This window comes from Sulfitobacter sp. G5_S2_6_S6, from assembly GCF_054968505.1.
In genome coordinates this window covers 1-57,671 of record NZ_JBQKUI010000004.1, presented here as the reverse complement: position 1 = coordinate 57,671, position 57,671 = coordinate 1, and the positions used below count along the sequence as shown (strand labels likewise).

General features: G+C 60.0%; 44 protein-coding genes and 1 tRNA gene (1 of these 45 running past the window's edge). 28 read left to right on the top strand and 17 right to left on the bottom strand.

Going from position 1 to position 57,671, the window contains the following annotated elements:
- Positions 1-731, top strand: partial view of a beta-keto acid cleavage family enzyme gene (locus ACTRWK_RS08595; RefSeq protein WP_289082075.1) — the 3' portion only. The gene continues 49 nt to the left of window position 1, outside the view; only the last 731 of its 780 coding nucleotides appear in the window; the start codon falls outside the window, past its left edge; its stop codon occupies positions 729-731.
- A 780-nt stretch (positions 732-1,511) separates the two neighbouring features.
- On the opposite strand, the gene ACTRWK_RS08590 is transcribed toward ACTRWK_RS08595, so the two are convergent.
- The 5 genes from ACTRWK_RS08590 to map all read right to left on the bottom strand — a co-directional run bounded on the left by ACTRWK_RS08590 (position 1,512) and on the right by map (position 9,005).
- Positions 1,512-3,338, bottom strand: coding sequence for a TniQ family protein (locus tag ACTRWK_RS08590; RefSeq protein ID WP_107277678.1), 1,827 nt, complete (start codon positions 3,336-3,338; stop codon positions 1,512-1,514).
- Complete coding sequence (locus ACTRWK_RS08585) at positions 3,338-4,309, bottom strand: TniB family NTP-binding protein (RefSeq protein WP_081858777.1); 972 nt, start codon at positions 4,307-4,309, stop codon at positions 3,338-3,340. Before ACTRWK_RS08585 ends, ACTRWK_RS08590 begins: the two co-directional genes overlap by 1 nt.
- Complete coding sequence (locus ACTRWK_RS08580) at positions 4,306-6,525, bottom strand: transposase (RefSeq protein ID WP_462843882.1); 2,220 nt, start codon at positions 6,523-6,525, stop codon at positions 4,306-4,308. Before ACTRWK_RS08580 ends, ACTRWK_RS08585 begins: the two co-directional genes overlap by 4 nt.
- On the bottom strand, positions 6,522-7,196 hold the full coding sequence (locus tag ACTRWK_RS08575) for a hypothetical protein (RefSeq protein ID WP_037943658.1): 675 nt from the start codon (positions 7,194-7,196) through the stop codon (positions 6,522-6,524). Before ACTRWK_RS08575 ends, ACTRWK_RS08580 begins: the two co-directional genes overlap by 4 nt.
- 966 nt (positions 7,197-8,162) lie before the next feature.
- Positions 8,163-9,005 (bottom strand): type I methionyl aminopeptidase, encoded by an 843-nt coding sequence (gene map / locus ACTRWK_RS08570; protein WP_289082091.1) that lies wholly within the window; start codon positions 9,003-9,005, stop codon positions 8,163-8,165.
- A gap of 117 nt (positions 9,006-9,122) precedes the next feature.
- On the opposite strand from map, the gene ACTRWK_RS08565 reads away from it, so the two are divergent.
- The 5 genes from ACTRWK_RS08565 to ACTRWK_RS08545 all read left to right on the top strand — a co-directional run bounded on the left by ACTRWK_RS08565 (position 9,123) and on the right by ACTRWK_RS08545 (position 16,890).
- The gene (locus tag ACTRWK_RS08565) at positions 9,123-9,329 is read left to right on the top strand and encodes a ParD-like family protein (RefSeq protein ID WP_037943657.1); all 207 of its coding nucleotides are present in this window, start codon (positions 9,123-9,125) and stop codon (positions 9,327-9,329) included.
- A 453-nt stretch (positions 9,330-9,782) separates the two neighbouring features.
- Entirely contained in the window at positions 9,783-12,245 is a 2,463-nt protein-coding gene (hsdR, locus tag ACTRWK_RS08560; RefSeq protein WP_037943656.1) for an EcoAI/FtnUII family type I restriction enzme subunit R, read from the top strand.
- Between the two features lie 3 nt (positions 12,246-12,248).
- The gene (locus tag ACTRWK_RS08555) at positions 12,249-13,697 is read left to right on the top strand and encodes a type I restriction-modification system subunit M (RefSeq protein ID WP_037943655.1); all 1,449 of its coding nucleotides are present in this window, start codon (positions 12,249-12,251) and stop codon (positions 13,695-13,697) included.
- A complete protein-coding gene (locus ACTRWK_RS08550) occupies positions 13,694-15,424 on the top strand; it encodes a restriction endonuclease subunit S (RefSeq protein WP_289082079.1) in 1,731 nt (576 codons plus the stop codon). Before ACTRWK_RS08555 ends, ACTRWK_RS08550 begins: the two co-directional genes overlap by 4 nt.
- A complete protein-coding gene (locus tag ACTRWK_RS08545; RefSeq protein ID WP_200875466.1) occupies positions 15,421-16,890 on the top strand; it encodes a hypothetical protein in 1,470 nt (489 codons plus the stop codon). The genes ACTRWK_RS08550 and ACTRWK_RS08545 overlap by 4 nt, the downstream gene beginning before the upstream one ends.
- A 223-nt stretch (positions 16,891-17,113) precedes the next feature.
- Here the strand turns inward: ACTRWK_RS08545 and ACTRWK_RS08540 are convergent, their stop codons facing one another.
- The 3 genes from ACTRWK_RS08540 to ACTRWK_RS08530 form a co-directional block, all read right to left on the bottom strand.
- A complete protein-coding gene (locus ACTRWK_RS08540) occupies positions 17,114-18,277 on the bottom strand; it encodes a beta family protein (protein ID WP_081858776.1) in 1,164 nt (387 codons plus the stop codon).
- Positions 18,274-18,708, bottom strand: a complete 435-nt coding sequence (locus ACTRWK_RS08535) for an ImmA/IrrE family metallo-endopeptidase (protein WP_051843932.1) — start codon at positions 18,706-18,708, stop codon at positions 18,274-18,276. Before ACTRWK_RS08535 ends, ACTRWK_RS08540 begins: the two co-directional genes overlap by 4 nt.
- A gap of 118 nt (positions 18,709-18,826) precedes the next feature.
- Complete coding sequence (locus tag ACTRWK_RS08530) at positions 18,827-19,420, bottom strand: hypothetical protein (protein ID WP_462843881.1); 594 nt, start codon at positions 19,418-19,420, stop codon at positions 18,827-18,829.
- A 1,253-nt stretch (positions 19,421-20,673) separates the two neighbouring features.
- Here ACTRWK_RS08530 and ACTRWK_RS08525 point away from each other — a divergent pair.
- The 3 genes from ACTRWK_RS08525 to ACTRWK_RS08515 all read left to right on the top strand — a co-directional run bounded on the left by ACTRWK_RS08525 (position 20,674) and on the right by ACTRWK_RS08515 (position 22,116).
- Positions 20,674-21,087 carry a hypothetical protein gene (locus ACTRWK_RS08525; protein WP_037943652.1) on the top strand — a complete coding sequence of 138 codons (414 nt, stop codon included), beginning with the start codon at positions 20,674-20,676 and terminating at the stop codon, positions 21,085-21,087.
- Between the two features lie 296 nt (positions 21,088-21,383).
- Entirely contained in the window at positions 21,384-21,734 is a 351-nt protein-coding gene (locus ACTRWK_RS08520) for a hypothetical protein (RefSeq protein ID WP_107277674.1), read from the top strand.
- Positions 21,724-22,116 carry a hypothetical protein gene (locus ACTRWK_RS08515; protein ID WP_146152945.1) on the top strand — a complete coding sequence of 131 codons (393 nt, stop codon included), beginning with the start codon at positions 21,724-21,726 and terminating at the stop codon, positions 22,114-22,116. The genes ACTRWK_RS08520 and ACTRWK_RS08515 overlap by 11 nt, the downstream gene beginning before the upstream one ends.
- Positions 22,117-22,526: 410 nt before the next feature.
- On the opposite strand, the gene ACTRWK_RS08510 is transcribed toward ACTRWK_RS08515, so the two are convergent.
- Complete coding sequence (locus tag ACTRWK_RS08510; RefSeq protein ID WP_289082080.1) at positions 22,527-24,809, bottom strand: adenosylcobalamin-dependent ribonucleoside-diphosphate reductase; 2,283 nt, start codon at positions 24,807-24,809, stop codon at positions 22,527-22,529.
- 134 nt (positions 24,810-24,943) lie between these two features.
- On the opposite strand from ACTRWK_RS08510, the gene ACTRWK_RS08505 reads away from it, so the two are divergent.
- Positions 24,944-25,375, top strand: coding sequence for a DUF1489 family protein (locus tag ACTRWK_RS08505; protein WP_005852088.1), 432 nt, complete (start codon positions 24,944-24,946; stop codon positions 25,373-25,375).
- Between the two features lie 135 nt (positions 25,376-25,510).
- On the opposite strand, the gene hisG is transcribed toward ACTRWK_RS08505, so the two are convergent.
- The 3 genes from hisG to hisS are packed head-to-tail and all read right to left on the bottom strand — an operon-like array spanning position 25,511 to position 28,784.
- Complete coding sequence (gene hisG, locus ACTRWK_RS08500; protein WP_037963380.1) at positions 25,511-26,200, bottom strand: ATP phosphoribosyltransferase; 690 nt, start codon at positions 26,198-26,200, stop codon at positions 25,511-25,513.
- Complete coding sequence (locus tag ACTRWK_RS08495; RefSeq protein ID WP_289082081.1) at positions 26,197-27,276, bottom strand: ATP phosphoribosyltransferase regulatory subunit; 1,080 nt, start codon at positions 27,274-27,276, stop codon at positions 26,197-26,199. Before ACTRWK_RS08495 ends, hisG begins: the two co-directional genes overlap by 4 nt.
- Complete coding sequence (gene hisS / locus ACTRWK_RS08490; RefSeq protein ID WP_037943647.1) at positions 27,276-28,784, bottom strand: histidine--tRNA ligase; 1,509 nt, start codon at positions 28,782-28,784, stop codon at positions 27,276-27,278. The genes ACTRWK_RS08495 and hisS overlap by 1 nt, the downstream gene beginning before the upstream one ends.
- Before the next feature lie 158 nt (positions 28,785-28,942).
- On the opposite strand from hisS, the gene ACTRWK_RS08485 reads away from it, so the two are divergent.
- A complete protein-coding gene (locus ACTRWK_RS08485) occupies positions 28,943-29,137 on the top strand; it encodes a SlyX family protein (RefSeq protein WP_037943646.1) in 195 nt (64 codons plus the stop codon).
- Positions 29,138-29,182: 45 nt separating this feature from the next.
- Here the strand turns inward: ACTRWK_RS08485 and dnaE are convergent, their stop codons facing one another.
- A complete protein-coding gene (gene dnaE, locus ACTRWK_RS08480; RefSeq protein WP_289082082.1) occupies positions 29,183-32,716 on the bottom strand; it encodes a DNA polymerase III subunit alpha in 3,534 nt (1,177 codons plus the stop codon).
- A gap of 224 nt (positions 32,717-32,940) precedes the next feature.
- Here dnaE and xdhA point away from each other — a divergent pair, with 224 nt between their 5' ends.
- The 14 genes from xdhA to ACTRWK_RS08410 all read left to right on the top strand — a co-directional run bounded on the left by xdhA (position 32,941) and on the right by ACTRWK_RS08410 (position 48,591).
- Positions 32,941-34,359: a xanthine dehydrogenase small subunit gene (gene xdhA, locus ACTRWK_RS08475; protein ID WP_462843880.1), complete on the top strand. Its 1,419-nt coding sequence runs from the start codon at positions 32,941-32,943 to the stop codon at positions 34,357-34,359.
- Positions 34,356-36,761 (top strand): xanthine dehydrogenase molybdopterin binding subunit, encoded by a 2,406-nt coding sequence (gene xdhB, locus ACTRWK_RS08470; RefSeq protein ID WP_462843879.1) that lies wholly within the window; start codon positions 34,356-34,358, stop codon positions 36,759-36,761. Before xdhA ends, xdhB begins: the two co-directional genes overlap by 4 nt.
- Complete coding sequence (xdhC, locus tag ACTRWK_RS08465; RefSeq protein WP_037943642.1) at positions 36,751-37,722, top strand: xanthine dehydrogenase accessory protein XdhC; 972 nt, start codon at positions 36,751-36,753, stop codon at positions 37,720-37,722. Before xdhB ends, xdhC begins: the two co-directional genes overlap by 11 nt.
- Entirely contained in the window at positions 37,719-39,239 is a 1,521-nt protein-coding gene (locus tag ACTRWK_RS08460; RefSeq protein ID WP_009826324.1) for an ABC transporter ATP-binding protein, read from the top strand. The genes xdhC and ACTRWK_RS08460 overlap by 4 nt, the downstream gene beginning before the upstream one ends.
- A gap of 87 nt (positions 39,240-39,326) precedes the next feature.
- Positions 39,327-40,409 (top strand): ABC transporter permease, encoded by a 1,083-nt coding sequence (locus ACTRWK_RS08455; RefSeq protein WP_009826323.1) that lies wholly within the window; start codon positions 39,327-39,329, stop codon positions 40,407-40,409.
- Positions 40,409-41,329 (top strand): ABC transporter permease, encoded by a 921-nt coding sequence (locus tag ACTRWK_RS08450; RefSeq protein ID WP_005852064.1) that lies wholly within the window; start codon positions 40,409-40,411, stop codon positions 41,327-41,329. The genes ACTRWK_RS08455 and ACTRWK_RS08450 overlap by 1 nt, the downstream gene beginning before the upstream one ends.
- A gap of 52 nt (positions 41,330-41,381) precedes the next feature.
- A complete protein-coding gene (locus ACTRWK_RS08445; protein WP_005852062.1) occupies positions 41,382-42,455 on the top strand; it encodes a BMP family ABC transporter substrate-binding protein in 1,074 nt (357 codons plus the stop codon).
- Positions 42,456-42,587: 132 nt separating this feature from the next.
- Positions 42,588-42,953, top strand: a complete 366-nt coding sequence (locus ACTRWK_RS08440; protein ID WP_005852060.1) for a hypothetical protein — start codon at positions 42,588-42,590, stop codon at positions 42,951-42,953.
- Between the two features lie 68 nt (positions 42,954-43,021).
- Entirely contained in the window at positions 43,022-44,407 is a 1,386-nt protein-coding gene (locus tag ACTRWK_RS08435; protein WP_289082085.1) for a PepSY-associated TM helix domain-containing protein, read from the top strand.
- A gap of 87 nt (positions 44,408-44,494) precedes the next feature.
- Positions 44,495-45,109: a glutathione S-transferase family protein gene (locus ACTRWK_RS08430; protein WP_132996991.1), complete on the top strand. Its 615-nt coding sequence runs from the start codon at positions 44,495-44,497 to the stop codon at positions 45,107-45,109.
- A gap of 104 nt (positions 45,110-45,213) precedes the next feature.
- A complete protein-coding gene (locus ACTRWK_RS08425) occupies positions 45,214-46,299 on the top strand; it encodes an NAD(P)/FAD-dependent oxidoreductase (protein WP_288959764.1) in 1,086 nt (361 codons plus the stop codon).
- Positions 46,296-46,946, top strand: a complete 651-nt coding sequence (locus ACTRWK_RS08420) for a DUF938 domain-containing protein (RefSeq protein ID WP_289082086.1) — start codon at positions 46,296-46,298, stop codon at positions 46,944-46,946. Before ACTRWK_RS08425 ends, ACTRWK_RS08420 begins: the two co-directional genes overlap by 4 nt.
- A 4-nt stretch (positions 46,947-46,950) precedes the next feature.
- Complete coding sequence (locus ACTRWK_RS08415; RefSeq protein WP_037943635.1) at positions 46,951-47,733, top strand: glycoside hydrolase family 25 protein; 783 nt, start codon at positions 46,951-46,953, stop codon at positions 47,731-47,733.
- A gap of 90 nt (positions 47,734-47,823) precedes the next feature.
- A complete protein-coding gene (locus ACTRWK_RS08410; RefSeq protein ID WP_037943634.1) occupies positions 47,824-48,591 on the top strand; it encodes an HNH endonuclease in 768 nt (255 codons plus the stop codon).
- 9 nt (positions 48,592-48,600) lie between these two features.
- Here ACTRWK_RS08410 and ACTRWK_RS08405 read toward each other — a convergent pair whose 3' ends face one another.
- The 4 genes from ACTRWK_RS08405 to ACTRWK_RS08390 form a co-directional block, all read right to left on the bottom strand.
- A complete protein-coding gene (locus ACTRWK_RS08405; RefSeq protein ID WP_289082087.1) occupies positions 48,601-51,093 on the bottom strand; it encodes a GcvT family protein in 2,493 nt (830 codons plus the stop codon).
- A gap of 205 nt (positions 51,094-51,298) precedes the next feature.
- Positions 51,299-52,711, bottom strand: a complete 1,413-nt coding sequence (locus tag ACTRWK_RS08400) for an FAD-binding oxidoreductase (RefSeq protein ID WP_289082088.1) — start codon at positions 52,709-52,711, stop codon at positions 51,299-51,301.
- Positions 52,712-52,741: 30 nt separating this feature from the next.
- The gene (ggt, locus tag ACTRWK_RS08395) at positions 52,742-54,550 is read right to left on the bottom strand and encodes a gamma-glutamyltransferase (RefSeq protein ID WP_462843878.1); all 1,809 of its coding nucleotides are present in this window, start codon (positions 54,548-54,550) and stop codon (positions 52,742-52,744) included.
- An 81-nt stretch (positions 54,551-54,631) separates the two neighbouring features.
- Positions 54,632-55,618, bottom strand: coding sequence for a 2-hydroxyacid dehydrogenase (locus ACTRWK_RS08390; RefSeq protein WP_289082090.1), 987 nt, complete (start codon positions 55,616-55,618; stop codon positions 54,632-54,634).
- A gap of 126 nt (positions 55,619-55,744) precedes the next feature.
- Here ACTRWK_RS08390 and ACTRWK_RS08385 point away from each other — a divergent pair, with 126 nt between their 5' ends.
- From ACTRWK_RS08385 to ACTRWK_RS08375, 3 genes are all read left to right on the top strand, one after another.
- A complete protein-coding gene (locus tag ACTRWK_RS08385; protein WP_005852039.1) occupies positions 55,745-56,251 on the top strand; it encodes an SH3 domain-containing protein in 507 nt (168 codons plus the stop codon).
- A gap of 69 nt (positions 56,252-56,320) precedes the next feature.
- Positions 56,321-57,310, top strand: a complete 990-nt coding sequence (locus ACTRWK_RS08380; protein ID WP_037943630.1) for an NADPH:quinone reductase — start codon at positions 56,321-56,323, stop codon at positions 57,308-57,310.
- Between the two features lie 286 nt (positions 57,311-57,596).
- Positions 57,597-57,671: transfer RNA gene (locus ACTRWK_RS08375), tRNA-Gln, on the top strand.

Here is a 57,671-nt window from a genome sequence, read left to right as displayed (position 1 = left end):
CCAAGGCGGACCACCCTGCCCTCCCCGTCACCATAGAAGAGATGGTCGCCTGCGCCCTGGCCTGCCATGCTGCGGGTGCCGATGGCCTGCATGCCCACGTGCGCGACACAGAGCAACGGCATGTTCTGGACCTCGGGCTTTATGCCGAGCTTCTGAGCGAGCTCGGCCAGCGCGCCCCTGACCTCTATGTTCAGATCACCAGCGAGGCCGCGGGCCGCTTTACCCCCGCAGAACAACGCCATCTGGTCGAAACCCTGAAACCGCGCGCCGTGTCGGTCGCGCTGCGCGAGATCACGGCCGATCAAGAGAATGCCGTCACCCGTCGGTTCTTTGCCATGTGCGCCGAAGCGAAGATCGACGTTCAACACATTCTCTATGACACCGCGGATATTGCCCATCTTGCCCGGCTTGTCGCGCAAGGCGATGTCTCCTGCGACGGGCTGAAGACCCTGATCGTTCTGGGGCGTTATACCAACGGCCAGACCAGCACACCCACGGAAGTCGCAGCACTGGCACAAAGGCTAAAATCGGCCTTGCCGGACGCAGACTGGGCCGCCTGCGCCTTCGGACCTCAAGAAACCGCCTGCCTGATCGAGGCCATGCGCCACGGCGGCAAGACCCGGATAGGGTTCGAGAACAACCGCTTGAACACAGACGGACAAGTCGCGGCAAACAATGCCGAGAGGGTCACGGAACTGGTAACAAAGGCCAAGCGCGCTGGATTTGCGTAACCGTTATCGCGAGACGCAAGTGAAGCGGGTTCGGTGAGGGTCTTGAACGCTGACTCGAAGCAACACCACACACAGGCGCGCGGCCTTGATTGTGCATTCATCTGCAGATCTTGGGGATCCGAAAATTGGACGCAATGGTTTGAGGAATACGGGTGAGGTTTTGAAACTGTTCCGGCAACCAATTATTGGCCACGATGAAGACCTAAGTCATTGTTATCGTTTAGGGTGAAGAATGACCCGGCCGGTAGGCTGGCCATTTCACAAGCAATATAGGTCCACTCGGATGCGGCACGGTACAGCTGATTGAGACTCGCCAAATCCTCGAGGATTGTTGCAAACAAAAAAAGCCGCCCTTACAGGCGGCCCCATACATTTTAAGCTGGTGAAATTAAAGTCTCGCCACCCATCAAGTCAGCAATAACCACTTGACAAAGCTAACTAAAAATGCTAATATTAGGTAACTTCTTCGGAGCTGTTGTGGGTTCGACTCCAGTCGTCGCGCTTTTGCCCTTCGCCATTCTTACTACGGCACTCATCAATATGGTGGGAGAAAGGTTCAAAGGTGAAAATATGAATACAAAATCGACGATCACAACTAAGTTCTATACGTCTCTACGCAAACTTGCAGGCAACGCCCTGATCATGACAGCGGCTTGGGGCATTAGTTCGACGGCAGGGGTTGCCGGGTTACAGCTATAGAGAAAGCCGCGTCTTCGGACGCGGTTTTCTACTTTTGGGACTTCAGAGTGACACCGCAAGCGACGTGTAAGGCCCCTTATGTTAAGTGAAGAGATCCAGTTCGAGAATGCTGCCCCGGTAGAAGTCCACACCAATCTCGGCCCTGGATAATACGGGACGAATTCCTCGCCGCTTCAGTCGCCCAACAACCTCCCCTACCCGAAGGCCATAGCGCTCTGCGATCTGCGCCGGATGAATGTACCGGCCCTTGAAGTCAGCGAGGATCACAGGGTCGAACCTTGGAATTTTCCGGTCACCGCTGGGTCCGGCTATCCAGTGAACGGGCAAGCTTACCTCCTCCCCACAGCGGTCCGTCAAGAGCCACCCGACGTCCCTTGGAATCTTAAGTGCCCCGAAGGCAGCCATTGGCGAAAAGCCTTCCGTACAGACTGCTACTTGTCGGTTGACCTCAACCGGATCTACGCGAAGTGCGGCCACCCCGTTCTGACCAGTCCGGCGGAAAACACGTTCGAGAAAACCGCCGAGTATCATGTGCACCACGGTAACGGCCGGCACCTTGGCTTTCTCTGCGACCTTCGAGATCGGCGCGAACCCGTCGGCCTCAACATCCATTTCAACCGCTTTCGCATGGAGCTCGCCAACCAGCTTGGTGATCTCTTCGCTATCTACGGCTTTCTGGGTCCGCCCCCTTGTTCCTGGCCTCCCGTAGTAGATGGGAGTGAGCAGTCGGTCGGAAAAGAGCTGATCGACCAGGGGGCGAGCACAGCCCAGCGCATGAGGCAGTGAAATTACATGCACCATCCGCTTCACGCGACCAGCGACGTTACGCCCTTCTTGTGCTGGGATCGTATAGTGGGAAGGCGCGTCCTCAGGTATCATCCCTGCAGCAACCAACACGTCATTTAGGGTCCGAGAATCCAGATCTTGCTCGTGGGCCAATGAAGCGACCGTATGAAGCTGACGCTCGCAGAGTTTCTCCCCGAGCACGTTGGTTCCAGCTGACAGCGCGATATTTTCGATGATAAAAGCGCGTAAGATGCGCGCAATGTCGCCCGGCTCTTTATTTGAATTTGGATATGCGAGAGCCTTGTAAAGGCATCCGAAGATCCTTTGAGCGCCAGGGGTACCGTTGGCATTGTCGAATTGTCTGAGCTGCACGTCCAGCGCCTCCCGGATCCGAACTTCTCCACCGGAAGTGAATTCGAAGCCGAGGCGACCAGCGTGATCCCAGTCATTAAAGGTCAGCTCCGGCAACCTTTGCCCTGGTCCGTACGCGATTAGTGCCCCCAGAAGCTCGGACGCTCGGACCGACTGCTCCAGTGACTGCGCATCCAACCAATCGGGACCAGCTTTCCCGTTAAGGCGGTTGATGACGTATTTCTGAAGAGGGGATATCGAGCGTTTTGGGCTTTGAGCAATCAGCGCCTCAAGTTGCTCACCCCGCTCGGGTACACGGCAGTCAAGTTCGTGAAACGGATCGTCCCATCTTTTTTTGGTCCGACGCACCAGGGCGATTTTGTGGCGGGGGCACGTTCTTACAACTGACAATGTCCATTGCCAGCGACCGCGACGCCCGGCCCCACGGTCATCCTCTGCAAGACAGGCTGGGCAAAACATAGTGTGAGGGTTCGCTAAGAACTCCGCGGTGACCAGCTCACCACGGAGAACATAGGTCCGCCCCCCGAGCGGCACCGGAGCGTTGGCGTGCAAATCGCCAATGGGAACACCGGAGAGCTCAGCCAAACGGCTAAGTGCCTCTTCCTTATTAGAAACCATATCCTCAGGCTCAAATTCGAGATCGCGGAGAAACGGAATTAGTCGGCCACCAGTGTGTATCCCAGCCAGACGTGCCGCATAAGACAGCGGGCTTTCCTCCGGGTCGAATGGGACGTGGGGCGCGAGCATCATCACGCCCCTCCCCAATGCTGCGCCTCAACCAAATTGATTTTGGCCCAATGGCGAGCAAGGAAAACGTTCTGCCCCATGCCACAGCCTTCCTGCATCCCCCAGCTCTCGGCGAAATGCCTGATCGCCAATTCATTCGCATCGTCCAGAGCTGCCGCTTCGAGCGCCGCAAGAATGTTCTCTATGCAACGACCAAAACGGTTGCGGCTGGCGTGGACCAGCCGATCCACGAGATCTTCTTCAGAGGGTGGCTGCATGCCGGCTGCATTGCAGAAATTGGCGATGACCTTCGTGAGCGCTTTCCGATCGGAAGTCGGTGAGACATCAGCAAGCGGCAACCGCCAATAGCGACGCGTGACTTGCGCATCGCAGGATGCAATCTGCCACAGGCTTTCGATGCCGCTCAGCACTACACTGACCGCCCCCTTGCCCTGCATCAGGTTGCGAAGGATCTTTAGGGATACGTCGACCTTGTACTTGCTCCCGGCACCGAACAGATCATGCGCCTCGTCGATCCATAAGACAGCGGTACCGCGTAGTTGAAAATGGTGCCGAACTTTCCGCATAATGTCGTATTCGGTCTCAGACCGGCGCGGGACCGAGGGATACCCACTGGCCTTAAGAATTTCGATCCCGAGGCTCTTCGCAGTCGCCGGGCTTGGCACCCGAACTCCGACCCACGGTTGATGGGAAGGATCGCGTGGCTGCAACGCGGGATGGGTCTTGAGCCCATGAAGGACCATCGAAGTTTTCCCGCCACCGGCGGGCTCGACCACGGCGATACCGCGCGCATCGCCGGCCTTGTTATAAAGGCGGGGCTTTGGGATTGGTTCTCCCTGTTCATCTCGTTGCAGCAGCCGGTCCAGATAGCTCCTGAACTGTGCGTCCCGCGGCGTCGAGAGATACCTATCTCGCAGCCGATCCACGACTGCGAGTTTTTGGTTAATGTTGATGTTTGGTGCATTCATGGTCATTCGTCCTCCAGGATCCAATCGTCGCCATCGTCAGCCCCATGATCGGCATCGCCAGGCTGATGATCGGAAAATTGGAACGCTTGGAGATCGCCGGAAGAAGTTTCCCCTACGTCATGCTGATTATTGTTGTCTGGGGCCTCCGAAGTCGCTGATGCGGCCGTTGGAAGGCTTGTTCCCCAGCTATCTCGGTCCTCATCATAGGGGCTCATTGGCTCCATCTCAGAGGTCTTGAAACCGATGAACAGGCGGTCTTCTTCGTAGTCCATCCGCTTTTCGGTCCAGTCCTCCATGATGAGTCCGACACGGGTCATGGCGGCGCTGTTGGTTTCCTTGATGTATTCGATCGCCTGGCGGACGACCGCGAAGTTAACCTCGGCACCCTGAGCGTTCTGCGCTCGGATTTCCGCAGCGGCGTTGATCCATTCCTCTGCAGAGACCCCCTGATACCGATCAAAGACTGCAGGGACCTCACACCACCGTCCATTTAGCTCGACCCAGATGGCGCCGATATCCTCTGGATACCAACGGATGGCGACCTTACGACCTGCCGACTTGTTCATGAAACGACCCAGAATTTTCGAATGATAGCGAACCCCCAAGATGGTGATGCCCTTATTGGTCACGGTGCGCTCCCGCTCGTGGCCAAAAATCAAACGTCGACGCCTAAGGTCGGGCGGAGTTTGAACCCCGAATTTCTCTACCAGCCGATTCCAGCAAGCGAGCGGCGTCTCACCGTTCAGTCCGCTATGCGGCGTGCGGTGATACACATCGACGACGTAACGAACCAAGACCGTGCAAAACTCTTCCGGGTTGAGGGCGGCGCGTTTTGAGGAGCCATAGTCTCCCCGCTCGACGCTGTTACTAAAGGTGCGCCCGCTCAATCTTGGCATAAGCTGCGTTGCGAATGTACCGAATACCCGCTCGATGCGCCCCTTCAGATGCGGGTCGCCGGCCGGGCAGTACTCTAACGTGATCCCAAGATCCGAGGTACGGGCTTGGATCAGAGCCGAGGTGTTGTAAGCCGCGCAATCCGTAACGATGACTGAGGGCCAGCCGAATTGGTTCCAGGGAGTTAGGCTACCGCAGGCATCTTCCCAAACACCCTTGTCCCGCATCATCATCTCAATTACGCGCAACGCACTTTGCGAGTTCGGCGTACGCGATATGACCATCCCGACAATGCAGCGGGTTGCGCAACAGATAGCGACGGTGATCCACCAGCGTGCCTTCTTTTTGTCGAGACCGAGTTTCTTCTTTTCCTCTTCGGTCAGATAGTGAAACAACCCGCTTTCCGCCGTGAGGGTTATGGCTTCGGCCTCCCATTCATCGAACTCGACCCTTTGCATTGGCCGCTCAACTTGGAGCCCCTTGCCTACAGGCGCGAACTGCCGGTTCGCAGCTTGGCGGCCGTGCCGTGTCAGTGTCATGTCGAAGGGGTTGAGCTTGCGTATCGCTTGGCGCACAGTCTCGCGCGATGGACAGACAATTTCGGGCTTGCCCTCAGCCCGACGTCGCTCGTTTTCTTCGATAAAGGCGGTTTTGACTTCACCGAAGATAATGTTCTGGGAAGGCCGCTGGTCGTCGAGGTATTTACTGACAACCTTACCCATAAGCATCAACTCGTCCGCGGTCATCCGACGGTCGCGGTTTCCGCGTTCTTCGGTCTTGTCGTAAAGACCTGCAAGACCGAAACGCCGTTCTTTCCTCTCCCATTCAAGCACGGTTTTTGCGCCCAGCTTTTTAGGCACAACGAGAAATTCGCGGTCCTCCTCGGGCTGATCTTTCTCCATGAGTTCACCCGCACGCACTTTAATAGTTCCAAGCACAGGTTTGACAGTCGTCGCTACCCGAGTGACGTTGTTGTTCTCGTCGTCGAGGAGTTCTCTGAAAGCTTGCACCACCGCCAAACGCATACTTGCCTTTCTCTGCGCGTTGGCGCCGCGCAGCGAAAGGAGCTCGCCGTTTGGCAAAGTACGCTGCCGCAGATGCTCAGGCTGATGCTCGTTCGGAGTGCACGCGAAATTGCCGACTGAAAGATAGCGACTGATTTCGGCGTTGGTCATAACCTGAGGCACGCCTGCCCCTTTAGCTGCAACGAAAATGTGCCGCTCCTCTCGGGTCTGAAAGTATCGGTGAGGCTGCCCCCCGATGACGATGCCGTCGTATTCGGAAAAAGAAAATTTGGGCTGTACGGGGCTGGGTTTGGTGGCGATCATTTGAAAATCCTCCGGCAGACGTACGCCTCATGGGCGATACGGACCTTGATGACGAGTTTGAGTTCGTGGGAGCGGATCAGACGAACAATGGCCCGGAAGCCACGCGCACCAAGATTGATGGCATCGACCAAATCCTGAATTTGAACCGAGGCGACCATTTCGTTCACGATCCTGCGTGCAGCCGCATCAGCCTCAGGGTCAGGACGGCGCATTTCGTGCAACATCTCGGCGTTGAAGAGCTCGACCGGATCGAGATCCCGCTCGGTCATAATGATCACTTCATTTGCAAAATCCGGCGTCACTTGTGCTGCGATCTGTGCCAACTCCTGTTGAACCTTGGGCTGGCGCCGCCGGTACTCGGACTTCACCATGATGGCCCGACGGGAGCCGTCGGCCATCAGGACGCGGAAATCGAAATAGTGCGTCGCGGTTTCGCCATTCGGCTTCACCCACTTGAACGGCACTTGGTTTTCGAGGCCCACGACATCAGGTCGCGCGATGGTAACGAGAGCGGTGCACAGTTCGGTATGGCTCTCAATATCCATTGTCCGATCCTCGTCCGGTCCAAAGGTGAACTGACCGGTGAAATGCTTTCGGCGACCTTTGGCTATCTTCCGGGTTGTTTGAATTCGCTCCGGCATCACGAGTCCGCCATCTAACAAATAATTCATGCTTTTTCCTTTTGGCATGAGGGTATCGCTCGCCGGAATACGCTCCGACGCTGCCCGAAGGCCGCGATACAGATTTCTGATTTTGTTTCTTGCTCACCTGATTTCAGGTGGCACTGGGTGCAGGCCTCAGCTTTGGGCTTGCGATATTTTGTGGCCTATTCTGTTCCCTTGACCATTGTCGTTCCTCATCTCTTGGTGGTGACCTCTCAATCGTCGCCGAGCTCCGGCTCTGTTGACTGAAAGGTTGGCTGACCGCCTGTTTCACGAAGAAAAATTTGCATCCCGGTCGGTATGATCTGCCGTTCAGCCTTCGCTTGAGGACGAGAAACTACCCATTGCGCCCCCCCAGCAACAGCTGATTTTGCTCAAAATAAATTTGCCGAAATCATTTCCGTCCAAAATAAAATGATCCCAAGGGGCTCTGCAATCCAACGCAAGTCACTGAATTAAATCAACAATTATAAAGGTATCACGAGTATCGTTAGAGAGGAGACCACACGAAAAAAGTTGATCGCCAATCAAACCGATTGAAATGGCGTCAATCAATCGTCATCCGCGAGATAAATCTGCAACACCTCATCCTAAATGTTGGACGCGGTGAGAAGACTAAGGGACAGATACGGCTGCAAAGCGATTCGTCCGGAGGCAAGCCAGCCCGCGGCAAACACTAACATTTAGATACCGAATGACGCTCTCGCGCCGGAAACTCTTCGTCGATGCGCAAGGCCAGCGAGCCCTTGAAAGCCATCACCAACTCTCGGTCCAACCACGGCATTCCGGTCTCTCGAGATCAAATGACAGAGACAATTTGATTGTTGGTGGTCCAAGGCGACGCAACGCGGCGCGACCGATCTTATTTTGCAAAGAGCGGTTCTGAGCCCAGCCCTTCACATTAAATGGTACAAGCGCTGCGAAGGTCCGGTTCGAGCCCAATTTCACCGATGCCGCATTAGCGGCGAAGGTCCGCTATGCAGGATTGGTTCGAAGCTCGATCCCTGGCGTGTGAAGGCCCGCGCGCGAGAGTGTGAAAATCTCGAAACCATCCGATGTTACACCAATCGAATGCTCGAATTGTGCCGACAGGGATTTGTCCCGCGTCACGGCGGTCCAGTCGTCTGCAAGCATTTTTACCTCCGCGCGCCCAAGGTTGATCATCGGTTCAATTGTAAAGATCATGCCCTGCCTCAGTTCCGGGCCGGTTCCAGCTCTGCCGAAGTTCAGGATGTTGGGGGAGTCATGAAAGACCTGACCGATGCCGTGGCCGCAAAAGTCGCGGACCACCGAGCAGCGTTCGGAATGTGCGTAGGTCTGGATTGCGTGACCGATATCACCCAGTCGCGCACCCGGCCGCACCGCCCTGATCCCCTGCATCATCGCCTCATGCGCGATCTGGATGAGGCGTTCAGCCGCGCGCTTCGGCTTTCCCACCACATACATCCGACTTGAATCGCCATACCACCCGTCATGGATCAGTGTGACATCGACGTTCACGATATCGCCGTCGCGCAACTTCTTCTCGTTCGGAAATCCGTGGCAGACCGATGTGCAGCAGGCGTATTGATACCCCTCGTAGCCCAAGGTTGCAGGTGTTGCGTCATTGGCGGCCGCAAACTCGAGAACGAAGGCGTTGATCTGTGCCAACGCAGTGCCAGCCCGGACAAGATCGGACACGCCGTCGAGGCATCTGGCCGTCAAATCGCCTGCTCGGCGCATCCCCTCAAAGGCGTCCAGCCCATAGAGCTTGATGGCTTCGGTTCTGCGAGCGTCCTGCGCCTTTGATGCGACCGGCACGTTGATATAGCTGTCCATCATGAGCTTCCCTGCGTATTCCATAGTGTAGCAACAGAAGTCAGATTGACCGGCAGCCAGCTACTGTTATATATGAAACATATGTGTTTCGTATATAAGTAAGCAGGAGGTGTGTCGATGGGGATCGTGAAAATCGGGGACGGTCTGCACGAGGAACTGCGCAAGTCCAGTTCGGTCATGTGCCGTTCGATCAATGCGCAGGCCGAATTCTGGATGAAGGTCGGTATGCTTGCCGAAGCAAACCCGACCTTGCCCTTTACGGAGATTATGGCTCAGCAACTCAAGAACGCCGATGTAAAGGTGCCGGAGATCGAAGCAGCCTGAAACTTGATGCTCCCGCTGTTATGTTGCGAGTTGGGCGAAGCGGTCGTCTGCCAGGCGGAATCCAACGGCAGCATTGTCCGCACTGCGGATATAGACAAGCTCACGAAAATTTCTTTGGGAGCTTCACGTTGTCTGTGACCATTGCAACATGACCGCACCACGCGATTTGCTCCATTTACTGCAAAGGGCTGGGTTCTGGGCGACCTTGTTGTATCGACGGCCCGATAGCTCGTCGCTGAGCATCGAAAAATACCCCGCAACAACAGTATCGTTCTCATTATCTGACCAATCTGCTGGTGCCATATGGCGAAGTTAATCGGCGTGGCTTGGCGTGTCAGGTTAGAAGCGCAGGAGTGCGTTTCATTCTTTGCGATAGCGCACGCTTGTCATGTTCGCGTTTTCCGAAGTAGCGTCAGCAGATAGTTTTTTCGTTTTTGATTTTGGCAGGATAATATGAACAAGCGGGGCCTAAGCGAGCGCGATATTTGCACTAAGTTCATTACACCATCCCTTGTTAAAGCAGGCTGGGATGTAAATAGCCAAATCCGCGAAGAGGTGAGTTTTACCAAAGGACGGATCATCGTCCGCGGGAAGATGGTCAGCCGCGGCGAAGGCAAGCGTGCTGATTACATCCTGTCAGCAAAGCCCAACATCCCCATCGCCATTATCGAAGCAAAAGACAACAAGCAGCCCGTCGGCGGGGGCATGCAGCAGGCACTCGGCTATGCGGAAACGCTGGATGTCCCGTTCGTTTTTTCATCGAACGGCGATGGCTTCGTCTTTCACGATCGGACTGGATCATCATCTAATGTCGAACAGTCGTTGAGCTTAGATAAATTTCCCAGCCCCCAAGATCTTTGGCAACGCTACAAAACATGGAAAGGGCTGTCCGATGCTGAGGAAAAGATCGCTCTTGAGGACTACCACGATGACGGGTCGGGCAAGGAACCGCGCTACTATCAGGTGAATGCCATTAACAAAACCATGGAAGCGATAGCCAAGGGGCAGGATCGCGTCCTCTTGGTAATGGCGACTGGCACCGGCAAAACTTATACGGCTTTTCAGATTATCTGGCGCTTTCGGCAGGCGTTTCCTGGAAAACGCGTTCTGTTCTTGGCAGATCGAAATGTTCTTATCGACCAAACCATGGTCAACGATTTCCGTCCGTTCAGTGGCAAGATGGCGAAACTGTCCACCCAGTCAAAGACCATCGAGCGGCCAGACGGAACCAAGGAGAGCGTCACGCTTGCGATGGATAAGAAGCGTCGCATCGACTCTTCCTATGAAATTTACCTTGGGCTTTACCAAGCCATCACCGGGCCGAACGAAAGTCAGAAGATCTTCCGCGAGTTCTCCAAGGACTTCTTCGATCTGATCATCATCGACGAATGTCACCGGGGTAGCGCATCGGCGGACTCAGCATGGCGAGAGATCCTCGATCATTTCTCTTCGGCCGTGCAGATCGGCCTAACGGCGACGCCCAAGGAAACGGAATACGCGTCGAACATCGACTACTTCGGGCCTCCGGTCTTCAGCTACACCCTAAAGCAAGGCATCCGCGACGGTTTCCTTGCGCCCTACAAAGTCATCAAAGTTCACGTCGACCGTGACGTTCAGGGATATCGCCCGGAAAAAGGCCAGCTGGATCGGGATGGCGAAGAGGTCGAGGACCGCATTTACAATGCGAAGGATTTCGACCGCACACTGGTTTTGGACGACCGCACCAAGCTCGTCGCGCGAAAGATAACCGAGTTCCTCCGCGAAAGCGGCGACCCGATGGCCAAGACCATCGTGTTCTGTGTGGATCAAGAGCATGCAGCGCGAATGCGGCAAGCGCTGGTCAACAAAAACGCTGACCTGGTCGCAAAGAATGCGCGATACGTGATGCGGATCACCGGGAATGACAAAGACGGGATTGATCAACTCGGGAACTTTATCGATCCAGAAGCTACATATCCCGTGATCGTTACAACATCCAAACTCCTCTCTACCGGTGTAGACGCCCAGACCTGCCGCCTGATCGTGCTCGACCGCGAAGTCGGGTCTATGACGGAATTCAAGCAGATCGTTGGGCGCGGCACACGGGTGCATGAAGATACGCGCAAGCTGTTCTTCACACTGATGGATTTCCGCGGTGCCTCAAGCCATTTTGCTGATCCGGACTTCGATGGTGAACCCGTCCAAATTTATCAGCCCGGTCCGGATGACCCTGTTACCCCACCGGACGAAACGCCAGCCGAGACGCCGGATGGCGATGTCGTATCGGGCAATGAGAGCCCTGCGGAGAATGAGACCGTCCTGATCGATCCGAACAACCAGAACCTCACCAGCGATACCATGACCGGACCGCGCCCCAAGGTCTATATCGATGGCGTGGGCGCTGACATCGTTGCTGAGCGCGTCGAATACCTTGATGAGAACGGCAAGCTCGTGACCGAATCCCTCCGCGACTACACGCGCAAGGCCATGCGCCAGCGCTTCACCAGCCTCGATGACTTCCTGCGGCGTTGGAAACAGACGGAGCGGAAACATGCGCTTGTCGAAGAGCTGGCCGAAGAGGGTTTGCCCCTCGACGTGATCGCCGACGAACTGGGGTTTGACCTCGACCCGTTTGACCTGATCTGCCATATCGCATTTGACGCCAAGCCGCTGACCCGAAAAGAGCGTGCAGACAATGTGCTCAAGCGAGATGTGTTTACCAAATACGGCCCGCAGGCTCGCGCTGTTCTTGAAGCTTTGCTTGAGAAATACTCCGACGACGGCGTGATCAGCATCGACGATCCGAAGATCCTGAAAATCAATCCATTCGCTGGCATGGGCACCGAGGTTGAACTGATCCGCGCCTTCGGCAAGAAGAACGACTACATTCGCGCCGTGCATGAGATGCAAACGGCGCTTTACGAAGAAAGTGCTTAACCCATGTCCGTCCGTAATCTCGTCAAATCCATCCAAGACATCATGCGCAAGGACACCGGCGTCGACGGTGATGCGCAGCGTATGTCCCAGCTGGTCTGGATGTTCTTCCTCAAGATCATGGACGATCAGGACGAAGCGCTGGAAATCACCCAAGACGACTACACATCGCCCATCCCCGAGGACCTGCAGTGGCGGACCTGGGCGGCGGATCCCGAGGGCATCACCGGCGACACGCTGCTTGCCTTTCTGAATGACGAGCTGTTCCCCAGGCTCAAACAACTCTCCCCACAAAAGGGGCCGCGTGCCAAAGTCGTGCGCGATGTTTTTGAGGACGCCTACAACTACATGAAATCCGGTCAGCTCCTGCGGCAGGTGATCAACAAGATCAACGAGGTCGATTTCAACAACCTCACCGAGCGCCAGCACTTCGGCGACATCTACGAACAACTGCTGAACGACCTTCAAAATGCAGGCAACGCTGGCGAATATTACACGCCCCGCGCAGTTACCGCCTTCATGGTCCAGCAGGTCGACCCAACGCCGGGCGAGGTGCTCTTTGACCCCGCCTGCGGCACCGGCGGCTTCCTGACCTGCGCTATGCGCCATATGCGCGACAACCACATCAAGCGCCCCGAGGACGAGACGCTGATGCAGGCCTCCCTGCGCGCGGTCGAGAAAAAGCCATTGCCCCACATGCTCTGCGTCACCAACATGCTGCTGCACGGGGTGGAGGAGCCTTCATGGGTGCGCCACGACAACACGCTGGCGCGTCCACTGGTCAGCTGGGGGCAGGCGGACAAGGTCGACATCGTCCTGTCCAACCCACCGTTCGGTGGCAAGGAAGAGGACGGGATCGAGAACAACTTCCCCACCTTCCGCACCCGCGAAACAGCCGACCTCTTTCTCGCCCTGATCATCCGCCTGCTCAAGGACAAGGGCCGCGCCGCCGTGGTCCTGCCCGATGGCTCGCTCTTTGGCGAGGGCATCAAGACCCGTCTCAAGGAACACCTCCTCGAGGAATGCAACCTGCACACCATCGTGCGGATGCCGAACTCGGTCTTCAAACCCTACGCCTCCATCGGCACCAACCTGCTGTTCTTCGAAAAGGGCAGGCCCACGCAGGACATCTGGTATTGGGAACACCGCGTGCCGGAAACGCAGAAGGCCTATTCCATGACCAAGCCGGTCCGGCTGGAGCATCTGGACGATTGCGCCGCATGGTGGGGCGGTGAGGCCCGCGAAGGGCGGCAGGAAAGCGAGCGCGCGTGGAAAGTGTCGATTGACGAGATCCGCGAGCGCGGCTTCAACCTCGACATCAAGAACCCACATGTGGAGGCAGAGGACTGGGGCGACCCAGAGACCCTGCTGAATGACCTGACCAAGGCCGAGGTCTCGGTCGACAGCCTGCGGGCCGAGCTGAAGGCCATCCTGACCGAGGCGCTGGCCCGATGAACGCGGAACGGTTGCTGCAGGTTTACGAACAGATCAGCGAAGCGCCGGACGCCATCGCACGGCTGCGGCGGTTTGTGCTGGATTTGGCGGTGCGTGGAAAGCTGGTGGAACAGGTGCCGGAGGACGAGCCTGCATCGCAGCTACTGGAACGAATTAAAACGGAAAAAGACCGGATTGTCCGCGAGGGGAAGTTTAAGAACACTGAAGGATCATTCGCCCGCGATCAGGAGGCTTTCGCTTTTCCGCTTCCGGCAAGCTGGCACTGGTGCTACTTGGATGACGTCGCGGCCATTGCACGCGGCGGCTCACCTCGGCCAATCAAAGCCTATTTGACGGATGAGGAAAACGGAATTCCGTGGATCAAGATCGGGGATTCCACCCGTGGAAGCATTCACATTGACAGCACTGCGGAACGCATTAAGCCAAAAGGACTTTCCAAGTCTCGACTTGTAGTTCCTGGAGATTTGCTACTCTCCAACTCGATGAGCTTTGGCTTCCCTTACATTACCAACGTCGAAGGTTGCATTCACGATGGATGGTTGGTCATTCGGACTCCTGACCAACTTATGAGCAAACTGTTTCTTCATACACTGTTCCTATCGGAGCATGCCAAGCAATCATTTGCTGAGGCTGCATCAGGGGCGGTAGTCCAGAACTTGAACGCAGACAAAGTTAGAAGGCTAACCGTACCTCTTCCCCCCCTCGCCGAACAGCACCGGATCGTCGCCAAGGTCGATGAGCTCATGGCGCTTTGCGATCGGTTGGAGGAGGCCCGCAAGACGCGGGAGGAGCTGCGCGACAAGCTCACCGCCGCCAGCCTCGCCCGCCTGACCGCCCCTGATACCATGGTGGAGGATTTCCCCACCCACGCCGCCTTCGCCCTCGAGGCGCTCCCCGCCCTCACCACGCGCCCCGACCGGATCAAGCCCCTCCGCCAAACCATCCTTAACCTCGCCGTCCGCGGCAAACTGGTCGAACAGGATGCGGCGGATGAACCGGCATCCACTTTGATTAAGGTCGCACAGGGCCTACAGGCAGAAAGAGGCGCCAAAGTGAAAGTTGACCCTATTCAGCCAAGTGAGGTTCCCTTTCATGTGCCTTTCGGATGGCTTTGGACGCGCATCGGCACAATTGCCCTCCAGACTGGCTCTGGTAGCACCCCGCGCGGAGGAAAATCGGCATATGCCGGTGAAGGAACGCCGTTTCTAAGGTCTCAGAACATATACGACGATGGTCTCCGCCTTGATGACGTCGTGTTCATCAATGACGAGACCAACAAGAAGATGAAGCGAACGCAAGTCAAAGCTAAAGACCTGCTCCTAAACATCACTGGCGGTTCTATAGGCCGCTGCACTCGAGTTCCCGATGAGTTCCCGGGGGCAAACGTCAGCCAGCACGTTGCAATCATTCGCACTGCCGTAGCTGGTATCGAAGACTATTTGCACCTTCTGATCAGATCGCCATTCTTCCAAGAATACGTGAATGGAGAGCAGACCGGCGCAGGGCGCGGCGGATTGCCGAAGAACCGCATGGACCGCATCCCGGTGCCGCTCCCTCCTCTCGCCGAACAAAGCCGCATCTTGGCCAAGGTCGACACCCTAATGGCACTCTGCGACCGACTGGAGGCCGCCCTGACCACCACCGACACCACCCGCACCCGCCTCCTCGAATCCCTCCTCCATGAGTCGCTGGAGCCGGCGGCAAACGCCTTGGAGGCCGCTGAATGACACTTGCCCCTGTCGAAGCTGAACGCCTCCTCCTTGCCCGCTATGATGAACCCGCAAAACCGGCCACGGACAAAGTCTTAGGTTTCAAGACTAATGGCGGACGGGTATTCGCTATCGACACAAGGGCAAAAGAAACGCGACTATGGTTCCAGCCGCCCGCGGCTCCCGCGATGGAAGGCATAGAAGCTTTGCCAGACCCGAATAATGGCAATCATCACCTAAATGGGCCGCTCTCTCCGCTAAAACGTTCGGATACTCAGCGCGTCTTAATCGACAGCCTCGCCGCACTGCAGCGGTTCCTTGATTGGTATGACGGTGCCTCCGACGGCTCTTCACCGGAGCTGTTGGAAGGCATCGACTTCGCCAGCGCCTTTGCCCGGTTCCAATCCCTGATCACAAGCTATGACCAGCCCTTCACCCGGTTCGACGAAGGCCTCATCGCTGCCTGGGAAAGCTACAAGCCCCGCGTCCGTGCCGAAGCCCTGACCCGCCTCGACACCGACAGCTGGACAGAAGATCAGATTGGGTCCGGTAGCATCGTCGCCAAGGTGATCGACGCCATCGAAATTCAGGCCACCCACGGCGATGTGACGAACAACATGGTGTTCTGGCAGAACCGTTACGGCCACGCCAATCGAGAACACCGCGCCTTGATCGAAGCCGCTGCGACCGGAACCGGCCTGCAAACCCTCGAACGCCTGCTGTTTCAACTCTACTGCACGGACCGCGACGAAGGGGCCATCTTCGAAGACCTCAGCGAGGCTGTCGGCGCGAAATACCCCCTAATGGCCTACCTGTTCTTTTTGAAAGACATGGATCGCTTCATGCCGATCCAGCCAACAGGATTTGACAGGGTATTCGGCGAAATCGGTTTGGAGTTCCGTACCCTGCGCCATTGCACTTGGGACAACTATTCGCAGTTCAATGCAATCTTAGATGATCTACGCACCCCGATTGCCAAGCTGGCTGGTCTGGACGACGTCCGCCTGATCGATGCCCATTCCCTACTTTGGATGTTTACCACGTTGCTGCGCATGGAAGCAAAGGGCGAACTTTCCAAAGGTGCCAAGGCGAGTGAACGACACCTCGGCGCACGCGAGAAATCCATCGCCGACATCAAGTACTCGGTCGGCCGAACAGTCTTCAATTCGAACGGCCAGGTGGTTCCTACGACGGTTAAGAACAAGGACCTGCAGATGTCCGACGCCGAGTTGGACAAACTGATCCGAGACCTTCTAAAGATCCAGGAAGACCGCTGCGCCATCACGGGGCTACCCTTTCAATTTCGAGGCGCGCAAACAGACGACAACATGTTGCCCTCCCTCGACCGGATAGACAGCAATGGCCACTACGCCCGGGATAACCTGCAGATCGTATGCCGCTTCATCAACTTCTGGAAGCAGGCATCTGACGACACCGAGTTCCGGCGTTTGGTCGAATTGGTCCGAGAGGTGGGGAGGGCCTGATACCCATTGAGAAGAGAATAACAACTTAGTCATCAGGCACACAGTGTAACCCTTAGAGGCACAATCTCAGCCCCCTCAAGCAGCGGCATTTCCAATTTGCAATACGGAGGGCCGTCATTCACTTCGGGTCGTACTAAAGACTCTACTGCGCGGGTAGCGGCGTGTCGAACGGAGCCACGCAAGAGCACCAAGCCGCAAAGATTTATCACCGTCAGTCCAAAGCCTAATTACTTCTAACACCGGTGGAGGCGTTCTGGCGAGAGATTGCATCAAGGCGACGGCAAATATGCATTTCCATCCTTACAGAGATCCAGAAGTTCGGAGAGCTACCTTCCGGTGCCTTCGTCGCGGCTTCGACAATCTTCTCATATCCCCAGGAGCCGTGGAGAGGACTATGGCTTGCATCAGCCATGACGCGTTTTGCTGCAGCCTTGTACATGGAGCTCCTGGGCGAAAGTAGCTTCTTCGTGTTCGGATCTACATTGGGCGCCACTCGATGGTAGTAAATCGAATTTTTGTCAGTCGGAAAGTCGATTCTTGCTCTCAGGTATGACCCGACAGGGATAAAGGCGTCGTTCCGTATCGGATTGATCGAGCCATAATCGCCGTACTCGATCGGCTGGTTTTGAGCCCGGTTAATCGCTTCATAAAGCGCGAGCTCCTCGAGACGGAATTCATCGCGCTCTTCGTCACCGACGTCCGTGACGCTCTTTGGAAAGGATGTTCCGAGACTGACTATGCTTGCGTGGGGAATGATAGTGCGAATTTGGCTAATTAGTGGAGCCACATAGGCGGCATGGAGTGATGCCGTAGAAGCTTGGACAAATTCGAAATCGAGAACGATTTCAAACCGCCTATCCTCCTGAATAAAGGCATTCGCTCTATCAGCAAGCATAGACAGATCATCGATAAAGCCTTCATCGTGAAGCACCGATGCTCGATAGGATATCAAATCATATCTCTGCGCGAATGCATCGAACTGGGTGAAGATATCGGACACATACTGATCGTAGTCATCGTCCTCACCCGGATTTACGATGAGGGTCGGTCGCACCTTGGTATTTTCCGCATGAAGCTCATTCACTTTTGCGACCCACTGTGCATAACCGCCAGCGCTACGTCCCAGCGCCTGCGTTTCGCTTGACCGCAGCGTCGGCTCTCGTGTGATGTCCACCACGCAAACCCGACAGTCGTCGAAGTCTTCGGCGATGGTCGAGTAAATCTTCGCTATGTTGTACTCAATAGGCGCCAATTTGTCTTTATTCGGACGCTTCCGCCCTCTGGTAATCTCGCAATGAACCGACAGTTCAGCTTTCCGAGCCGGGTTCAAGTGCTTCCAGGCCCGTATCTCAGCGTCGCCCATTTTAAGAAGCAAATGATATGTCATGCTACGCTATAGCCCAAGTCACCGAGACGATATCTCAGAGATTCTTTTGAAACCCCTAACTCCAAGGCCATCTTTGTCAGATTACCCTGTGATAGACGGAATGCTCGACGCACTAAAACCTCTGGCATGAGCAGCTTGGCAGCAAAAATGTTGGCTTGATACTCGATCGAATTCCTATCGCCGTTCCGGTGCAGAATTCGCTCGCCGTTGGCCATCGAGTCGATCTTCCCACGATGTAGCAAGTAATGAGCGTATTCATGTGCCATAGAGAAACGCTGTCGGTTGGGATGATGCTTAGAGTTCACAGCAATTTCGAACCTGTCGTCGGCTATTCGCTTTATGTAGGCGTCATTGAATCCAAGATCCTCGAAGCTTAGGTCGAGTTCATTGTTGGACTCAATAATTGCTTCGATAGGGATGGATGCGTCCATCGGAAGCCCCATTTGCTGATAGTACTTCACAACCTGCTCGGGCGAGTTGAGAAGCCCCGGCGGGGGCAGGTCCCGCTGGCTGGATTCTGCTCCGGGGCGTTGCGGTCTGCGAGGCGATTTAGACACCATGTTCGTAAGCTCCAAGCAGAATGGTGTCTTCATCCGGTTCGGTCACAGTTTCACCCGTGTCCATTTCTTCTACAAGGTACTCGAGGCGCTCGATGCGCTCTGAAAACCCAGCAATAAACTCACCGTGATTTCCTGACTTTTCTACGAGCCTGTCGACCGTGCCTTTCATTTCCTTACTTTCCTCTGCAATTTGTTGGACGAGCAGAGTTTTCCCAGAGTTTTTAGTGAAGAAGTTTTCGGTGAGCGTCGGCAACTCAGCTTCGACATGCTGTTTGGCCGAGTAGCGAAGGCTCAAGGCGGCGATAATACCAATAAGCGTTAGGATGACGATCAGGTTCGTGTAGAAGCTCGACAGTGCGGCTATCATACCGTCTGAAGTCATCGTATTGTCGAAGAAGCAAATACTTTGGTTTGCGTAGGTCCAACAGTCACTTTCTGGGAACGTCGAGAAAAGAACTCGAAAACGGGTCCAACCGTACACCATAGAAAGTGTTAACAGCGACGTCAGGACAGCTGTCGCCATCACGATCCCGATTGTCAGCCTGCTGGGTGCCGCCGTGGCGTTTGGACGTTCTTGGCTCACTATATTTCTTTACAAATATTCTCTGTCGATTTCTTGCATAGGATGTGATGAATTGCAACTTTCAGCTGTTGCGAGATTTATCGGATAATTCAGTTCCTCAGGGTACCACTGCTACGTCGGGTAAGGCTATCAGCATCAGCGACTGAATAGCCGCTGTGCTCTTCACTTGACGCACGTTCGCTCGCACTCATGGCCCAGCCCTTGGATGCCGTGCCGGATGCGATGAGATCAATCGACATGGGCTTCGACCTACCGTTCGATCTAATGTAGGCAGGTTCCGAACGTACAGGTACCGTTTTTTTTGGGGGGAGTCCTCTTCAGAGAAAGAGTTCGTCACGTTTCTTAAGAGAATGATGAAACACCTCATTCCAACGAAATTGAAATGAATTACTTCGCCCGAACATGTAAATAGCAGCAGATGCCTGTTGGCTGCTTGATACAAAATTATGCGGGTGTCGCCGGCAACCCTTAAACAATCTGCAATTCCGGCAGTGCCCACGCCAGAGTTTCAGGATCGGCACCCCGGCCGCCTGGCTTTTTTTCCAGAACTCAAAGCTTGTGCTTACAATGCCATCGCTTGTCCGCTGCGGTTAGCACGAGCGCCACCACGCTCGTGACCACCTCCCGTCGGTGGCCGGGACTTCAAAGGCCGCCAAAGTCAGCCTTCTTTTACAGACGACATGGGAAAACTTCTCGGATGCACGTTTAGGCTTCCTCTCAAAGGCGTGCCATCATCTCTGGGGAATGATCAGTTCCCAGCAGCGCGCTGCGTCTTCAGTGATGTAGTATTTTGCAAAGCGTCCAGATCATCTGGATTTTGCGCCTTCTCCTTTCTCCTCGCTCATCGTGCGGTCGTTGAGGGCATCTCCATGCCAGCCCGTCATACCGAGGAAATGGAATGGTCACGTTTAGCCGGAAACTATTTCCTGACCGAAACCTAAAAAATGTAACATACCTGCCTCGGGTGACCGCAGAACCCGCTCCGCCCCTTAAGCGAACTTCGTAAATAAGGACGGTAACGACGACTTCCAGTCCCAGCACGGCGTCGGCTAAAGTTGTGATGGTAAGATTTGAAATCCTCGGCAGCGGGGTCTCAGAAAAATTAAATTTTCTCTTCGTGCTCACAGTAATTGGCCAATGTTCATATCGAGAAGCAGAAACGGAGAGGCAACGACGCGGTCGCATTTCCTCGGAACACGGTCAGGCTTGATGCTGCCACGAAAGGCAGAAGCGCAACAAACAGGAGGACCATCATGCTGCGCACGCTCCCAACGAAGATCCTGCCCGCAGAACCGCAAATCGCCATCGTCCGCGCGTTCTTCACTAAGCACGGAACCGCGCTGTGTACCGCCGCGGGGCTGATCGACGGTGATGCCGGAACCGCCCGCGTTCTGCGCCTCATGTCGATGTTGCGCGAGGCACCACGCCTCGACCACCCAATGCGACGCAGGTTGGTCGATCTCCACCGTCTCCTTTCTTTAGACCCTGTCTTAAAGGCTTTCGAACCCGACTTGTCGTCTTGGACCCTCCTCAATCCCGCCAGCGCCGAAGTGGAGGAACTCTGCCTGCTCACCGACCGGCTCTATGATCTCTTAATTAGCATCAGCGACTCGGACACGAAGCGGAAGGTGCCAGCACTCGACCTTCCGGCGCAGATGGCCGCCTGAAGTGCTTCGCCGGCCGCGCAACGCGCGCTGTCGGCGGCATTCCTCTGGGGCGCAGAACAGGATTCCCAACTTCAAAGGACCATCTTCTGCATGCCGGATTAATCGAAAAAGTGACCCCGGCTGTAGATTTCTTCTTCGTCTCCTAAAAGAACGACCAATGTTCTCGTCACCAGCACCAGCCTTCGAAATGAACCGAAAGGACCCTGCCGAACACAACGCATCTCCCAACCGCAGAAAACATGACGCCGATGAATCAGGCAACACCAGCACCTTTCATGCATGCAAGGGAGACAATCATGCTCAACACGGACACCGCGAATATTAGCCAGGCCCGCTACGATGCGGTCGCTGCGACTGAGAGACACCTGCGTCGCAATGGCGCCGGGCTTTGCAACCTGCTCGACGCGCTCGACGATCCAGCCGGCTTTGAAGCCTTGTGCCGCCTGCATAGCGCATTCAGCCATTCTTTCCCGGATGCGGATGCGGTCGAAGATGCCGTGAACGATATCACCCGCTTTCTCGCGGATCAGTCGTGTTCATCGCTCGACAAGATCGGCATTGAGCGAAGCTTCGCGGCAGCTGATATGGCTCGATGGCACGGCGCCCGGATCAGCGAGATTCATGGTAAGTTTAGCCATGCTCGATGACCCGCGCTGCGTATTACAGATCTGCCAAGAGAACCGCCTTAAAAACCATCCTGGTACGTTCGGTCCGGAACAGGATATCTGCGATATCACGCTGTGGCTCAATCAGCGCTTTCCCCTCTCGAAGGCGCGTGTGCTGGTTGGCCGGCACTATACTCAACGCGACCGCGAGATCGCTGGCCTTGCGGTTACAAGTTCGGCCACGCATTCCGTGTCCCTGGCTCCACTTGCTTTCGAGGCATTTGTAGCCTTGGGGTACCGGGTCCAGGAGACGGGCGGTGATAGCTATGAGTGCCCCTCTTGTTATGGGTATCACTCAAGGCATGAAGCGCTGAAAGCCTGTGTGCGCATCGAAAGCGCGCTACGGGACTGGCGTTCACAATAAAGAAAACGTAAATTTCTGACATAGGGCGGCGCAAGCCGCCCTTTTTCTGTTGAAGCACATCAGAAAGTGCCAAGAGACCGACTTGACGAGATGTGGCGCGACGACCCCTCCGGAAACTCCCCTTCCTGACAGCTCGCGCACCGTGGGATTTGGTGCGTCTGCGTTTAGGCTGAATACTGGAGCGACCGCCAATTGGAGAAAATTTCTTTAATCCATTATTGAACGCCCCTTCACCGCCCCAGATCCTTCAGGACAAAGGCGAACCAGTCCTTGCACCATTCGCTTCGCCAAAACGAGATAATCGGGCGTTTCCGCCCGATTGACCTTTTATGCTTGCAAAATGGCTACTCTAACCCGGCCAATGGCCATGAATTGGTAGTCAGAACAGAAACCTCACCCCACAACTCCAATCAGCCACACTTACTATGGCCGCAGCTGCCGCAGGTCATGCAGCCTTCGACCATGCGCAGGTCGTATTGGCCGCAGCTGCTGCAGGCTTTGCCGCGGGGGGCCTCCAGGCCGACGACCTTGGCTTGCGGGTCGGATTTCAGCCCCTGCCCTTCGCCCGCGATAAAACCGGTGGCGATCAGGTGTTGTTCGATCACGCCCCCGATGGCGGCCAGCATCGACGGGATGTATTTGCCGCGCATCCAGGCGCCGCCGCGCGGGTCAAAGACGGCCTTCAGCTCCTCGACGACAAAGGACACATCGCCCCCGCGACGGAACACGGCAGAGATCATGCGGGTAAGCGCGACCGTCCAGGCAAAATGCTCCATGTTCTTGGAGTTGATAAAGACCTCGAACGGACGCCGATGCCCGCCGATCACCACATCGTTGATGGTGATATACAGCGCATGCTCGCTGTCGGGCCATTTGATCTTGTAGGTGGAGCCCTCAAGCTCTTCCGGACGGTCCAGCGGATCGGACATATAAACGACCTCGCCGCCTTCCTCTGCGGTGGCTTGGGCCGCAACCTCGCCCGGGGCTGTATCGGCGCTTTCCGATACCGACAGAACCGATCCGGTCACGTCATTGGGACGATAGGTCGTGCAGCCTTTGCAGCCTTGATCCCAAGCGGCCATATAAACATCCTTGAACGCGTCAAAGCTGATGTCTTCGGGACAGTTGATGGTTTTCGAGATGCTGCTGTCGACCCATTTCTGTGCCGCGGCCTGCATCTTGACGTGATCCAGAGGGGCCAGCGTCTGTGCATTAACGAAATAGTCCGGCAAGGGCGCGTCGCCCTTCAGATCGCGCCACATCTGTACGGCGTAATCGACGACTTCTTCCTCCGTCCGGCTGCCATCCTTTTGCAGAACCTTGCGGGTGTAGGCATAGGCAAAGACCGGCTCGATCCCCGAGCTGACGTTGCCTGCATAAAGGCTGATGGTGCCTGTGGGCGCAATCGAGGTCAAAAGCGCGTTGCGGATGCCGTTTTCGGCAATGGCGTCGCGCACATCCTCATCCATCTGCTGCATGGTGCCGGAAGCCAGATAGGCGTCCGCCTCGAACAGCGGGAAGGTCCCCTTTTCCTTCGCCAGATCGACGGAGGCCAGATAGGCCGCCCGTGCAATCGCCTTGAGCCATGCCTCGGTCTGCTCTGCCGCCGCGTCCGAGCCATAGCGCAGCCCGACCATCAACAAGGCATCCGCCAGACCGGTGACACCCAGACCGATGCGGCGCTTGGCTTTCGCCTCTGCCTGCTGTTCGTCAAGCGGGAATTTCGACACGTCAACGACGTTGTCCATCATGCGCACAGCGGTCGCGACCAGCTTGTTCAGCGCCTCGACATCCAGCTGAGGGTTGTCGCCAAACGGATCGGATACCATCCGCGCCATATTGATCGACCCCAGCAAACAGGCACCATAGGGCGGCAGCGGCTGTTCCCCACAGGGGTTTGTGGCGGCGATGGTTTCGCAATAGCTCAGGTTGTTGGCCTCGTTGATGCGATCGATAAAGATCACACCGGGCTCGGCGAACTCGTACGTGGCTTTCATGATCCGGTTCCACAGATCACGGGCCTGAACGGTGCGGTAGACCTTGCCGTTGAACTGCAGATCCCAGCTGGCATCGGCCTTGACCGCATCCATGAAAGGGTCTGTGATCAACACGGACATGTTGAACATCCGCAGCCGCGCGGGGTCGGATTTCGCGGCGATGAAGTCTTCGACATCGGGGTGGTCACAGCGCATTGTGGCCATCATCGCGCCACGGCGCGACCCGGCGGACATGATCGTCCGACACATCGCATCCCAGACATCCATAAAGCTCAGCGGGCCGGAGGCGTCAGCAGAGACCCCCAGCACATCCGCGCCACGGGGCCGGATGGTGGAAAAGTCATAGCCGATCCCGCCCCCCTGCTGCATGGTCACAGCGGCTTCCTTGAGCATGTCGAAGATGCCGGCCATGCTGTCAGGCACGGTGCCCATGACGAAACAGTTGAACAATGTCACACGGCGCGCAGTACCTGCCCCGGCAGTGATGCGGCCCGCGGGGAGGAATTTGAAATCCTCCAGCGCTTCGTAAAATGCCTCTTCCCATTTTTCCGGTGCTTTTTCGACCTGTGCCAGATCACGGGCGATTCGCCGCCAGCTGTCTTCTACCGTCACATCGCGCGGCGTGCCGTCGGCATCTTTAAAACGGTATTTCATGTCCCAAATCTGTTCGGCAATGGGGGCGGCAAATCGTGACATATTCGATTCCTTGAGGGCTGTTTGGGAAGGTGTTCACCATACCCCAAATCAAAGCGCAAGCACAACAGGTTGAAGCTGCGGCACTTACGTCTACATTATGTCGTGTCCGACGCAGGCGGACGCAGGAGGATTCTGTGAAAAATCATATACATCTCATCAAGTTGTCCGTCGGCACGGAAACCGTCGATGACCTGGCCGCATGGCAGGAAAAAAAACGCGTGCAAACCGAGGACGGTTTTCCCCGCCACGTGACCCGCATGTGGCCCAAACGCGAACCCGAGATTCTGAACGGCGGGTCGATCTTCTGGGTGATCAAAGGAGTGATCCAGTGTCGTCAGAAAATCCTGCGTCTGGACGAGACATCGGGCGCGGACGGTGTGCGCCGCTGCGCGATCGTGCTGGACCCCAAGATCATCCGGGTGCAAGGCAGCCTCAAACGCCCGTTTCAGGGGTGGCGCTACCTTGCGCCGCAGGATGCCCCTGCCGATCTGCCCGAAGGCCGCGACCACGAAGAGCCCCTGCCCATCGAGTTGAACCGCGCGCTGGCCGAGATCGGCGTGCTCTAGCAGCAGCCCCTGCGCACGCATCCCCCGCGGGATTTGAGTTTATTTGGCAAAATGAAGCAGGGCCGCGCGTGCCTCTTCATTTTGCCCTTAAACTCCCGCCGGAGGCGCATCCGCAGGATGCTGCGCGCATGCGCGTCAGGACAGCCGCGCCAGCAGGGCCGTCATCGTCGCGCGATCCGCATCATCCATCTCTGCCATCCGGCTGCGCCAAAGCGTCGCCTGGGACCGCAGGATCAGCCCGTCGGACAGGATCTTGAGGTGGTTGGCGCGCAATGTCTCCCCGCTCGAGGTGATGTCGGCGATGGCCTCTGCGGTTTCATTCTTGATCGTGCCTTCGGTCGCCCCCTGGCTGTCGACCAGCGCATAATCCGCGACACCGGTGCTGCGTAGGAATTCCCGCACCAGCCGGTGGTATTTCGTCGCGATGCGCAGGCGGAACCCGTGCTTGTCGCGGAAGGCCGAGGCGGCGGCATCCAGATCATCGAGCGTATCCACATCGATCCAGGCCTGAGGCACCGCGATGATCAGATCGGCATGCCCGAAGGCGAGCTCTTCTACCGGGGCGACAAGCTGATCCCACAGCGCCAGTTTCTCTTGCACCAGATCGGTGCCGGTGACGCCCAGATGGATACGGCCAGCGGCGAGTTCGCGGGGGATTTCGCCCGCAGAGAGCAAGATCAACGACACGCCCTCAATGCCTTCGACGGCCCCCGCGTATTCACGTTCGGAGCCCGTGCGCTGCAAGGTGATCCCTCGCGCGGCAAACCATTCAAAGGTTTTCTCCATCAGACGCCCTTTGGAGGGCACACCGAGTTTGATCGTCATTGGCCTGCCTCCAGTTCCAGCATCAGCCCGGGGCGCATGACGCCCCCCACCGCGGGAATTTCGCCGCCCTGCCCCAGCCGCCGTGTCAGCGCGTCATAGCGTCCGCCTGTGGCGATGGTGGGCAGGTCGGGCCGTGTCGCCGCGCGGAAGCCAAAGACGAACCCGTCATAATATTCCATCGACACGCGGCCAAAGCTGGCTTCGAACATCAGGTTACCGGTATCGACACCGCGGGCGGCAAGCGCCTTTTCCCGCGCCGCGACACGGTCCACCGCATCAGAGATCGCGGGCATATCGACGGCAAGGTCATGCAACTGGCTGATCGCATTGGGCATGGTTTCACGCACATCCAGCAGTGCCAGCAGCAAGGACACCTGCGTCCGCGACAGGGCCGGCTCGGTGGCGTCGGCGCGCAGGGCGGTGATGCGTGTTTCAATCTCTTCCAGACTGCGCAGGCCGACCAGTGGTGCGGTAATAGCACCGTCACTGGCCAAGAGCGCCGCGCGGGTCGCGGGCATCGGCGTTTTGCCAGCATAGCGGTCGAGCAACGCACGGAACCGGCGGGGCCGCCAGATGTGCCGCATCAGTGCCGCCTTGCGCGACGCCGATGTATCCAGCCCCGCAACCGCAGCCATCAAGATACCGATATCCCCCGTCACGGCAGTGACCGGAAGCCCCTCCAACGCGCCCTGGATCAGGGCAAAGACTTCGGCATCGGCTGCCGCGGGATCGCCACGATCAAAGACTTCGTAGCCCGCCTGAATATATTCATTGGCGCGGTTGGGGTCACGTTCCTGACGGCGAAACACTTCGCCCGCGTAGGTGTAGCGTGCCGGGTCCGCCCCATGGGCCATATGCATCTGCACCACGGGCAAGGTATAATCGGGGCGCAGCATTTGTTCGCCCCGCATCGCATCCGAGGTGACATAAGCGCGCGCGCGGATGTCTTCGCCATAAAGGTCGAGCAGGGTCTCGGCGGGTTGCAGGATCGGCGGTTCCACCACCGCCGCGCCCTGCGCCTCGAACAAGGCGCGCAGGCTTGCGGCTTTGGCGAGGATATCGGATCGTGTAGCCATCAGCGGTTCAGCTCCAGTATCTCGCGCACTTTAAAGACAAGATCCCCACGCGCCACTTCGTATTGGCTGGGGCGGTCTTTCCATTCCTCCAGCGTGGCGCTTTCAGCGATTTTCGCGCCCAAGATCAGGTCCTTGATCTGGATCATACCCTTGTCGAATTCATCCCCGCCCGCGATCACCGCCACCGGGCTGGCGCGGCGGTCTGCATATTTCAGCTGGTTGCCAAAGTTCTTGGGGTTGCCGAGATAAACCTCGGCCCGGATGCCTGCCTGACGCAGTTCAGCGACCATCGCCTGATAGTCGGACATGCGCGCCTTATCCATCACGGTCACCACTACGGGCCCTTCGGCCTGCGCCGACATCCGGCCCTTGGCCTGCAGTGCGGCAAGCAGCCGGTCGACGCCGATAGAAACACCCGTTGCAGGGACTTCCTGACCGGTGAAGCGCTTGACCAGATCGTCGTAGCGCCCGCCCCCTGCGACAGAGCCAAAGTTGCGGGGCCGGCCTTTTTCGTCCTGGATCTCGAAGGTCAGTTCCGCCTCGAACACCGGACCGGTGTAATAGCCAAGGCCGCGCACGACCGAGGGGTCGATCTCTACGCGGTCAGCGCCGTAGCCGCCGGCCGCCATCAGATCGGCGATGGTTTCCAGCTCGTCCACGCCCTGCGCGCCTGTCTCAGAACCCGCGACCAGTTCACGCAACCGCGCGACGGTTTCCGCACCGCTGTCGCGTTTGGCTTGCATAAAGCCCATGACCACATCGGCCTGTTCATCGCTGAGCCCTGCGCCATCGGTAAAGTCGCCGCTGTCATCCTTGCGGCCCGCGCCCAGCAATGCGCGCACCCCGTCCAGACCCAGCCGGTCGAGCTTGTCAATCGCACGCAGCACGATGCCGCGCTCGTGGGCGAAATTGTCGGGGTTGGCAGGATCGAGCACGCCTGCGACCTCCATCACACCGTTAAGCACCTTGCGGTTGTTCACCCGCACGATGTAGTCCCCGCGGTCGATCCCGACTTCTTCCAGACAATCGGCCAGCATCGCGCAGATTTCTGCATCCGCCGCGACCGACGGTGCGCCGACCGTATCGGCATCGCATTGATAGAACTGGCGGAAACGCCCTGGCCCCGGCTTTTCGTTGCGCCAGACCGGCCCCATCGCATAGCGCCGATAGGGCGTGGGCAGATCGTTGCGGTGTTGTGCATAGACGCGTGCCAGCGGTGCGGTCAGGTCATAGCGCAGGGCCAGCCAGTCGCCGGGCTTGTCCGCCTCTGCATCCTCTTGCCACGCGAAGACGCCCTCATTGGGGCGGTCCACATCGGGAAGGAACTTGCCCAAAGCCTGCACTGTCTCGACCCCGGAGCTTTCCAGCGCGTCAAAGCCATAGCGATGATAGACCTGCGCAATCTTATGCAGCATCTCGGCACGCTGTGTTACTTCTGCACCGAAATAGTCACGAAACCCCTTTGGCGTTTCGGCCTTGGGGCGGGGGGTCTTTTTTGGCTTGGCCATTGGATCACATCCTGTGGGCTGAATATCGCGCTTCGCGTCTAGCCCAACCCCCCGCCAAGGGCAAGCGACGCGGCCCCGCCGCGGCACGCATCCCCCCTTATCGAACGCGCGACAACCTGTTAGGAGGACGGCAAACGCGCAAGCTGCAAGGTGCCCTCATGGATAAGCTCGAAGAACAAATGGCCCATCTGATCCGTACGGTGGATGACCTGTCCGATGTCGTCGCCCGTCAGGAGACAGAGATCGCGACCCTGACACGGCGGGTTCATATGCTGATGCAGCGCGAGGGCGAACGCGAGGCAGCGGGCTCCGACGGGGTTGTTATCGGCAACGAACGCCCGCCGCACTATTGATCGGAAACCCCATCCAGGAAGCTGCCGCCGCCCCGATGGGCCGCGTCAGATTTCCTCTACCTCCATCACGCCGGTCAGGGACCGGATGGCACCCTTGATCTTGGGGGTGACAGGGTATTCGGCGCAGAGGTCAACCTCCACCTCGCCGGGCAGGGTCGGGTCCATCAGGCACAGTTGTACCGGCCCCTTACCCGCGCTGCGCGCCGCGGATCGGGCACCGGCCAGCACATCGGCGACCGCCTGAATAGCCCCCGCATCATCCACAAAGATCCGCAGCCCCATAGTGCCCGCATCCTCGACCACCGTGTCGATCGGCACCACCGACCGGCCCAGCAGTTTCAACTGGTCGCTTTCCATCGTCGCCTCGACCATGACCACGACCTTCGACCCTGTTTCAAGATGGTCGCGCGCCAGTTCCAGCGTGTCCGAGAACAGCGTCACCTCGTAAGCGCCCGTGGGGTCCGACAGTTGCGCGAAGGCAAAGCGGTTGCCGCGCGCTGATTTACGTTCCTGCCGTCCGGCGACGATCCCTGCCAGACGGGCGTTCATCGCCCCTTTGACCGAGACTTTCTCGGTCAGCTCGTCCAGCGTCAGGAACGGCACACCGCCCGTAGCGGATTTGCGTTTCATCGGCCCCATGTAATCGTCCAGCGGGTGGCCCGACAGATAGAAGCCCACGGCCTTGAACTCTTCGGTCAGGCGCTCGGCGGCCTCCCAATCGTCGCAAGGCACGATGCGCGGCTCTGGCAAGTCATCCCCCGCCTCGCCAAACAGCGACACCTGATTAGAGGCTTTCTGCTCGTGGATCGCGGCGGAATAGCTGACCAACCCGTCCAGCGACTGCCAGACGCGTCGGCGGTTGTTGTCCAGCTGGTCGAACGCACCGGAGCGGGCCAGCATCTCAAGCGGACGTTTCCCCACCCGTTTCAGATCAACCCGCCGCGCCAGATCAAAGAGCGTGGCAAAGGGCTTGTCCACACCGTCAACCTTGCGGCCTTCGGTGATCAGCTTCATCGCTTCCACCCCGACGTTTTTCAGCGCGCCCAAAGCATAGACCAACGCGCCCTCGACCACCTTGAACGTCGCATCACTGCGGTTCACACAAGGCGGCACCCAGGGCAGTTCCAGCCGTTTGCGGACCTCTTCGAAATAGACCGCCAGCTTATCGGTCAGATGGATATCACAGTTCATCACGCCGGCCATGAATTCGACCGGATGGTTCGCCTTGAGCCATGCGGTCTGATAGCTGACCACCGCATAGGCGGCGGCGTGGGATTTGTTGAAACCATAGTTGGCGAATTTTTCGAGAAGGTCGAAAACCTCGGACGCCTTTTTCTTGTCGACCCCGTTGGCCATCGCGCCTTTTTCGAACTTGGGGCGTTCCTTGGCCATTTCCTCGGCGATCTTTTTACCCATCGCACGGCGCAGCAGGTCAGCGCCGCCAAGACTATAGCCCGCCATGACCTGCGCGATCTGCATAACCTGTTCCTGGTAGACGATGATGCCCTGCGTTTCCTCGAGGATGTGGTCAATCGAGGGATGCACGGATTCCCGCTCGCGCTGGCCGTTCTTGACCTCGCAATAGACCGGAATATTCTCCATCGGGCCGGGCCGGTATAGCGCGACCAAGGCCACGATGTCTTCGATACAGGTCGGCTTCATCCGCTTGAGCGCATCCATCATGCCGCTGGATTCCACCTGGAACACCGCCACCGTCTTGGCGCTGGCATAAAGCTTGTAAGATGCCTCGTCGTCCAACGGGATGGTGGCGATATCGTCGATCAGCCCCTCGGGCGGCTCGAACAGCTCTGTCCCGTCGGCGGCCACATGCAGGTGACGGCCCGAGGATTTGATCTGGTCGACCGCGTTCTGGATGACGGTCAGGGTCTTGAGGCCCAGAAAGTCGAACTTGACCAGACCGGCCTGTTCGACCCATTTCATGTTGAACTGCGTCGCGGGCATATCGGACCGAGGGTCTTGATAAAGCGGCACCAGCGCGTCCAGCGGCCGGTCCCCGATCACAACCCCCGCCGCGTGGGTCGATGCGTTGCGCAACAGCCCCTCGACCTGCTGGCCATAGTTCAACAGCCGCGCGACAACTTCCTCGTTCTTGGCCTCCTCGCGCAGGCGTGGTTCATCCGCCAGTGCCTTTTCGATGCTGACAGGTTTCACGCCCTCGACGGGGATCATCTTGGACAGGCGATCCACCTGCCCGTAAGGCATCTGCAACACCCGTCCGATGTCACGCACCGCCGCCTTGGACAAAAGCGCCCCGAAGGTGATGATCTGCCCCACCTTGTCGCGCCCGTATTTGCGCTGCACATACTGGATCACCTCTTCCCGGCGATCCATACAAAAGTCGATGTCAAAGTCGGGCATCGATACCCGTTCGGGGTTCAGGAACCGTTCAAACAGCAGTTGATAGCGCAGCGGGTCCAGATCGGTAATCGTCAGCGCATAGGCCACCAGACTACCCGCTCCCGAGCCCCGCCCCGGCCCGACGGGAATATTATTGTCTTTCGCCCATTTGATAAAATCGGCAACGATCAGAAAATAGCCGGGGAACCCCATGCCCTCGATGATGCCCAGCTCGAAATCCAGCCGCTTTTCATATTCTTCGACGGTGGTGGCATGGGGGATCACCTTGAGCCGGTTTTTGAGCCCCTCATGCGCCTGCCGCTTGAGCTCTTCGATCTCGTCATCCGCAAATTTCGGCAGGATCGGATCGCGCCGATACGCCATAAACGCGCACCGCTTGGCAATCTCGACGGTATTCTCGATTGCCTCCGGCAAATCCGCAAACAGCGTCACCATCTCGGCCTGCGACTTGAAATAGTGCTGCGCAGTCAATCGGCGACGGTCCTGCTGCTGATCGACATAGGCCCCGTCCGCGATACAGATCAGCGCGTCATGGGCCTCGTACATATCGGCCTTGGGAAAATAGACGTCATTCGTCGCGACCAGGGGGATGCTCATGTCATAGGCCATCTCGACAAAGCCCCGCTCGGTCAGCTGTTCGGCTACGGGCTGGCCATCCTCGCCGGGGTGGCGCTGCAACTCGACGTAAAGCCGGTCGGCAAAAGCCCCGTGCAGCCGTGCCATCAATGCCTCTGCCGCGGGACGTTGACCGCCCTGTAACAGCTGCCCCACGGGGCCGCCCGCCCCGCCCGTCAGACAGATCAACCCACCGTTCAGCGCCTCCAGCTCCTCCAAGGTGACCTGCGGCAGCGCCCCACCCTTGTCGATATATAGGCAGGAGTTCAGCTTCATCAGGTTTTCATACCCGGCCTCGGATTGGGCCAGCAAAACCACAGGGGCCGGATCGCGCGGCTTTTCCCCCGGTTGCACCTTCACATAGGCCAGATCCACCTGACAGCCGATGATCGGCTGCACACCGGCCCCCGCCATGGCGACCGAGAATTCCAACGCGGCGAACATGTTGTTGGTATCCGTCAGGGCCAGCGCCGGCATATCGGCCCCCTTGCACAGATCAGGCAGCTTTTTCAGCCGCAACGCCCCTTCCAACAACGAATACTCGGAGTGCGTGCGCAGGTGAATGAATCGGGGTGCTTGTGCCATGGGGTCAACTTACCCAAGCCCACCCGCAGTCACCAGTCCCACCGGCACCCCGCGCCTGTTTTTCCAGCAACACGACACGCCCTAGAGCGCAGGACGCCACGAAATCTCTTGCCAAGCCCCCTTGCCCCCGCCTAGCCTCGTTCAACATTTGCCCGCGCCGCGTTCTACGTCGCATCGAACGCCGCGCAGATCACGGGCTGAGGTACCGCGGCGGAACGAACCCTATGGACATCACTTTTCTCCTCAACGGGGAAGTCGTGTCACTGACCGGCGTCTCCCCCACCATGACGCTACTGGACTGGCTACGCGAAACCCGACACCTGACCGGCACCAAGGAAGGCTGCAATGAAGGCGATTGTGGCGCCTGTTCCGTCATGATCAGCGACGACCAGGGCCACCGCGCCCTGAACGGCTGCATCCTGTTCCTGCCCCAGATCAACGGCAAATCCGTCACCACCGTCGAAGGGCTATCGGCGTCTGACGGCAGCCTGCACCCCGTGCAGCAGACCATGATCGACCACCACGGCAGCCAATGCGGCTTTTGCACGCCGGGCTTTGCCGTCACCATGGCCACCGACCATCTGAACGGGGCCACGGATCACGACACGCAGCTCGCCGGCAACCTGTGCCGCTGCACCGGCTACGCGCCCATCATCCGCGCCGCCAAAGCCGCCGAGGCCGCCCCCGTGCCCGCCCACCTGCGCAACCTCAAACTTCCAGATGGCCCAAAATCCTCGGGGGGGCCGGCGCAGCCGGACGGGGGCGGACAGCCCCCTGCGACCTCGCGCCCCACGACCACGGATGAACTGGCCCACTGGTACGCCGATCACCCCGATGCGACCCTGATTGCGGGGGCAACGGATGTCGGCCTCTGGGTCACCAAACAATTCCGCGATCTGGGGCCGGTCGTGTTTCTCAACCAGATCCCCGACCTGCGCGGCATCACCGATGGCGGGGATCACTGGCGCATCGGCGCAGCCACCACCCTTGCCACGCTCACCGCGCATTTTGCCCCGCTCTATCCCAGCTTGGGCGCGATGCTGCGGCGATATGGCTCGGCGCAGGTGCGCAATGCGGCCACCATCGGGGGTAACATCGCCAATGGCTCGCCCATCGGGGACGGCCCTCCGGCGCTGATCGCGATGGGGGCAACATTGCACCTGCGTCACGGCGACACCCGCAGGAGCCTGCCGCTTGAAGACTTCTTTATCGACTACGGCAGACAGGACCGCGCCCCCGGAGAATTTGTCGAGGCGATCACCGTCCCGAAACTCCCCACCGGCAGGGGTGACAGCCTGCGCTGCTACAAGATCAGCAAACGTTTCGATCAGGACATCTCGGCGCTGTGCGGCTGTATCAACATCACCCGCGCCGGCGATGTGATCACAGACGCACGCATCGCCTTTGGCGGCATGGCAGGCACGCCGAAACGGGCAAGCCAGACCGAAGCCCTGTTGATCAACCAACCTTTTGACGAGGCGACGATCCGACGCGCGATGGATGCCTTGGCGCTGGATTATCAGCCAATGACCGACATGCGCGCCTCGGCGCAGTATCGCCTGCTGACCGCCCAGAACCTGCTGCTGCGCTATCTGCATGACGTGAACGGCCTGCCCACGAACCTGCACGAGGTGACAGCATGAGCGTTGCCAAACCCCTCCCCCATGATGCAGCCAAGCTCCATGTCACGGGGGCTGCGCGTTACGTCGATGACATCCCGACACCGGCCACAACGCTGCATATCGCCTTTGGACTGAGCACGGTGGCCGCGGGCACGCTCAACGGCATGGACCTGCGCGATGTCGCTGCTGCCCCCGGTGTGGTGGCGGTGCTGACGGCGGCAGATCTGCCCTTTGACAATGACGTATCGCCCTCCAACCATGACGAACCCCTGCTGGCCACCGACGCGGTACATTATGCGGGCCAGCCCGTCTTCATGGTCATCGCGACAACCCACCTTGCCGCTCGCCACGCCGCGCGGCTTGGGGCGGTGGACATCACCCCGACCGCGCCGATCCTGACCATCGAAGAGGCGCTGGCCGCCGATGCTCGGTTCGAGGATGGCCCCCGCATCTACCAGAAGGGGGACGCTGCCGCCGCGCTGACCACCGCCCCCCAAACTCTGAGCGGGACGATCAATATCGGCGGGCAAGAGCATTTCTACCTCGAAGGTCAGGCCGCCCTCGCCCTGCCGCAAGATAATGGCGACATGGTCGTCCATTCCTCGACCCAGCACCCGACCGAGATCCAGCATAAGGTGGCAGAGGCGCTTGGCACGCCGATGCACGCCGTGCGGGTAGAGACGCGACGCATGGGCGGTGGTTTTGGTGGCAAGGAAAGTCAGGGCAATGCGCTCGCCGTGGCCTGTGCCGTCGCCGCCGCGCGCACGGGACGCCCCTGCAAAATGCGATATGACCGCGATGACGATATGATCGTCACAGGCAAACGCCATGATTTCCGCATCGACTATACCGTAGGCTTTGACGCCACTGGCCGCATCTCGGCGCTGGATTTCACCCATTACACCCGCTGTGGCTGGGCGATGGACCTGTCCCTGCCCGTGGCCGACCGTGCGATGCTGCATGCGGATAATGCCTATCACCTCGATAACATCCGCATCACCTCGCACCGCTTGCGCACCAACACGCAAAGCGCCACGGCGTTTCGCGGGTTTGGCGGGCCACAGGGGATCGTGGGCATCGAACGGGTTATGGACCATATCGCGCAGTCACTCGGGTTTGATCCGCTGGCGGTGCGGCGCGCCAATTTCTACGCCGATGTGATGCAGCCTGACGCAACCGGACAGGCCCATGACCACCGCGCCCTGCCCCATGATACCGAGGCTGATCTTGCCTCTCGCGGGGCACCGCCCGCACCACAAGAGAGCACGCCACCCCAGCCCACGGGTCTGCAAACCACCCCCTACCACCAACCGGTGCAGGACTGTATCATCAACGCGCTGACCGACCGGCTGGCCCAGACATCAGACTACACCGCACGCCGCGCCGCCATTGCCGACTGGAACGCGACGCAGCCGGTTCTGAAACGCGGCATCGCGCTGACGCCGGTCAAGTTCGGCATCTCTTTCACCCTCACCCACCTTAATCAGGCGGGGGCGTTGGTACATGTCTATCAGGACGGGTCGATCCACCTGAACCACGGCGGCACGGAAATGGGTCAGGGCCTGTTCCAGAAAGTCGCGCAAGTCGCCGCGAGTCGCTTTGGCGTCGACCTCTCGGTCGTCAAGATCACCGCGACGGATACGGGCAAGGTGCCCAATACCTCGGCTACGGCGGCGTCTTCGGGGACGGACCTGAACGGCATGGCGGTCCAAGCGGCCTGCGACACGATCCGCGACCGCATCGCCGACCATCTGGCCGAGCGTTATCAGACTACCGCAGACCAGATACGCTTTGCCCAAGGCCAGGTTCATATCGGGGAGGAGGAGATCAGCTTTGCCCAAGCCGCCGCCTCCGCCTATGAAAACCGCGTGTCGCTGTCGTCCACCGGCTACTACAAGACGCCCGAAATCGAATGGGACCGCATCAAGGGCAAGGGCCGCCCGTTCTTCTACTTTGCCTATGGCGCAGCCGTCACCGAAGTGGTGATCGACACGCTAACGGGCGAAAACCGCATTTTGCGCGCGGACATCTTGCACGATGCGGGCGCATCGCTGAACCCCGCGCTGGACATTGGCCAGATCGAAGGCGGCTATGTGCAGGGCGCGGGCTGGCTCACGACCGAGGAACTCGTCTGGGATGCCAAGGGCACGCTGAAAACCCATGCGCCGTCGACCTACAAGATCCCCGCCATCTCGGACCGGCCCGATGTGTTCAACGTGGCGCTTTGGGACGAACCCAACCCCGCGCAGACGATCTACCGGTCAAAAGCGGTGGGGGAGCCGCCGCTGATGCTGGGCATCTCGGCCTTCATGGCGTTGTCGGATGCGGTAAGCGCCTGTGGGGACGGGTTTGGTGACCTGCAAACACCCGCCACGGCCGAAGCAGTGCTGACCGCCATCGGGAAGGCCCGCAATGCCCTTTGACCGCGCAGCCCTGGCGCAGGCCGTTGCCGCGCATGGCACGGTGGCGCGCATCGTTCTGGTGCAGGTCAAAGGCTCTGCCCCGCGTCCGGCGGGAACGTCGATGCTGGTCTGGGCGGGCGGTGCATCCGGCACCATCGGCGGCGGCCAGCTTGAGCTGCAATCGATGCGCGATGCCGCGGCCATGCTCGCAGGTGGCCCGCGCAGCAAGCTGACCCGCGCCGCCCTTGGCCCCGCGATGAACCAATGCTGCGGCGGGGCGGTGACGGTGGTGACAGAGCGTTTCGACGCCGCCACAGTCGAAGCCCTGCCCGACACCTACCCCGACATCTACCTGCGCGCTGTTGATCCGGCGGCCCCGCCCCTTGCCGACAGTTTTCGCGCCAAGATCGACCGTGCCAGTGGCGGCGCGACACCGCTCGCCATTACCCTGCACGGCGGCTGGTTGGCAGAGCCGCTGTGGCAGCCCTCGCGGCAAGTGGTCATTCACGGCGCGGGCCATGTCGGCAGCGCACTGGCGCGTATTCTGGCCCCGCTGCCGCAGTTTCGCGTCATACTCGCCGACCCGCGCCCCGGGTATCTGGACGATCTGCCAGAGGGCGTCAGCGGCGTCGACGGCCCTTGGGGTGCCGCGCTGGACAGCGCCGAAGATGACGCTGCGCATTTCATCATGACACCGGCCCATGACGACGATCTGGACCTGTGCCACCGCTTGCTGCAACGCGATTTCGCCTTTGGCGGGTTGATCGGATCAGACACGAAATGGGCGCGGTTTCGCAGCCGTCTGGCGGCCCTTGGCCATGCCCCCGAACAGATCGCCCGCATCACCTGCCCCATCGGCGCGCGGCAATTTGGCAAGCATCCTCAAGCGATTGCGCTTGGGGTGGCCACGCAACTCTTGCAATTTGAACCCGCCCGCACGAATAAACAGGTTCGTTTGACACAAAAGGAACGCTGCGCATGACCGACACGCCCCTTCTGGCGCTTTCCGGGCTGACCAAAGCCTACCCCGGTGTTGTCGCCAATGATGACGTGTCACTGCGGATCGCGCCGGGCGAAGTCCACGCGCTGCTGGGGGAAAACGGCGCGGGCAAGTCGACGCTGGTCAAGATGATCTATGGGCTGGTCAAACCCGATAGCGGCACGATGCAGATGCACGGAGCCAGTTTCGCCCCGCACGAGCCCCGCGCCGCACGCGCCGCCGGTGTGGGCATGGTGTTCCAGCATTTCTCGCTGTTTGACGCGCTCAGCGTGGCCGAAAACATCGCCCTGGGGATGGAGAACGCGCCCAAGCTGCGCACCCTCAGCAAGCAGATTCGCGACGTGTCCGAGGCCTACGGCCTGCCGCTGGCCCCCGACCGCATCGTCGGCGACCTTTCTGCCGGTGAACGCCAGCGGGTCGAGATCATCCGCTGCCTGCTGCAAGACCCCAAACTGTTGATCATGGATGAACCCACCAGCGTTCTGACCCCGCAAGAAGTTGAAATCCTGTTCAAAACCCTGCGCAAGCTCAGCGCCGAAGGCACCGCGATCCTCTATATCTCGCACAAGCTCGAAGAGATCCGCAGCCTGTGTGACAGCGCCACGATCCTGCGTTTGGGTAAAGTGGTAGGCCATTGCACCCCGTCAGAGACGACGGCACGGGATATGGCAGAAATGATGGTGGGCAGCACGCTCAAGACACCGACCCGCGCAGGCAAGACCCCCGGCGCGGTCAAGCTGGACCTGAGGGGGCTGTCCGCGCCCTCGCCCAGTTCCTTTGGCATGCCGCTGCGTGACATCACCGTGCAAGTCCGCGCGGGCGAGATTCTGGGCATCGGTGGCGTGGCGGGCAACGGGCAGGATGAATTGTTGTCGGCCCTGTCGGGCGAGCTGCCGACCGCCGCTGGCATGATCGGGTTCGAGGGTCAGGACGTGGGCCAGCTTGGCCCCACCGCGCGCCGCCGTCTGGGTATCCTGACCGCGCCCGAGGAACGGCTTGGCCATGCCGCCGCCCCTGATATGTCCCTGACCGAGAACGCGATGCTGACCGGTGCCGTGCGCGAAAAGCTGGAGCGGCGCGGCATGTTGAACTGGCCCGCCGCCAAACGGTTTGCCGAACGTATCATCGCGGATTTTGACGTGCGCACCCCCGGCCCCGGTAATGCCGCGCGGTCGCTGTCGGGCGGGAACCTGCAAAAATTCGTCATCGGCCGCGAGGTGTTGCAAAATCCGCAGGTGCTGGTGGTCAACCAACCCACATGGGGGGTCGATGCCTCTGCCGCGGCGGCGATCCGACAGGCGTTGCTGGATCTGGCCGAGAATGGCACAGCGGTGATCGTGATCAGTCAAGATCTGGACGAGCTGATGGAAATCTCGGACCGCTTCGCCGCGCTGAACGAAGGCCGCCTGTCGGAGCCGCGTGCCGCGGCAGGGCTGACGGTGGACGAGATCGGATTGATGATGGGCGGGGCCCACGGGATGGAGGTGGCGCATGTTTGACGCGTTGCTTGCGGGGGTTTCACACCCCCACACCCCCGTGGAGTTTTCCTTGCAAAATGAAGTAGATGACAAGAACTGGGGCGCGGCATGATGCGGCTTGAGAAACGGCCGCAGGCCAGCCGGGCGTTTTCCTATGCAACGCCGGTTCTGGCGGTGATTGCCACGATGGTTTTTGGCGGCGCGCTGTTCGCGGTACTTGGCAAAGACCCGGTGGCGTCGATCATGACGATTTTCTGGGAGCCGCTGTTCGGCGATTTCGCCTTTTACTATCGCCCGCAACTGCTGGTGAAAGGCGCACCCCTGGTCTTGATCGCCATTGGCCTGTCGCTGGGGTTCAAGGCGGGGATATGGAACATCGGAGCCGAGGGCCAGTACATCATGGGGGCCATTTGCGGTGCCGGAGCAGGTCTGGCCTTCTACCCCGCAGAGAGTGTTTTTATCTTTCCGGTGATGGTGCTTGCAGGCGCGCTTGGCGGATGGGTCTGGGCCATGATCCCTGCCGTGCTCAAGGTCAAGTTCGGGACGAACGAGATTCTCGTGTCATTGATGCTGGTCTATGTGGCGGAACAGTTCCTCGCCTCTGTCAGCCTTGGGTTGCTGAAAAACCCCGAAGGCTTCGGCTTTCCGGGCAGCCGCAACCTGCAGCAATATGCATCGGCCCATAATGGCGAGTTGATCGCGGGATCGGGGATGCATTGGGGGGTGGTTGCCGCCCTGATCGCGGTGATCTTTGCCTATGTCTTATTGGCGCGGCACCGGTTGGGCTTTGCCATCCGCGTGACCGGGGAGGCGCCGCGGGCGGCGCGGTTTTCCGGCGTGAACCCGACACGGCTGGTGTTGTTCTGCATGGGCATGTCGGGTCTGCTGGCCGGTCTGGCAGGGATGTTCGAGGTCGCGGGTCCTGCGGGGCAGATCACCATCGATTTCAACGTGGGCTACGGGTTCACCGCGATCATCGTCGCCTTTCTGGGGCGGTTGCACCCGGTGGGTATCCTGCTGGCCGGTGGTCTGATGGCGCTGACCTATATCGGGGGCGACATCGCGCAAAGCCAGTTGGGACTGCCTGCCGCCGCCATTCAGGTGTTTCAGGGGATGTTGCTGTTCTTCCTGCTCGCCTTTGATCTTTTCACCCATTACCGGCTGCGCCTTGGCCGGACGGAGGTCGCGTAATGGATCTGTCTGCAATCAATCCCGTGCTCTTTGTCGCGGGCTTTCTGGTGGCGGCGACGCCACTGATCTTTGCCGCTTTGGGCGAGTTGGTGGTCGAGAAATCCGGCGTGCTGAACCTTGGGGTCGAAGGGATGATGATCATCGGCGCGATCTGCGGCTTTGCGACCGCCGTTGAAACCGGATCGCCCCTGTTGGGCTTTGCCGCCGCGGCCGTGGGGGGCGCGTTGCTGAGCCTGCTGTTCGCCTTCCTGACGCAGATCACATTGGCCAATCAGGTCGCATCGGGCTTGGCGCTGACGCTGTTCGGGCTGGGGTTTTCGGCGTTGCTGGGGCAAAGCTATGTCGGGATCAAACCACCGCGCCTGCCGGATGTGAACTTTGGCCCGCTGCATGACATTCCCGTCATCGGGCCGATCTTCTTTTCCCATGACATTATTCTGTACTTGGGCTTTGCGCTGGTCGTCGCCGTTTGGGCAGTGCTGAAATTCACCCGCATGGGGCTGATCCTGCGCGCTGTCGGCGAAAGCCACGAGGCGGCCCACGCCCTTGGCTATAAGGTGGTGCGCATCCGTACGCTGGCGATCATGTTCGGCGGGGCCTGTGCCGGTCTGGGCGGGGCCTACATCAGCCTGATCCGTGTGCCCCAATGGACAGAAGGCATGACCGCCGGTGTGGGCTGGATCGCCCTTGCGCTGGTGGTTTTTGCCAGCTGGAAGCCCTGGCGGCTGTTGCTGGGTGCCTATCTTTTTGGCGGTATCACGCAGCTTCAGCTGAATCTGCAAGGCGCGGGCGTTGCCATTCCGGTCGAGTATCTGGCAATGTCGCCCTACCTCATCACCATCCTTGTGCTGGTGATCCTTTCCGCGGATAAAAGCGCTGCTCCGGCATCGCTGGGCCGCACTTTCCACGCCTCTCACTAGGGGCCTATCTTCAAGCGCCGGATAAAAGGCGCGTTACTCAGGGGACTACGTTATGAAATTCACCACACTTATGGCCAGCGCGGCACTGGCGCTTGGGCTTGCGGGCGGCGCATATGCCCAAGACAAGACCAAAGTCGGCTTTGTCTTTGTTGGCCCCGTCGGCGATGGCGGCTGGACCTATGAACACAACCAGGGCCGTCTGGCAGTCGAGAAAGAATTCGGTGACGCTGTTGAAACCGTCTTTGTTGAAAACGTGGCCGAGGGCCCCGATTCCGAGCGTGTGATGACGCAGATGGCGTTGGACGGCGCGGACCTGATCTTTACCACGTCTTTTGGCTATATGGACCCGACCATCAACGTCGCGGGCAAATTCCCGGATGTGAAATTCGAACACGCCACCGGCTACAAGCGTGCCGACAACGTGTCGACCTATTCCGCGCGTTTCTACGAAGGTCGCGCCATTCAGGGTCACATCGCGGGCAAGATGACCAAATCGAACATTATCGGCTATATCGGGTCCTTCCCGATCCCCGAAGTGATCCGTGGCATCAACTCGGCCTATATTCACGCCAAGAAGGTGAACCCCGATGTCGAGTTCAAGATCGTCTGGGCCTACACATGGTTTGACCCCGCCAAAGAAGCAGACGCCGCCAAGGTTCTGATCGAACAGGGTGCGGATGTTGTCTTGCAGCACACCGATTCCACAGCACCTCAGGCGGCGGCGCAAGAAGCCGGCGACGTGATCACCTTTGGTCAGGCGTCCGACATGGCGCAATACGCGCCCAAGCCGCGCGTCTCGTCGATCATTGACGATTGGGCCCCCTATTACATCGCCCGCACCAAAGCGGTCATGGATGGCACATGGGAAAGCAAAGACACATGGGACGGCATCGGTGCCGGCATGGTTGGTATCGGCGAGATTACGGACGCCGTGCCTGCCGACGTAAAAGAAGAAGCGCTGGCGCTGAAAGCATCGATCGCGGATGGGTCCTACCACCCGTTCACCGGCCCGCTGAAAAAGCAGGACGGTTCCGATTTCCTGGCGGAAGGCGAAACAGCCGATGACGGCACGCTGGCGGGCATGAACTTCTATGTCGAAGGCATCAAGGGCGACATTCCGAACTAAGCCGGACACTGACCTGACACGATCAAAGGCCTCGCATCCGCGGGGCCTTTTTTGTTGCGAAATCAGCGCGGTGCCCCGTCTTGCGACAAAACGCATCTGGTGCGGGGCATTCAAGCTGCCTACAGAAGGTACATGCGCTTTCTGCCCGCCTTCCCCTGCCAGCTGCTTGCCACCGTTCTGGTGCTGCTGTCGCTTGCGACATCGGGGTTTGCGCATCGTTTCGCGCCCGTAGACCTGTCGCCCGAGCTGCAAGCCTATGTTGCCAATGGCGGCGCGCTGGCGGACCTCTGCGGCACTGGTGATAGCCCGCATTCAGGCAATATGGCCGATTGTAAGACCTGCCGTCTGATCGGTGCCATGGCGCTGCCCGAAGCGGTCACCGGCCTGCCCGTTCCCGTGCTTGAGAAAACGCAAACCCTGCGCTTTGTGGCGAAACGGCTGCTGCACACACGCAAGCCTGACCCCAGCCGGCTGACCCGCGCCCCGCCCCAAGTCTGAACATCTATCCCATCTGTTCATTCTTTCCGCCTGCCGATGATGCAGGCCCTTAGGCTTGGAGCCCTCATATGACGACCCCTACCCAAACCACGCAGCCCGACGGCGGCGTGAACAAACTCTACTTTGCTGCATGGCGCTGGCATTTCTATGCCGGGCTGTTCGTGCTGCCCTTTCTGTCGGTTCTCGCCATAACCGGCATGGCGATGCTGTGGATCGCCTGGATTGACGGGCGCGACGGTGAATTTACCCCGGTGACCGTGCAGGAAACCGTCCTGTCGGTCTCGGCACAGTCGCAAGCCGCGGTCGAGGCCGTGCCCGGCGGCACGCTGGTGCAATATGTGGCCCCCCGCGCGCCTGATCTGGCGGCCCTGTTCCGCGTGGACCACGATGGGGATGCGGTGATGGTTGCGGTTGATCCCTATACGGCCAAGGTGATCGAGAGCTTTCCGCGGCGGTCCGGCTGGTACGATTTCGCGGATGGCATCCACAGTGATCTGATGCTGGGGGTGACCGGTGATCGCATGATTGAAGCCGCGGCCTCGATCGCCTTGGTGCTGATCGCCACGGGGCTTTATATGTGGTGGCCGCGTGGTGCAGGCTGGCGCGGGACGCTGGTGCCACGTTTCACCAAGGGCCGTGCGATGTGGAAATCGCTGCATGGTGTTGTGGGCATCTGGGTATCGGCATTTCTGGTGCTGTTCCTGATCTCGGGCCTGTCCTGGGCGGGCATCTGGGGCGGCAAGATGGTGCAAGCCTGGAGCCAGTTCCCTGCCGAGAAATGGGATGCCGTGCCCCTATCGGACGACATCCACGCCAGCATGAACCACCACCGCCGCGAGGTGCCTTGGGCGCTGGAACAGACGCCGATGCCTGCCTCTGGCAGCGCGGCTGGGGAGGCGGGCGTTGCAGGGGCCGTCACCATTGACAGCATCGATGCATTGGCGCGCGAGATCGGCTTTGACGCGCGCTATCAGATGAACCTGCCGCAGGGCGATACCGGCGTCTGGACGCTGAGCCGCGATTCCATGAACACCGACAGCACCGACCCGATGTCGGACCGCACCGTGCATATCGACCAGCACAGCGGCAATATCCTCGCCGATGTGCGCTATGCCGATTATTCGCTTGCGGGCAAAGCCATGGCGGTGGGGATTGCGCTGCACATGGGCACCTTGGGGCTGCTGAGCGTGCTGGCCAATACGCTGGTCTGCCTGTCGGTGCTGTTCCTCTGCGTCAGTGCGCTGGTGCTTTGGTGGAAGCGTCGCCCTACCGCCGCCGGCCGCCTGTCCGCCCCGCCCATGCCGTCAGAGCTGCCGTTGTGGCAGGGTGCCGTGCTGGTCGGGCTGTTCGTGTCGATGGCCTTCCCCATGGCAGGGGCCGTGCTGCTGAGCGTGCTGGCGGTCGATGTGTTGATCCTGTCGCGCCTACCCGCGCTGCGCCACCGTCTGACCTGACCTGAAGCCCCCGCGCCGTTTGTCAAATACGGCGCGGGGGATGCATGCCCACTACCCATCCGGCTGCAACACGCTATCATCAGCGTCATGATCAAAATCCACCACCTGAACCGGTCCCGCTCTCATCGCATTTTGTGGCTGCTCGAAGAAATCGGCGCGCCTTATGATGTCATCCCCTATACCCGCGATGCCAAGACCAACCTCGCCCCGCCCGAGCTAAAGCTCGTGCACCCCTTGGGCAAATCCCCCATGGTCGAGATCGACGGCACGCTGATCGCCGAGAGCGCGGCCATCACCGAGGTGCTTTGCACCCGTTTCGCGCCGCAAATGATCCCCGATCGTGACAGCGCCGCCTATCTGCAGCACCTTGAACTGATGCATTTCGCCGAAGGGTCCGCGATGACGCCGATCCTGTTGAACCTCTATGTCAGCCGTTTGGGCGACGCCGGTGCACCGCTGCATCCGCGCATCTCGTCTGAACTGGACAACCACTATAGCTACATGAACAGCCGCGTGCGGGCCTCGGGGCATTTTGTGCAGGATACATTGTCGGCGGCGGATATCATGCTCAGCTTTCCGGCAGAGATCGCGATGCAGCAGGGCCGCGCCAAGGATTATCCCGCACTCGCTGGCTTTGTCGAGATGATCCACGCGCGCCCCGCCTATGGTCGCGCCACCGCGCGCGGCAAAACCGATGCCTAACCGCGCGGTTGCACGTCCCACCGGCCCATGTCACCCATAAGCACGGAACGTGGGGCCGGCGGGACAGGCCTGCGTGAAACCAGTGCAAGGGACAGGGGGCAGCTATGACAGAAAACACATCCGACATCCTTGTCATCGGCGGCGGCATCGCGGGCATCTCGGCCGCGGCGCGCCTGTCTGGTGATGCAAAAGTCACGGTGATCGAAGGGGAAAAAGCGCTTGGCTATCACGCCTCTGGCCGGTCGGCCGCGCTGATCGAAGAGAATTACGGTGCGCCCTCTGTGCAGGCGCTGAACAAGGCCACCGTCGGCTACCTGCGCGACGGCGGCTACCTGTCCCCGCGCGGCCTGATGATCATCGCCGACCGCCACGAGGAAGAGGCGTTTCACAGCGATCTCGCCCATATGGGGGTCGAACAGATCACCCCCGACGATGCGCTGCGCCTTGTGCCGATCCTGGCCGCCGAGCGCATCGCCTTTGCCGGCTACCACGCTGACGCCCATGATATTGATACCGACCGTCTGCTGCAGGATTTCGCCAAAGAGCTACGCGGCAATGGCGGACGGATTGAAACCGGGCATCCCGTCACATCCATCACCCGCACGGGCAATACGTGGAAGGTCACCGCAGGCCCGCACATCCATCACGCCGCAAAACTGGTTAACGCCGCCGGAGCCTGGGCCGACCAGATCGCCATTCTGGCCGGTGTGCCTCCCATCGGCATCACCCCCTACCGCCGGTCCATGGCCCGCATTGCGGCACCGGGCGGGCATGACCTGTCGCGCTGGCCGATGTTCTTTGGCGTGGGCGAAACATGGTACGCCAAGCCCGACGCGGGTGCGCTGCTGATCTCGCCCGCCGATGAGGACGCGACCGAACCGCAGGACGCATGGGCCGACGACATGGTGCTGGCCGAAGGGCTGGAGCGGTATCAGAATATGGTCGCCGTGCCGCTGACGAAACCCATCGCGACATGGGCGGGGCTGCGCAGCTTCGCCGTGGACCGCACGTTGGTGCTGGGCCCCGATCCCGCCCAGCCCGACTTTATCTGGAGCGCGGGACAAGGCGGCTACGGTTTCCAGACCAGCGCCGCCGCCTCGCAACTGGTGGCCGATCTGACCCTTGGCAACGCCCCCTCGCTGCCCGATCCGGTGGTCGAGGCACTGCGCCCCGATAGGCTGCGCGCATGACAGCCAAGCTTCCCCCAAGCGCCAGCGTCGCGCTGCCCACCCGCGGTGCCATGCTGCACGCCCCCGCCGCCGACCGGAACAAAGACGCCCTGTGTGACCTGCTGCGTGACCACGGGCCGCAAAAAGGTCGCGCGCTCGAGATTGCCAGCGGGACGGGGCAGCATATCGCCGCCTTCGCCCGCGCCCTGCCCGATCTGTACTGGCAGCCGACCGAGCCTGCCCCCGACCGCCGCGACAGCATCGACGCCTATATCGCCGAAGCCGGGCTGACCAACGTCGCCCCCGCCGCCCCGCTGGATGCAGCAGCGGCGGGTTGGCACAAGCCACTGCCACCGCAAGACCTGATCTTCCTCGCCAACCTGCTGCATCTGATCCCGACAGAGGCCGCGCAGCAGGTCATCGCCGAAGCCGCGCTTGCGCTCGCCCCCGGTGGCACGTTGATCCTCTATGGTCCGTTCCGCCGCGAGGGTGTGCTCACCTCCGACGGAGATGCGAAATTCGATGCCGAGCTGCGCACCGCCGATCCTGCGATCGGGTACAAGGATACGGTCGACATCACGCGTTGGCTCAGCGATGCTGCACTAAGCCCGATCGACAGGATCGACATGCCCGCCAATAATCTGGCCTTTATCGCACGAAAGCCGTGACCCTATGCCCCGACTTCGCGTTCTTGCCCTCCTCTCTGCCCTTGTCCTTTCGGCCTGTGGTGCGCCGCAACTCTCTGTCCCTGTGGGGGACGTGACGGCAGCCAATTTCGGCGACCGCAAGCCGTTCGACTGGCCCGGCCAAAGCCCCGACCGCTATGCGGTGCACGGCATCGATGTGGCGCGCTTCCAGCAACCGCTGAACTGGGGCGAGGCCCGCGTCTCCGGCGTGAACTTCGCCTTCATCAAAGCCACCGAAGGCGGCGATCTGCTGGACCCGATGTTCCAGAACCACTGGGAGGGTGCCGGCCGCGCCGGTGTCGCCCGCGGGGCCTATCACTTCTATTATTTCTGCACGACGCCCGAGAAACAGGCCCGCTGGTTCATCGAAAACGTGCCCAAAGCGCCGGGCATGCTGCCCCCCGTGCTGGATCTGGAGTGGAACCCCTTTTCCCCCACCTGCACCCTGCGCCCGCCCGCCGATACCGTCCGCCGCAACGCCCAGACCTTTCTAAGCATCCTGCGCGCGCATTACGGGCAGCAGCCCGTCGTCTACACCACGCCGGAGTTCTATGCCCAGAATGACATGGGGCGTCTGCGCGGTGTTGAATTCTGGCTCCGCTCCACCGCCGCCCACCCGTCCGAAAAATACCCCGACGAGCGCTGGACCTTCTGGCAATACACCAGCACCGGCCGCGTCCCCGGAGCCGCCGGCGACATCGACATCAACGTCTATGCCGGTAGCCCCAGCAGTTGGGACAACTGGCTTTCGCGGCGTCAGGTGCGGTAGATCGCCGCCACAATCTACCAGAGCAAGACCTTTGACATTGCAATTATAAATTGAACCTGGCAGGATTTTCCGAGCGAAAACGGCAGGTATATGACGACACGTCGAAATTGGACCGAAGACGAGGTCACTGAGGCTTTGTCACTGTATCTGCGGCTTCCTTTTGGCAAGTTCCATTCCGGCACACCGCAGATCATCCGCATGGCAGAACGGATCGGACGCACGCCATCGGCCGTGGCAATGAAACTGTCCAATCTTGCCGCGCTGGATGACACGATGCCGCAAAGGGGGCTTGGCAACCTTTCTGCGATGGACCGGCAAGTCTGGGCGCGGTTCCGGCAAGACCCCTCTATCGTATTTAATGCCTATGAAGCGCAGATCTTGCCGTCACCCCAGCAGACACCCGGTTTTTCCGAGCAGCGGCAGGCAAACTGGATCGCAAAGCAATGCGAAGTCACTGAACGTACTGTTGTGCAGCGGCGCGGACAAAGCTTCTTCCGCGAGATGATCCTGAACAACTATCGCTCTCGCTGTGCACTAACGGGTATCGACGATACGCGCCTGCTGACCGCAAGCCATATCGTCGGGTGGCAAGAGGACGATGCTCAACGGTTCTACCCCGAAAATGGCATTTGCCTGAACGCCCTTCATGATCGCGCCTTTGACCGACATCTGATCAGTTTTGACGATGATTACCGCATGATCATGGCCGACGATTTGCCCGCCGAATCTAAACGCAAACTAGCTGTCGGGGCCTCCGGAAGGTTGCAATTACCAGAACGGTTCCTGCCCGACCCTGCGTATCTGGAGCATCACCGGCAGCGCATGGCCGAGCGGCAGAGCATGCCGCCGCTCGACTAGGTTCAAGCCTCACCCATCCACACGGATCGTTGCGTTTTTCGGGTCGTAGGGGCTGTCCTCCACAACTTCGGCATCCCATAGCTGGTCGAACATCTTGACCTTCAGCTTTGTGCCAACCACCGCGATGTCGGGTTTGACGTAGCCCATGCCGATGGATTTCCCGAAGGCCACCGAATACCCGCCCGAGGTCAGGCGACCAATACGGGTGTCGCCGTGATACAGCACTTCGCGGCCCCAAGGGTCGGCGTCGTCGGGCCCGTCGATCAGCAAGGTTACACATTTGCTTCGGATACCATGGGCCTGCATTGCGTCCTTGCCGTGGAAGTCCTTGGACAGGTCGACAAAGCGCGGCAGGTCGGCCTCTAGCGGGGTGGCATCGCGGCCCAGTTCATTGCCGAAAGCGCGGTAGGATTTCTCTTGCCGCAGCCAGTTCTGTGCACGCGCGCCCACCAGTTTCATCCCGTGTTTCTCACCCGCCTTCTCCAGCAGATCGAACAGGTGGTTCTGCATCTCGATCGGGTGGTGCAGCTCCCAGCCGAGCTCTCCGGTATAGGCGACGCGGATGGCGCGGACGGGGACCATCCCCAGCTCGATATTGCGCATGGTCAGCCAAGGGAACCGCTTATTGCTCAGCACCGTCTCGGGGTCCGCGTCCTTGATGACCTCTTTCAGGACATCGCGCGATTTGGGACCCGCGATGGCAAAGACACCCCATTGCGTGGTCACGTCATGACATTCGATATAACCGAATTCGGGCGCTTTATCGGCGATGGCCTTGCGCAGGAAATCACTGTCATAGGCCGTCCAGGCCCCGGCGGACACAAGGTAGTATTCATCCTGAGCGAGCCGCACGATGGTATATTCGGTGCGCGTGGTGCCGTTGATCGTCAGCGCATAGGTCAGGTTGATGCGCCCGACCGAGGGCAGCTTGTTGCAGGTGAACCAATCCAGAAAGGCAGTGGCCCCCGGCCCCTTGATCAGATGTTTGGTAAAGGCGGTCGCATCGATCAGGCCCACGCCCTCGCGGATCGCCTTGGCCTCATCGACCGCATGCTGCCACCAGCCGCCGCGCCGGAAGGACCGGCTGTCGTGGTCATTGAACCCCAGCGGCGCAAAGTAGTTCGGGCGTTCCCACCCGTTCACATGGCCGAACTGTGCGCCACGGGCGGCCTGACGGTCATAGGCAGGCGAGGTACGCAAGGGCCGACACGCGGGGCGCTCCTCATCCGGGTGGTGCAGGATATAGACGTGCTCATAGGCCTCTTCGTTCTTGCGCGCGGCATATTCGGTGGTCATCCAGTCGCCATAGCGTTTGGGGTCCAGCGACGCCATGTCGATCTCGGCCTCGCCCTCGACCATCATCTGCGCAAGGTAGTAGCCCGTGCCCCCCGCAGCTGTGATCCCGAAAGAGAACCCTTCGGCCAGCCACATATTGCGCAGGCCGGGTGCCGGACCGACCAGCGGGTTGCCGTCGGGCGTATAGCAGATCGGCCCGTTGAAATCGTCCTTGAGGCCGGAGTCCGCACAAGACGGGACGCGGTCGGCCATCGCCATATACTGATCCGCAATCCGGTCCAGATCCAGCGGAAACAGATCGGCCCGGAAGCTGTCCGGCACCCCATATTCAAACCGCGCAGGCGCGCCGCGCTCGTAGATGCCCAAAATCCAGCCGCCCCGCTCTTCGCGGGCGTAGGATTCATTGTCGGCGTCGCGCACGACCGGATGCTCCGGATTGCCATCGGCGCGCCATTTGACCAGCTCGGGGTCCTGATCCATCACGATAAACGTATGTTCGACCGGGATGGCAGGCATCTTGATGCCCAGCATCTTGGCGGTGCGCTGCGCGTGGTTGCCGCTGGCGGTAACGACATGCTCCGCGGTGATCACGACCTGCTCGTCCGAAGGGACAAGGTTCCCGCCCTTCTCGACCATCTTCGTGATGGTAACCTCCCACGCCGCGCCATTCCAGTGAAAGGCATCCGCCTGCCACTTGCGCTCAATCGCCACACCCCGCTGCCGCGCGCCCTTGGCCATCGCCATGGTGACATCGGCGGGGTTAATATAGCCGTCCGTCTGGTGGTACAGCGCGCCTTTCAGATCGTCGGTCTTGATCAGCGGCCATTTAGCCTTGACCTCATCCGGCGTCATGAAGGTATAGGGCACGCCGCAGGTCTCCGCGGTGGAGGCATAGAGCATGTATTCATCCATGCGTTCGTCCGTCTGCGCCATGCGCAGGTTCCCAACCACGGCAAAGCCCGCGTTCAGGCCGGTCTCTTCCTCAAGCGTCTTGTAGAACTTGATCGAATAGTCGTGGATGTGGGTCGTCGCATAGGACATGTTGAAATAGGGCAGCAACCCCGCCGCGTGCCATGTAGACCCCGAGGTCAGCTCGTCCCGCTCAAGCAACATCACATCGTCCCATCCGGCGCGGGCCAGATGATAGGCAATCGACGTGCCAACGGCGCCGCCGCCCACAACCAGTGCTTTGACTTGAGTTTTCATGAATCCAATGCTCCGCCAGAATAGGTCTTAGCGACATTTAGCAGCCCCCGCGCAAAACGCAGAACCCAGCCGACCAAAGACAGCACAAATGCGACCAACGTCGAAAAACTCGCGCGTAGGCCGCTTCCAAATGGTTAAAATCCCCGTCGGAGGCATCGCATCCCTGCCGGTGGCAGGGATCGATATACCGCGCGCGCCGTCCCGACTACGCCAGGGATTCGGGAAGAATCTTGCCCGGGTTCATAATGTTATCGGGGTCGAGCGCCTGTTTGATCGCGCCCATGACGCCCACTGCAGCTCCCAGTTCCTTGACCAGATAGGGGCGTTTGCCCTGTCCGATGCCATGCTCCCCCGTGCATGTCCCCTCCATCGAGATCGCGAGCTCGTTGAGCCAGCTAATGAACGCCTCGGCGCGGGCGACTTCATCCGCGTCGTCCATATCCAGCAGCAGCGAGGCGTGGAAATTGCCATCGCCTGCGTGGCCGACGATGGGCGCAATCAGGTCCAGCTCCGCCGCTTTGGCGTTCGCGCGGCCGACTGCTTCGGCCAGCCTTGAGATCGGCACACAAACGTCGGTCGCCACCGCCTTGCAGCCGGGGCGCAGGGCCAGCATCGCCCAATAGGCGTCATGGCGCGCTTGCCACAGCTTGTTGCGTTCCTCCATCGTGGTGGTCGCCTGATAGTCGGTGCCACCGTTTTCATCGGCGAGCGCTGCGAATGTTTCGGTCTGTTCGACCACACCGGCGTCAGAGCCATGAAACTCCAACAGCAACATCGGCGTTTCGGGCAGCGACAGTTTGGCATAGGCATTCACCGCGCGCACGACCATCGCGTCCAGCAGCTCTATCCGTGCGACGGGCAGCCCGTATTGGATCACGCTTTGCACCGTTTCACAGGCCGCCTCGACCGAGGGGAAGGAACAGCGGGCAGAGCTGATCGCCTCGGGGATGCCTTGTAGCTTCAACGTGATTTCGGTGATCACGCCCAATGTCCCTTCAGAGCCCACCATCAGACGCGTCAGATCGTATCCGGCGGATGATTTGCGCGCCCGTGCGCCGGTGCGGATCACCGTGCCATCGGCCATCACCGCCTCGACCGCCAGCACGTTGTCCTTCATCGTGCCATAGCGCACCGCATTGGTGCCCGAGGCCCGCGTCGCCGTCATCCCGCCAAGCGAGGCATTGGCCCCGGGATCAATGGGAAAGAACAGGCCCTTATCGCGCAAATGAGTGTTCAATGCCTCGCGGGTGACGCCGGGTTGCACGCGGCAATCCAGATCGCCGGCATTGACCTCGACCACAGCGTCCATCTGCGTGACGTCGATCGACACGCCCCCCGCGGGCGCATTCACATGCCCTTCAAGCGAGGTGCCGGTGCCGAAGGCGATGACCGGCACCTTATGCGCGGCGCAGACCTTGACCACAGCCGCGACATCGTCGGTCGAGCGGGCAAAGACCACTGCATCGGGGGCCTGATTTCTGATCCAGGTCGTCGTATGCCCGTGCTGTTCGCGGATCGCGTCCCCCGTCTGGAAGCGTTCGCCGAATTGCTGCTTGAGGATACCCAAAGCGGTGTCGATCCCGGTCTCGTTGCGGGGCATGTCGGTGGCCTGTGCCATATGGTCTTTCCTTTGGTTCAGAATGGGCGATCACTCGCCAAGGGCGATGCCTTCGCGGCGCGGGTCAGCCCCGCCGCGCAGGTCATCGCCAATCGAAATCATATGCAACCCCGAGGTCAGCGCGCGGGTGTTCACCTCGTAGCCAAGGCCGGTCAGCGCATCGGCCATCGCGGCGGCGTCGGTGCCTTCCTCAAGGTCGTAGGGACCGAACCGGTTGATCGCATGGGGCAGTGCTGCGGCCTGTTGCACATCCATCCCCCAATCCAGATGCGCGATGATCGCGCCCGCGACATAGCCGATGATGCGGCTGCCACCGGGGCTGCCCACGGCCAGAACCGGCGCGCCATCCTTCATCACAATCGTCGGTGCCATCGACGAGCGCGGGCGTTTTCCCGGCTCGACCCGATTGGCAATCGGCACGCCATCGGTATGCGACCGGAAAGAGAAATCCGTCAGCTCGTTATTCAACAAAAACCCGCGCACCATCAGTCGGCTACCAAAGCCGTTTTCGATGGTGGTGGTCATGCTCGCGACATTGCCCATGCTGTCCACGATCGACACATGCGAGGTCGACGGCAGCTCGATAGAGATATCATCGGCAAAGTTTAGGGCATGGTCGAAAGCGGGCGCGCCCGCGGTGACTTCGGGCAGCGCATCGTCGCCCTGCAACAGCTTGGCGCGATCCGCCAGATAGGATGGGTCGAGCATACCGGTCACCGGCACCGGCACATAATCGGTATCGGCCACATAGCGCCCCCGATCCGCAAAGGCGAGCCGCGAGGCATCGCCGATCAGCCGCAGCACATCCGCGTCCGCCGGTCCGGCGCTCAGGTCCGCATTTTCCAGCAGCCCCAGTATTTGCCCTACGGCCAGCGCACCAGAGGACGGCGGCCCCATGCCGCAGACCTCATGCCCGTGATAGGGCGCGCAAAGGGCGTCGCGTTCCTTGACCCGATAGATCGAAAGATCGACCTCTGACAGCACACCGGGGTTGGTGGCCCCTTGGACAGCCCCCACGATGTCGCGCGCAATGTCGCCGGTATAAAAGGCATCGGCCCCGCGTTCAGCCAGCGCTGCAACCGTGCGGGCATAGTCAGGGTTTTTCAGCGTATCGCCTGCCTGAACCGGCACGCCATTGGGCATGAAGTAATCTGCGGTTGTCGCGGAGATTGCTAGCCGTTCGGCGTCATCAGCCACCAGCGCCGCAAGACGTGGGGACACGGCAAAGCCCTTCTCGGCCAATGCGACAGAGGGGGCCAGCAACTCGGCCCAGGGCTGGTTGCCCCATTTCTCATGCGCTGCGGCCATCAACGCAGGGGTGCCCGGCGTACCGACCGACCGCCCGCCAACGACGGCGTCAAAGAACCCCAGCGGCACACCTTGATCGTCCTGAAAGAGTTGCGGCGTGACCGCCAGCGGCGCTGTTTCGCGCCCGTCCAGCGTGGTCAGCCTGCCCGATGCGGCGTCATACCAGACCAGAAACGCCCCGCCACCCAGGCCAGAGCTTTGCGGCTCCACCAGCCCCAGCATCGCTTGGACGGCGACCAGCGCGTCGGCAGCGGTGCCCCCCCGTGCCAGCACATCCGCCCCTGCCTGAACCGCATGAGGGTTGGCGGCGGCGACCATCCAGTTCCGGGCGATGACGGGTTTGCCCGCATCCTTAGCCTCGAAGGCGGCGGTGATCCGCGGCGACATGCCGGTAAAGCTGCCTTGGCTGGCACCTTCGGGCGCGACACTATCGGCGGCCTGTTGCGCGACAGCGGCCCCACTTACAAAACCACCTATGGCGATGGCTGTGCAGGTCCGCCCGATGTACTTTACGATGTGATGTGCAAGCATGGTCCCCTCCCCGTTCCGGTGCTCGGGGTCAACCTACTTGTTTTTAGCGCCAGCGCAAATTGAACCGCACCGGCGCTGCGCCTAAAGCATCGAGGGTACGACCTGATCCGGCGGACGGTGCCCGTCTTCGAAGGTCTTGATGTTGATGATGACCTTCTCGCCCATCTCTACCCGCCCTTCGAGCGTCGCAGACCCCATATGCGGCAAGAGCACGACATTGCTCAGCTCGCGCAAGCGCGGGTTGATGTCGGTGCCGTGTTCATACACGTCCAGCCCTGCGCCTTGCAGCTCGCCCGCGCGCAGCATCCGCGTCAGCGCGTTTTCGTCGATCACTTCCCCCCGGGAGGTGTTTACGATCACCGCGTCGGGCTTCATCAGCTTCAGGCGGCGGGCGTTCATCAGATGGAAGGTGCTGGGGGTGTGCGGGCAATTGATGCTCATCACGTCCATGCGGGCCACCATCTGGTCAAGGCTTTCCCAATAGGTCGCGCCAAGGCTCTCTTCGATCTCGGGGCGCAGACGGCGGCGGTTGTGGTAGTGGACCTGCATGCCAAAGGCAGCCGCGCGCCGCGCGACGGCCTGACCAATGCGGCCCATCCCCAGAATACCCAAACGGCGACCGCTGACGCGCCCGCCAAGCAGCGCAGTCGGGGCCCAGCCCTGCCAATCGCCTTTTTGCATCTGCGCCATGCCTTCGGACATGCGCCGTGTGACCGCGAGAATCAGCGCCATGGTCATATCGGCGGTGTCTTCAGTCAGCACACCGGGCGTATTGGACACCAGAATCCCGCGCTGCCGCGCTGTCATCACGTCAATATGATCGACCCCCGCCCCGTAGTTCGCGATCAGTTTCAGCCGGTCCCCCGCCTGCCCGATCAGCGCCGCGTCGATTTCATCGGTCACGGTGGGCACCAAGATATCCGTAGTTTTCATCGCCTCGCCCAGTTCAGAGCGGGTCATCGGCGTGTCATCCGCGCGCAACGTCACATGAAACAGTTCCGTCAATCGCTTTTCGACGACTTCCGGCAACCGTCGCGTGACTACAACACTTAGCGGTTGCTTTGACATTGTGGGCCTCCCAAATATGGCTTTGCACTGTGCTTGGTGGCATGGTGTCCCAAGCAGAGACGAGGCACAAGAACCTCGCAGGGCAAAACTGCATTAAATCAACGGCAACAGACCAGACAGGCAGTCATGAAACCGATGTTACGTTCCGTCCTTTTGGGCGCCCTTGCAGCCGTTCACCTGTGCACCACCCCGGTTTTCGCGCAAGAGGTCGGCCAGGTGACCAACCTGCCGGTGCCCCGTTTCGTGTCCATGAAAGCGAGCGAGGGGAACGTGCGGCGCGGGCCATCGCTGACGCACCGGATCGATTGGGTGTTCAAACATCGCGACCTGCCCCTGCGCATCACGGCAGAGCATGGCCATTGGCGCCGCGTCGAAGACCGCGACGGTATGGGCGGCTGGGTGCATTATTCGCTGTTGTCGGGCACGCGCACCGTTCTGGTCGAACAGGACCGTTTGCAGCTGCTTGTCCGCCCCGACCCCAAGGCCCCCGTCGAGGCAGAGCTTGAACTGGGCGTGATCGCGCGGCTCGGGGCCTGCGACCTTGAATGGTGTTTCCTGCGGGTCGGCGGATATAAAGGCTGGGCCCCCAAAGCGCGGCTCTGGGGCGTGGGCCCGAAAGAGCTACGCGACTGACCGCGCAATTGCACATGCCGCGGTCTTGGGCTTAGGTGACAAAAACCGTCCCCATGATCAGGAGCTCTCATGCGCGCAGTCACCTATTCCACCCTTGGCGAAGCACGCGACGCGCTGACCCTGACCGAGATGCCAACCCCTGCCCCCGCTGCGGGCGAGGTGCTGGTGCGGCTGGCCGTGTCGGGCGTCAACCCGTCCGATGTGAAATCCCGACGCGGGCGCCCCGGCATGACCCATCCGCCCTTCGAGACAGTGATCCCGCATAGCGATGGTGCCGGCGTGATCGAGGCCGTGGGCGACGGTGTGGACCACGCCCGCGTGGGCCAGCGCGTCTGGATCTGGAACGGGCAATGGCAGCGCCCCTTCGGCACTGCCGCGACCCATATCGCCCTGCCGCAAGCCCAAGCTGTCCCGCTGCCCGATGACGTGAGCTTTGACACTGCCGCCAGCCTTGGCATCCCCGGGCTGACCGCGGCCCACGCCGTGTTCAACGGCGGTGATGTCGCGGGGCAAACGCTGCTGATCCAGGGGGGCGCGGGCACCGTCGGCTATCTCGCTGTGCAATTCGCCGCCTGGGCAGGGGCGCGCGTTATCGCCACTACCGGAGCCAGTGGGGCCGAGCGCGCAAAATCCGCAGGCGCACAGGTCGTGCTGGACTATAGCGCCCCCGATCTGGCGCAACAGGTGCTTGATGCCAACGGTGGTGCCCCCGTCGACCAGATCATCGAGGTCGAATTCGGGGCCAATATCGCGCTGGATGCCGAAGTGATCAAACCCAACGGGCGCATCGCGGCCTATGGCTCTGCCAAGGTGATGGAGCCGACGCTCCCCTTCCTGCCCCTGCTCTTTAAGGCGGTGACCATCGACATCATCCTCGTCTACCTGCTGACCGAGGCCGAACGTACCCTCGCGATCAAGAAAACCCACCAAGCCTTGGCCGAAGGGGCGCTGCACTGCCCGGTCGAGCAGACATTCGCGCTCTCAGACACGGTCAAAGCCCATGAAGCCGTCGAAGCCGGTGCCCGCGCCGGTGCGATCTTGATCAACTGCGAAGGCTGACAGCCCTCGCACGCGACATATACTGCACCCTTGAAGCGAGGGGGACGGCGGCGGTGCGTCGCCCCGTTCGCACGATCACGTGTTCGCTCGGACACAGGATATCAGCAGCAAGACCTACAGCGGCAATAGGCCCCCTGCGGCCGAGCGACCCCGCTGATCCTCCCCAATAGAACACAGCCTGCTCTGCCCCGAACACGGCTCAAGAATAAATTCCGAGATTCTCCTCACTTTTTCTCCAGAAAGGTATTGCACCCCCCCGCACTCCGGACTAATTACGCCCACACGTTGGGATGTAGCCAAGTGGTAAGGCAACTGTTTTTGGTACAGTGTACCGTAGGTTCGAATCCTACCATCCCAGCCA

Bases quoted from the DNA above. Each gene is read 5' to 3' on its own strand.
- ACTRWK_RS08590 (WP_107277678.1), bottom strand. From the start codon at position 3,338: ATGATGCTCGCGCCCCACGTCCCATTCGACCCGGAGGAAAGCCCGCTG.
- ACTRWK_RS08585 (WP_081858777.1), bottom strand. From the start codon at position 4,309: ATGACCATGAATGCACCAAACATCAACATTAACCAAAAACTCGCAGTC.
- ACTRWK_RS08580 (WP_462843882.1), bottom strand. From the start codon at position 6,525: ATGATCGCCACCAAACCCAGCCCCGTACAGCCCAAATTTTCTTTTTCC.
- ACTRWK_RS08575 (WP_037943658.1), bottom strand. From the start codon at position 7,196: ATGAATTATTTGTTAGATGGCGGACTCGTGATGCCGGAGCGAATTCAA.
- map (WP_289082091.1), bottom strand. From the start codon at position 9,005: ATGGACAGCTATATCAACGTGCCGGTCGCATCAAAGGCGCAGGACGCT.
- ACTRWK_RS08565 (WP_037943657.1), top strand. From the start codon at position 9,123: ATGGGGATCGTGAAAATCGGGGACGGTCTGCACGAGGAACTGCGCAAG.
- hsdR (WP_037943656.1), top strand. From the start codon at position 9,783: ATGAACAAGCGGGGCCTAAGCGAGCGCGATATTTGCACTAAGTTCATT.
- ACTRWK_RS08555 (WP_037943655.1), top strand. From the start codon at position 12,249: ATGTCCGTCCGTAATCTCGTCAAATCCATCCAAGACATCATGCGCAAG.
- ACTRWK_RS08550 (WP_289082079.1), top strand. From the start codon at position 13,694: ATGAACGCGGAACGGTTGCTGCAGGTTTACGAACAGATCAGCGAAGCG.
- ACTRWK_RS08545 (WP_200875466.1), top strand. From the start codon at position 15,421: ATGACACTTGCCCCTGTCGAAGCTGAACGCCTCCTCCTTGCCCGCTAT.
- ACTRWK_RS08540 (WP_081858776.1), bottom strand. From the start codon at position 18,277: ATGACATATCATTTGCTTCTTAAAATGGGCGACGCTGAGATACGGGCC.
- ACTRWK_RS08535 (WP_051843932.1), bottom strand. From the start codon at position 18,708: ATGGACGCATCCATCCCTATCGAAGCAATTATTGAGTCCAACAATGAA.
- ACTRWK_RS08525 (WP_037943652.1), top strand. From the start codon at position 20,674: ATGCTGCGCACGCTCCCAACGAAGATCCTGCCCGCAGAACCGCAAATC.
- ACTRWK_RS08520 (WP_107277674.1), top strand. From the start codon at position 21,384: ATGCTCAACACGGACACCGCGAATATTAGCCAGGCCCGCTACGATGCG.
- ACTRWK_RS08515 (WP_146152945.1), top strand. From the start codon at position 21,724: ATGCTCGATGACCCGCGCTGCGTATTACAGATCTGCCAAGAGAACCGC.
- ACTRWK_RS08510 (WP_289082080.1), bottom strand. From the start codon at position 24,809: ATGTCACGATTTGCCGCCCCCATTGCCGAACAGATTTGGGACATGAAA.
- hisG (WP_037963380.1), bottom strand. From the start codon at position 26,200: ATGACGATCAAACTCGGTGTGCCCTCCAAAGGGCGTCTGATGGAGAAA.
- ACTRWK_RS08495 (WP_289082081.1), bottom strand. From the start codon at position 27,276: ATGGCTACACGATCCGATATCCTCGCCAAAGCCGCAAGCCTGCGCGCC.
- hisS (WP_037943647.1), bottom strand. From the start codon at position 28,784: ATGGCCAAGCCAAAAAAGACCCCCCGCCCCAAGGCCGAAACGCCAAAG.
- ACTRWK_RS08485 (WP_037943646.1), top strand. From the start codon at position 28,943: ATGGATAAGCTCGAAGAACAAATGGCCCATCTGATCCGTACGGTGGAT.
- dnaE (WP_289082082.1), bottom strand. From the start codon at position 32,716: ATGGCACAAGCACCCCGATTCATTCACCTGCGCACGCACTCCGAGTAT.
- xdhA (WP_462843880.1), top strand. From the start codon at position 32,941: ATGGACATCACTTTTCTCCTCAACGGGGAAGTCGTGTCACTGACCGGC.
- xdhB (WP_462843879.1), top strand. From the start codon at position 34,356: ATGAGCGTTGCCAAACCCCTCCCCCATGATGCAGCCAAGCTCCATGTC.
- xdhC (WP_037943642.1), top strand. From the start codon at position 36,751: ATGCCCTTTGACCGCGCAGCCCTGGCGCAGGCCGTTGCCGCGCATGGC.
- ACTRWK_RS08460 (WP_009826324.1), top strand. From the start codon at position 37,719: ATGACCGACACGCCCCTTCTGGCGCTTTCCGGGCTGACCAAAGCCTAC.
- ACTRWK_RS08455 (WP_009826323.1), top strand. From the start codon at position 39,327: ATGATGCGGCTTGAGAAACGGCCGCAGGCCAGCCGGGCGTTTTCCTAT.
- ACTRWK_RS08450 (WP_005852064.1), top strand. From the start codon at position 40,409: ATGGATCTGTCTGCAATCAATCCCGTGCTCTTTGTCGCGGGCTTTCTG.
- ACTRWK_RS08445 (WP_005852062.1), top strand. From the start codon at position 41,382: ATGAAATTCACCACACTTATGGCCAGCGCGGCACTGGCGCTTGGGCTT.
- ACTRWK_RS08440 (WP_005852060.1), top strand. From the start codon at position 42,588: ATGCGCTTTCTGCCCGCCTTCCCCTGCCAGCTGCTTGCCACCGTTCTG.
- ACTRWK_RS08435 (WP_289082085.1), top strand. From the start codon at position 43,022: ATGACGACCCCTACCCAAACCACGCAGCCCGACGGCGGCGTGAACAAA.
- ACTRWK_RS08430 (WP_132996991.1), top strand. From the start codon at position 44,495: ATGATCAAAATCCACCACCTGAACCGGTCCCGCTCTCATCGCATTTTG.
- ACTRWK_RS08425 (WP_288959764.1), top strand. From the start codon at position 45,214: ATGACAGAAAACACATCCGACATCCTTGTCATCGGCGGCGGCATCGCG.
- ACTRWK_RS08420 (WP_289082086.1), top strand. From the start codon at position 46,296: ATGACAGCCAAGCTTCCCCCAAGCGCCAGCGTCGCGCTGCCCACCCGC.
- ACTRWK_RS08415 (WP_037943635.1), top strand. From the start codon at position 46,951: ATGCCCCGACTTCGCGTTCTTGCCCTCCTCTCTGCCCTTGTCCTTTCG.
- ACTRWK_RS08410 (WP_037943634.1), top strand. From the start codon at position 47,824: ATGACGACACGTCGAAATTGGACCGAAGACGAGGTCACTGAGGCTTTG.
- ACTRWK_RS08405 (WP_289082087.1), bottom strand. From the start codon at position 51,093: ATGAAAACTCAAGTCAAAGCACTGGTTGTGGGCGGCGGCGCCGTTGGC.
- ACTRWK_RS08400 (WP_289082088.1), bottom strand. From the start codon at position 52,711: ATGGCACAGGCCACCGACATGCCCCGCAACGAGACCGGGATCGACACC.
- ggt (WP_462843878.1), bottom strand. From the start codon at position 54,550: ATGCTTGCACATCACATCGTAAAGTACATCGGGCGGACCTGCACAGCC.
- ACTRWK_RS08390 (WP_289082090.1), bottom strand. From the start codon at position 55,618: ATGTCAAAGCAACCGCTAAGTGTTGTAGTCACGCGACGGTTGCCGGAA.
- ACTRWK_RS08385 (WP_005852039.1), top strand. From the start codon at position 55,745: ATGAAACCGATGTTACGTTCCGTCCTTTTGGGCGCCCTTGCAGCCGTT.
- ACTRWK_RS08380 (WP_037943630.1), top strand. From the start codon at position 56,321: ATGCGCGCAGTCACCTATTCCACCCTTGGCGAAGCACGCGACGCGCTG.